This is a genomic window from Moellerella wisconsensis ATCC 35017 (assembly GCF_001294465.1).
In the GTDB taxonomy this organism is placed as follows: Bacteria; Pseudomonadota; Gammaproteobacteria; order Enterobacterales; family Enterobacteriaceae; genus Moellerella; species Moellerella wisconsensis.
In genome coordinates, this window is the sequence record NZ_LGAA01000016.1 from 1 (window position 1) to 57,671 (window position 57,671).

51 protein-coding genes (1 of these 51 running past the window's edge) are annotated in these 57,671 nt (G+C 37.1%); 41 read left to right on the plus strand and 10 right to left on the minus strand.

Annotated features, from left to right (window positions below; genetic code table 11):
* Both M992_RS07215 and nadK read right to left on the minus strand, forming a co-directional pair.
* The coding region (locus tag M992_RS07215) for an AAA family ATPase (protein ID WP_053907950.1) at positions 1-181 on the minus strand (181 nt) is incomplete at its 3' end.
* Between the two features lie 88 nt (positions 182-269).
* On the minus strand, positions 270-1,151 hold the full coding sequence (gene nadK, locus M992_RS07220) for an NAD(+) kinase (protein ID WP_134473572.1): 882 nt from the start codon (positions 1,149-1,151) through the stop codon (positions 270-272).
* Between the two features lie 116 nt (positions 1,152-1,267).
* On the opposite strand from nadK, the gene grpE reads away from it, so the two are divergent.
* The 19 genes from grpE to M992_RS07315 all read left to right on the plus strand — a co-directional run bounded on the left by grpE (position 1,268) and on the right by M992_RS07315 (position 22,163).
* Positions 1,268-1,858: a nucleotide exchange factor GrpE gene (gene grpE / locus M992_RS07225; protein WP_047257443.1), complete on the plus strand. Its 591-nt coding sequence runs from the start codon at positions 1,268-1,270 to the stop codon at positions 1,856-1,858.
* Positions 1,859-2,020: 162 nt separating this feature from the next.
* Complete coding sequence (locus M992_RS07230; RefSeq protein ID WP_053907952.1) at positions 2,021-3,346, plus strand: type VI secretion system protein TssA; 1,326 nt, start codon at positions 2,021-2,023, stop codon at positions 3,344-3,346.
* Positions 3,347-3,377: 31 nt separating this feature from the next.
* Positions 3,378-3,896: an Hcp family type VI secretion system effector gene (locus tag M992_RS07235; protein WP_053907953.1), complete on the plus strand. Its 519-nt coding sequence runs from the start codon at positions 3,378-3,380 to the stop codon at positions 3,894-3,896.
* A 160-nt stretch (positions 3,897-4,056) separates the two neighbouring features.
* A complete protein-coding gene (gene tssB, locus M992_RS07240; protein WP_053907954.1) occupies positions 4,057-4,566 on the plus strand; it encodes a type VI secretion system contractile sheath small subunit in 510 nt (169 codons plus the stop codon).
* Positions 4,563-6,044 carry a type VI secretion system contractile sheath large subunit gene (gene tssC, locus M992_RS07245; RefSeq protein WP_053907955.1) on the plus strand — a complete coding sequence of 494 codons (1,482 nt, stop codon included), beginning with the start codon at positions 4,563-4,565 and terminating at the stop codon, positions 6,042-6,044. Before tssB ends, tssC begins: the two co-directional genes overlap by 4 nt.
* A 24-nt stretch (positions 6,045-6,068) precedes the next feature.
* Positions 6,069-7,382 carry a type VI secretion system contractile sheath domain-containing protein gene (locus M992_RS07250; protein WP_053907956.1) on the plus strand — a complete coding sequence of 438 codons (1,314 nt, stop codon included), beginning with the start codon at positions 6,069-6,071 and terminating at the stop codon, positions 7,380-7,382.
* 5 nt (positions 7,383-7,387) lie between these two features.
* A complete protein-coding gene (gene tssE / locus M992_RS07255; protein WP_053907957.1) occupies positions 7,388-7,813 on the plus strand; it encodes a type VI secretion system baseplate subunit TssE in 426 nt (141 codons plus the stop codon).
* A complete protein-coding gene (tssF, locus tag M992_RS07260) occupies positions 7,803-9,575 on the plus strand; it encodes a type VI secretion system baseplate subunit TssF (RefSeq protein WP_053907958.1) in 1,773 nt (590 codons plus the stop codon). Before tssE ends, tssF begins: the two co-directional genes overlap by 11 nt.
* Positions 9,548-10,456: a type VI secretion system baseplate subunit TssG gene (locus M992_RS07265; RefSeq protein WP_053907959.1), complete on the plus strand. Its 909-nt coding sequence runs from the start codon at positions 9,548-9,550 to the stop codon at positions 10,454-10,456. The genes tssF and M992_RS07265 overlap by 28 nt, the downstream gene beginning before the upstream one ends.
* Positions 10,457-10,651: 195 nt before the next feature.
* Positions 10,652-11,608: a type VI secretion system-associated FHA domain protein gene (locus M992_RS07270; protein WP_053907960.1), complete on the plus strand. Its 957-nt coding sequence runs from the start codon at positions 10,652-10,654 to the stop codon at positions 11,606-11,608.
* On the plus strand, positions 11,605-12,075 hold the full coding sequence (tssJ, locus tag M992_RS07275) for a type VI secretion system lipoprotein TssJ (protein WP_053907961.1): 471 nt from the start codon (positions 11,605-11,607) through the stop codon (positions 12,073-12,075). The genes M992_RS07270 and tssJ overlap by 4 nt, the downstream gene beginning before the upstream one ends.
* A gap of 10 nt (positions 12,076-12,085) precedes the next feature.
* A complete protein-coding gene (tssK, locus tag M992_RS07280; RefSeq protein WP_162200741.1) occupies positions 12,086-13,402 on the plus strand; it encodes a type VI secretion system baseplate subunit TssK in 1,317 nt (438 codons plus the stop codon).
* Between the two features lie 6 nt (positions 13,403-13,408).
* Positions 13,409-14,200, plus strand: coding sequence for a type IVB secretion system protein IcmH/DotU (gene icmH, locus M992_RS07285; protein ID WP_053907963.1), 792 nt, complete (start codon positions 13,409-13,411; stop codon positions 14,198-14,200).
* A gap of 30 nt (positions 14,201-14,230) precedes the next feature.
* The gene (locus tag M992_RS07290) at positions 14,231-17,590 is read left to right on the plus strand and encodes an ImcF-related family protein (protein ID WP_053907964.1); all 3,360 of its coding nucleotides are present in this window, start codon (positions 14,231-14,233) and stop codon (positions 17,588-17,590) included.
* Positions 17,580-18,188: a protein kinase domain-containing protein gene (locus tag M992_RS07295; RefSeq protein WP_053907965.1), complete on the plus strand. Its 609-nt coding sequence runs from the start codon at positions 17,580-17,582 to the stop codon at positions 18,186-18,188. The genes M992_RS07290 and M992_RS07295 overlap by 11 nt, the downstream gene beginning before the upstream one ends.
* An 82-nt stretch (positions 18,189-18,270) precedes the next feature.
* A complete protein-coding gene (locus M992_RS07300) occupies positions 18,271-20,250 on the plus strand; it encodes a type VI secretion system Vgr family protein (RefSeq protein ID WP_053907966.1) in 1,980 nt (659 codons plus the stop codon).
* Between the two features lie 9 nt (positions 20,251-20,259).
* On the plus strand, positions 20,260-20,844 hold the full coding sequence (locus M992_RS07305; protein WP_053907967.1) for a DUF6931 family protein: 585 nt from the start codon (positions 20,260-20,262) through the stop codon (positions 20,842-20,844).
* On the plus strand, positions 20,844-21,140 hold the full coding sequence (locus M992_RS07310) for a PAAR domain-containing protein (RefSeq protein ID WP_053907968.1): 297 nt from the start codon (positions 20,844-20,846) through the stop codon (positions 21,138-21,140). Before M992_RS07305 ends, M992_RS07310 begins: the two co-directional genes overlap by 1 nt.
* Before the next feature lie 81 nt (positions 21,141-21,221).
* Complete coding sequence (locus tag M992_RS07315) at positions 21,222-22,163, plus strand: hypothetical protein (protein ID WP_053907969.1); 942 nt, start codon at positions 21,222-21,224, stop codon at positions 22,161-22,163.
* A 138-nt stretch (positions 22,164-22,301) separates the two neighbouring features.
* Here M992_RS07315 and ung read toward each other — a convergent pair whose 3' ends face one another.
* Positions 22,302-22,988 carry a uracil-DNA glycosylase gene (gene ung / locus M992_RS07320; protein WP_053907970.1) on the minus strand — a complete coding sequence of 229 codons (687 nt, stop codon included), beginning with the start codon at positions 22,986-22,988 and terminating at the stop codon, positions 22,302-22,304.
* A gap of 349 nt (positions 22,989-23,337) precedes the next feature.
* Between ung and grcA the strand changes: the two genes are divergently transcribed.
* The gene (grcA, locus tag M992_RS07325; RefSeq protein ID WP_047257094.1) at positions 23,338-23,721 is read left to right on the plus strand and encodes an autonomous glycyl radical cofactor GrcA; all 384 of its coding nucleotides are present in this window, start codon (positions 23,338-23,340) and stop codon (positions 23,719-23,721) included.
* Positions 23,722-23,889: 168 nt separating this feature from the next.
* Positions 23,890-25,200, plus strand: a complete 1,311-nt coding sequence (locus tag M992_RS07330; protein WP_053907971.1) for a Tle-like phospholipase domain-containing protein — start codon at positions 23,890-23,892, stop codon at positions 25,198-25,200.
* Between the two features lie 87 nt (positions 25,201-25,287).
* On the opposite strand, the gene srmB is transcribed toward M992_RS07330, so the two are convergent.
* Positions 25,288-26,676, minus strand: coding sequence for an ATP-dependent RNA helicase SrmB (gene srmB / locus M992_RS07335; RefSeq protein ID WP_053907972.1), 1,389 nt, complete (start codon positions 26,674-26,676; stop codon positions 25,288-25,290).
* Between the two features lie 338 nt (positions 26,677-27,014).
* On the opposite strand from srmB, the gene trmN reads away from it, so the two are divergent.
* Positions 27,015-27,752 (plus strand): tRNA(1)(Val) (adenine(37)-N(6))-methyltransferase TrmN, encoded by a 738-nt coding sequence (gene trmN / locus M992_RS07340; protein ID WP_053907973.1) that lies wholly within the window; start codon positions 27,015-27,017, stop codon positions 27,750-27,752.
* A 123-nt stretch (positions 27,753-27,875) separates the two neighbouring features.
* Here the strand turns inward: trmN and nadB are convergent, their stop codons facing one another.
* Positions 27,876-29,477 (minus strand): L-aspartate oxidase, encoded by a 1,602-nt coding sequence (nadB, locus tag M992_RS07345; RefSeq protein WP_053907974.1) that lies wholly within the window; start codon positions 29,475-29,477, stop codon positions 27,876-27,878.
* A gap of 388 nt (positions 29,478-29,865) precedes the next feature.
* Here nadB and rpoE point away from each other — a divergent pair, with 388 nt between their 5' ends.
* The 11 genes from rpoE to acpS all read left to right on the plus strand — a co-directional run bounded on the left by rpoE (position 29,866) and on the right by acpS (position 39,891).
* Positions 29,866-30,444 (plus strand): RNA polymerase sigma factor RpoE, encoded by a 579-nt coding sequence (rpoE, locus tag M992_RS07350; protein WP_047257089.1) that lies wholly within the window; start codon positions 29,866-29,868, stop codon positions 30,442-30,444.
* Positions 30,445-30,488: 44 nt separating this feature from the next.
* The gene (gene rseA / locus M992_RS07355; RefSeq protein WP_053907975.1) at positions 30,489-31,103 is read left to right on the plus strand and encodes an anti-sigma-E factor RseA; all 615 of its coding nucleotides are present in this window, start codon (positions 30,489-30,491) and stop codon (positions 31,101-31,103) included.
* Entirely contained in the window at positions 31,103-32,047 is a 945-nt protein-coding gene (gene rseB, locus M992_RS07360; protein ID WP_053907976.1) for a sigma-E factor regulatory protein RseB, read from the plus strand. Before rseA ends, rseB begins: the two co-directional genes overlap by 1 nt.
* 12 nt (positions 32,048-32,059) lie before the next feature.
* A complete protein-coding gene (gene rseC / locus M992_RS07365; RefSeq protein ID WP_053907977.1) occupies positions 32,060-32,524 on the plus strand; it encodes a SoxR-reducing system protein RseC in 465 nt (154 codons plus the stop codon).
* A gap of 447 nt (positions 32,525-32,971) precedes the next feature.
* Complete coding sequence (gene lepA, locus M992_RS07370; RefSeq protein ID WP_053908063.1) at positions 32,972-34,768, plus strand: translation elongation factor 4; 1,797 nt, start codon at positions 32,972-32,974, stop codon at positions 34,766-34,768.
* Positions 34,769-34,785: 17 nt separating this feature from the next.
* Positions 34,786-35,757, plus strand: a complete 972-nt coding sequence (lepB, locus tag M992_RS07375) for a signal peptidase I (RefSeq protein WP_053907978.1) — start codon at positions 34,786-34,788, stop codon at positions 35,755-35,757.
* 263 nt (positions 35,758-36,020) lie between these two features.
* Positions 36,021-36,701 carry a ribonuclease III gene (gene rnc, locus M992_RS07380; protein ID WP_047257084.1) on the plus strand — a complete coding sequence of 227 codons (681 nt, stop codon included), beginning with the start codon at positions 36,021-36,023 and terminating at the stop codon, positions 36,699-36,701.
* Positions 36,698-37,606, plus strand: a complete 909-nt coding sequence (gene era, locus M992_RS07385) for a GTPase Era (protein WP_053907979.1) — start codon at positions 36,698-36,700, stop codon at positions 37,604-37,606. Before rnc ends, era begins: the two co-directional genes overlap by 4 nt.
* Before the next feature lie 13 nt (positions 37,607-37,619).
* Positions 37,620-38,366, plus strand: a complete 747-nt coding sequence (gene recO / locus M992_RS07390) for a DNA repair protein RecO (RefSeq protein WP_053907980.1) — start codon at positions 37,620-37,622, stop codon at positions 38,364-38,366.
* A gap of 395 nt (positions 38,367-38,761) precedes the next feature.
* Positions 38,762-39,493, plus strand: a complete 732-nt coding sequence (gene pdxJ, locus M992_RS07395) for a pyridoxine 5'-phosphate synthase (RefSeq protein ID WP_053907981.1) — start codon at positions 38,762-38,764, stop codon at positions 39,491-39,493.
* Entirely contained in the window at positions 39,493-39,891 is a 399-nt protein-coding gene (acpS, locus tag M992_RS07400) for a holo-ACP synthase (RefSeq protein WP_053907982.1), read from the plus strand. The genes pdxJ and acpS overlap by 1 nt, the downstream gene beginning before the upstream one ends.
* An 8-nt stretch (positions 39,892-39,899) precedes the next feature.
* Here acpS and M992_RS07405 read toward each other — a convergent pair whose 3' ends face one another.
* The 3 genes from M992_RS07405 to M992_RS07415 all read right to left on the minus strand — a co-directional run bounded on the left by M992_RS07405 (position 39,900) and on the right by M992_RS07415 (position 42,941).
* The gene (locus tag M992_RS07405; protein WP_053907983.1) at positions 39,900-40,160 is read right to left on the minus strand and encodes a YfhL family 4Fe-4S dicluster ferredoxin; all 261 of its coding nucleotides are present in this window, start codon (positions 40,158-40,160) and stop codon (positions 39,900-39,902) included.
* 459 nt (positions 40,161-40,619) lie between these two features.
* Complete coding sequence (locus M992_RS07410) at positions 40,620-42,035, minus strand: sugar porter family MFS transporter (protein WP_255314102.1); 1,416 nt, start codon at positions 42,033-42,035, stop codon at positions 40,620-40,622.
* 345 nt (positions 42,036-42,380) lie between these two features.
* The gene (locus tag M992_RS07415; RefSeq protein WP_053907985.1) at positions 42,381-42,941 is read right to left on the minus strand and encodes an NADPH-dependent FMN reductase; all 561 of its coding nucleotides are present in this window, start codon (positions 42,939-42,941) and stop codon (positions 42,381-42,383) included.
* Positions 42,942-43,186: 245 nt separating this feature from the next.
* Between M992_RS07415 and leuE the strand changes: the two genes are divergently transcribed.
* Both leuE and tadA read left to right on the plus strand, forming a co-directional pair.
* A complete protein-coding gene (leuE, locus tag M992_RS07420) occupies positions 43,187-43,828 on the plus strand; it encodes a leucine efflux protein LeuE (RefSeq protein ID WP_053907986.1) in 642 nt (213 codons plus the stop codon).
* Positions 43,829-43,894: 66 nt separating this feature from the next.
* A complete protein-coding gene (gene tadA, locus M992_RS07425; protein WP_211257335.1) occupies positions 43,895-44,410 on the plus strand; it encodes a tRNA adenosine(34) deaminase TadA in 516 nt (171 codons plus the stop codon).
* A gap of 147 nt (positions 44,411-44,557) precedes the next feature.
* Here tadA and mltF read toward each other — a convergent pair whose 3' ends face one another.
* A complete protein-coding gene (gene mltF, locus M992_RS07430; protein WP_053907988.1) occupies positions 44,558-46,282 on the minus strand; it encodes a membrane-bound lytic murein transglycosylase MltF in 1,725 nt (574 codons plus the stop codon).
* Between the two features lie 275 nt (positions 46,283-46,557).
* On the opposite strand from mltF, the gene purL reads away from it, so the two are divergent.
* From purL to glnB, 6 genes are all read left to right on the plus strand, one after another.
* Entirely contained in the window at positions 46,558-50,445 is a 3,888-nt protein-coding gene (gene purL / locus M992_RS07435; protein WP_053907989.1) for a phosphoribosylformylglycinamidine synthase, read from the plus strand.
* A gap of 794 nt (positions 50,446-51,239) precedes the next feature.
* On the plus strand, positions 51,240-52,679 hold the full coding sequence (locus M992_RS07440; RefSeq protein WP_053907990.1) for a sensor histidine kinase: 1,440 nt from the start codon (positions 51,240-51,242) through the stop codon (positions 52,677-52,679).
* Positions 52,680-52,813: 134 nt separating this feature from the next.
* Positions 52,814-53,527 (plus strand): two-component system QseEF-associated lipoprotein QseG, encoded by a 714-nt coding sequence (qseG, locus tag M992_RS07445; RefSeq protein WP_053908064.1) that lies wholly within the window; start codon positions 52,814-52,816, stop codon positions 53,525-53,527.
* Positions 53,528-53,563: 36 nt separating this feature from the next.
* The gene (gene glrR / locus M992_RS07450) at positions 53,564-54,904 is read left to right on the plus strand and encodes a two-component system response regulator GlrR (protein ID WP_047256020.1); all 1,341 of its coding nucleotides are present in this window, start codon (positions 53,564-53,566) and stop codon (positions 54,902-54,904) included.
* A 96-nt stretch (positions 54,905-55,000) separates the two neighbouring features.
* Positions 55,001-56,623, plus strand: a complete 1,623-nt coding sequence (locus M992_RS07455) for an NAD+ synthase (protein ID WP_053907991.1) — start codon at positions 55,001-55,003, stop codon at positions 56,621-56,623.
* Positions 56,624-56,635: 12 nt separating this feature from the next.
* Positions 56,636-56,974 (plus strand): nitrogen regulatory protein P-II, encoded by a 339-nt coding sequence (gene glnB / locus M992_RS07460; RefSeq protein WP_047256022.1) that lies wholly within the window; start codon positions 56,636-56,638, stop codon positions 56,972-56,974.
* A 221-nt stretch (positions 56,975-57,195) separates the two neighbouring features.
* On the opposite strand, the gene hmpA is transcribed toward glnB, so the two are convergent.
* Positions 57,196-57,671: the final stretch of an NO-inducible flavohemoprotein gene (hmpA, locus tag M992_RS07465; protein ID WP_053907992.1), read on the minus strand. 715 nt of this gene lie beyond the right edge of the window; only the last 476 of its 1,191 coding nucleotides appear in the window; the start codon falls outside the window, past its right edge; its stop codon occupies positions 57,196-57,198.

The following is a 57,671-nucleotide window of genomic DNA, read 5'->3' on the forward strand; positions in this document are numbered from 1 at the left end:
GATTGGCACCGGGACGAACCATATTGCTATCGCCTCTGTTACCCAAACACAGTCCCAAAGCGTCGATAGCAATGGATTTTCCTGCACCTGTTTCACCGGTAATGGCTGTCATGCCACTGCGAAAATCAATTTCAAGATCGCGGACAATAGCAAAATGTGAAATAGTTAATTGGGTCAGCATCTCAGTCTCTCCTGTGTATAATTACACGCTGTTTATGCATACAGTATAAACTGTTTTTTTATACAGTGAAGAGGGACGGATTAAAAAATTAAAAAGTTTTTTTCGACCAGCCTAGTTTTGAGCTTAATGTATTGAAATAATTATAATCTTTAGGATGAACTAAATTTAAATTTTTATTACTACGTTTAATTAATACTTCTTCGCCATCTTGGATTGGTAGCATGATTTGGCTGTCACAACTGACTTCGTAATCAATATTATTACGTAGGAATTTCAATCGAATACTACTATTACTACTGATAACCAAAGGGCGAGATGAGAGAGTATGTGGAAACATTGGGACAAGAACAATCGCATCGAGATTTGGGGTTAAAATAGGGCCGCCGGCAGATAAAGAGTAGGCTGTAGAGCCAGTAGGAGTAGCAATAATTAAGCCATCAGAGCGTTGAGAAAAAGCAAAACGATCATCGATATAAACTTCAAATTCTATCATATGAGCTATTTTGCCTGGATGCAGCACAATCTCATTGATTGCATTACTTTTTCTCGCTTTTTGTCCTTGTTTAATTACTTGTGCTTCTAGCAAAAAGCGCGATTCTTCAAGGTAATGACCATCCAGCACTTCTGATAGTTGTTGTAAGGCGTTGTCGGGATCAAGGTCGGTCAGAAAACCTAAGTTTCCTCGGTTAATACCAATAACTTTATTTTTATAGCGAGATAAAATCCGCGCCGCGCCCAGCATGTTACCGTCCCCGCCAACCACGACAACCAATTCGGCTATTTGTCCAATATCCGTGAGGCTACCGGTTTTAGCATTGTTTAATTTGAGCTCTTTGGCGACTTGCTGATCGATAATGACATGATAGCCTTTAGAAATTAACCAATGATATAAAAGCTCATGGGTTGCAAGGGCTTCGGGATGGCGAGGATGTCCGACTATCCCTATAGAATTAAAGTGTTTTTCAGCAATAATTGTATCTGTTAGCACGATTTTTGTCCTCTCATAACATCACTTCCCTTGATTCCCTATTTTTGATCCCCATAATAACCTGATATGGGAATAATGCTAAATACGCGGAGATATTCATGAGCAGTAAAGACCAAAACATACATGATGAACAAGCCACTGAGCAAACAGAATCTCACAAAGATCATGTTGAGCAGCAGCAAGAGACACAGCAGGAAGATCCTCAAGCGGCAGAGAATGTAGATTTGGCGCGTATTGCTGAATTGGAAAAGCAGCTTGAAGAATCCCAAAAACGTGAGCGAGATGAGATCTTACGAGCAAAAGCTGAGATGGAAAATATCCGTCGTCGTGCAGAAATGGATGTTGAAAAAGCGCATAAATTTGCGTTAGAGCGTTTTTCAAATGAATTATTGCCGGTGATTGATAACTTAGAACGTGCATTAGAAGCGGTAGATCATGAAAATGAAGCTTCTAAACCGATGATTGAAGGCTTAGAGCTTACACTGAAATCATTTTTAGATACCGTGGCTAAATTTGGTGTGGAGGTTGTAGCCGAAGCCAATGTACCGTTTAATCCAGATGTACATCAAGCAATTACTTTAGTTGAATCTGCTGAACATCAATCAAACCACGTGATGGATGTAATGCAAAAAGGCTATACATTGAATGGTCGTTTATTAAGACCGGCAATGGTTATTGTGGCTAAATAATAGTTTTTTTTAGTTGAAGGCTGAATTTATGAAATTCAGCCTTTTTTATTGTAGCTATTAAAAATAAAAGTAAAGACTTAATATTCTATGTCGATAATAAATTTAACCTGGGAGAGTGTTCCTGATGAATAAATAGTTTTATTTTCTAATAGAGTATTATAAATGTTAATAAAGTCTGATGATATAGAATTATTATTAGTGCCAATTACTAATAATTCACCACAGGGTGTTTATCTAAAAGAAGATAATGTTTTATATCGTCCATTAAGGAATTTATTTAATATATCACAAACTTCATTAAGAAAGTTAATTTCAAATCCACAACAGGATGAAATAGATATATTAGATAAGGAAAATAAATCGCATTGGAATAAACTATCAGAAGAATTATTATCTATTTTTAAATATAAAGCACGAGATTTAAGTTTGATTGGTTGGTTTTTATGTAGCCAGATAGTTTTAGACTCTTCCTTCAAATCATTACAATTAAGTTTGTCATGGCTAGAAATATTACTGACAGAACAATGGGAAAGTCTGCAACCGAATATTGAAAATTCAAATAAAAAAGACAGTCTGGAATGTGAACAAATAAAATATAAAGAATTAGAGTTATTTTTGGGCGACAGTATAGAAAGTTGCTTATTCTATACGCCTTTTATGTTGAGTCCCTTTGTTGGTAGAGTGAGTTTTTATCAATATACTCAAGCTGAAAGAAGAGGTGAAAGTGCTGCGTTAAAACAGAGCTTAGTATCGACAGTTAAGCAAGAACAACAGGTTATTAGGCAAAAAAAACAGACATTATTATTGTGTGTTAAAAGTTTACATCATATTCAAACTATATTGAACAAATCAGAATATCAGAAAAATAAAAGTAGTTTTTTATTTTTTATAAAAATAATTGAGTCTTATATTAAAGGATTAGATAATATTTCACAGAGAATTATAGCTTCTATTATAGAGCCCGAAGTCAATCATATTATAAGTGATAATCAAATTATAGATAACTCATTAGATTATCAAGAAGTAAAATCAGCTAATAGCTTCATAGGATTAAGTAGTGGTAATATAAATGATAATTCAAATTTTGAATGTAAATCTCGGCAATTAGCTTTCCTGCAACTAAGAGAGATTGCTCATTATTTTAGAATTAATGAACCTCATAGCCCTATTTCATTTTTAATTGAAAAGTCAATTCGTTGGGGACAATTATCTTTAAAAGAATTATGGCAGGAAATATTAGCAGATAAAAATGATAATTTTATAGAGCGAATTTTTAATATCACTGGTGTTAATGAAACTGAATGGGTTGAATTACCTAAGGTAACAGCAACATTGATGCAAAATGCTCGTGATATTAATAATGAGTTTCAACCTGCATATTATCAAACAGTAAATATTGAAACTACATTAACAGAAGACCCCTTAACTGGGGATATGACCAAAAAGGATAGCCAACCGGCTGAAGATAAATCAGCACTGCGTTGGTAATGATTGATTAAAATAATAAGGATTGTTATTTATGGCTAGTATTTATATACGTATTGAAGGCGTTGACGTTAAAGGCGGCGCAACAGTTGTTGGATTAAATGGCGAAAATTGGTTTGCTATTGAATCGTATAACTGGGGGGCAGCGCGTAATGTTGCTATGGATATTGGTAATGGTAATAACGCAGATTCAGGTATGGTTGCAATTCAGCCTATCAGTATCGCGAAACAAATTGATGGTGCCTCAGAAGATTTATTATCTTATCTTTTCAATCCAGGTAAAGAAGGTAAAACGGTAGAAATAGCATTTACTAAACCTGAAGCGGATGGCTCTGGCGCTAAAGTCTATTTTCAAATCAAATTATCTAAAGCCCGTTTAATTTCTTACAATGTTAGCGGTTATGATGGTAGTCAGCCTCATGAAATGATCACTCTATCTTATATTGAAGTTGCTCAAAAGCACTCTTATGAGTTAGACGGCGGTGAATTAAAAGAAGGCGGAATTGTGACCTATAATTTATCGCAAGGTAAATTACTGTCAGGTGCTAAATAAGTAAAACATTGAAGGGAGTCATTATTGGCTCCTTTATTAATACTTATATTTATTACTATATTCGCCAATAATTATCGAGCTGAAATTGCGATAATCCGAAACGCTGTGCTTGATTATTAGACAGTCAGTATATTTAGAATATAAATAGCTAGGGATTGCTATGTCATTAAATTCACAACATAAACGTATTATAAAAAATAGAGTCAGCATTACTTATGATGTTGAGACTAATGGTGCTGTTGAAACCAAAGAATTACCTTTTGTTATTGGTGTCGTTGGGGATTATTCAGGGCATAAAGATCCCATACAGAAAGTCGCTGCGGAAAAACGCGAATTTATGGGCATTGATAAAGATAATTTTGATTCAGTGATGTCTCAAGTGGGTCCAGAATTAAGCTACAAAGTGGATAATAAACTCTCTCAGGATGGTAGTGAATTTGAAGTTAATTTGAAATTTAATACTATTAATGATTTTCATCCTGAAAATTTAATTCAACAAATAGAGCCGCTCAAAAAATTATTAGAAACACGAAATCAATTAAAAACATTATTAAGTAAAGCAGATCGTTCAAGCGACTTAGAAAAATTATTAAAAGAAATTCTACAAAATAGTAGCGCGATAGAACAATTAGCCGCTGAGCTGGGTCTTCCTAAGGGGACAGATGCATGACAACAGAACATTTATCCGCATCTATTGCCTCTACAGAAAGTATTCAAGAGGTCAGCTTTCTGGATAAAGCAATTAATGCCACGCTGCAAACCCCTGTAGATTCGACGAAAATGTTGATGTCGACACTGACCTCACAAGCCTTAGATGGCACGGTAATTTGGGATAAAAACTTAACCTTAACTATCGAAAAAGCCATTATTGCTATCGACGAGCAAATTTCATTGCAACTGTCCTCTGTCATGAAAAATAAAGAGTTTCAAAAACTGGAAGGTAGCTGGTTAGGGTTACAGAAACTAATTAAAAACAGTGAATTAGGCACCAAACTTAAAATTAGATTAGCTGACTTCACTAAAGACGAGTTGCTTGACCAATTTGAAAATGCGCCAGCTATTGATCGTAGCCGTTTTTTTGGAATGGTCTATCAAGAAGAGTTTGGTACCGCGGGTGGATTGCCTTATGGCGCCTTATTAGGCGACTACGAATTTGGCTATGGCGATGAGGATGTAGCACTTTTACGCTATATTGGCGAAGTTGCAAGCGCATCACATTCACCATTTATTGCCGCAGCTAATTCAGCTATGTTTGATTTTGATACCTTCAATAAGTTTACTGATGGTAAACCTGTTGCTGCAGGATTTGAATCGCCAGCGTATGCAAGCTGGAATGCGTTTAGAGAAAGTGACGAAGCTCGCTATGTTGCGTTGACTTTGCCTCGAACTTTGGCGCGTTTACCTTACGGTAAGAATAGCTGTAGTGTTAATTCATTTCATTTTGAAGAGCTAGCGACCAACCAGCATCAAATCCCTATTATTGATAGCGAACAAGATTTTGTTTGGAGTAATGCGGCTTATGAATATGGTCTATTACTAACCCAAGCTTATACTAAATATGGCTGGTGTACAGCGATCCGCGGGACTGAAAATGGCGGGAAAGTCGAGTCATTGCCAAATTTTGTCTATCGTAATAATGGAAATGATTTGGTGCAACAATGTCCGACAGAAGTTAATTTGACTGATGAGCGTGAAAAAGAGTTGAGTGATCTAGGATTTATGCCATTAGTTCATTATAAAAACTCTAATTATGCCATATTTATGGGCGCACAAACCACTTATCAGCCAAAAACGTATACTGATCCAGATGCTACAGCGAACGCCGCAATTGCAGCCCGTTTACCCTATACTTTAGCCAGTAGCCGTGTTGCGCAATATTTAAAGATGATTGGTCGTGACAGAATTGGTTCTAATCTTTCTCCTGCCGATGTTGAAAAAGAGCTGAATAATTGGATTCATCAATATGTTAATCCCAATGCTATCGGTAATGAAGCCAAAGCTACCCATCCACTGGTGGAAGCGAAAATAATGGTGGAGGAACAAGCAGGGCGCCCGGGAGCTTATTCTGCGGTGGCTTATATTCGTCCATGGTTACAAATGGAAGAGTTGACTACCTCATTAAGAATGGTTGCAACAATACCTAATTAGTAGATTAGGTTAATAGGCTAGGGCATGCAAATACCGACATATTCGGGGAGAGTAGATAAATATCCTCCGAATAATATCTTATTAACTGCGGCGATTAACCGGCTGATTTATCATATTGATATTCTTTGCAGCCAGCAATTAACAGCAGTAATAAACCATACTGAATTTCTCCGGCTGGAAGCCAGTTGGCTGAGTGTTTTTGAGGTAGTTAATGTTCCGGTTGCTAAGCAGCGGGTTAATATCAAATTATTAGATTATTCTTGGCAGCCATTGGCCTTTGAATTAAACACAGCTTTTAGTATTAAGCAAACCCGACTATTTCATTTAATTTATCATCAAGAATTAAATACGGCTGGGGGATTACCGTTTGGGTTAGTTTTAATTGATCATCGTTTAAAATTTAATGCTGATGATGAATATGATGATCTCTATACTGCGCAACGACTAGCTGAATTAGGTGAACAATCATTATGTCCAATCGTATTAAGCTGTGATCTAACTTTTTTAGGAGATAATAATAATAATCAATGGATTGATCTAAATAAAATGGCTCGAATATTACAAAGTGAAGATTATACTTTGTGGCACTTATTACGGGAGCATGCGAGTGCGAAATATTTGTATTTGACGCTCCCGGATTTTATTTTACGCAAAAATTATCAAACACAAGTAATGGGCTTTATTTTTTATACGGATAACGATCCACGCCAAATATTATGGGGTAATTCAGCATATTTATTGTGTATGAATATCATTCGTGAATTTGAGCGTATTAGTTGGTTTGGGTTCTTGCGAGCCTATGATGAAAATGGGAGAAATGGTGCAATTATTCAATCACTTAATAATGGAATGCCGATAATAGGAAAAATAGATATTCCCAGCGAACAAGAAAATTTTTGGGCAGAGCAAGGTTTTATTCCCTTTTCGTCGATTTATTTATCAGGGCAGAAAGGATTTTTCAGTAATTACTCGGTGCAAAAGCTAAACTATAAACATAATCGCCAATTATCGATGCTACAAACAAATTTAATTGCTTGCCGCTTCGCGCATTTTATTAAAATGCGTATTCGTAATCATATTGGTTTATATGACACTATTGATGACTGTAAACAGAGTATTGAACAGTGGTTAAAAAAATATGTGAGCGAAGTAGATTATGGCGAAGAAAGTATTATGGCCGATTATCCATTAAAACAATGTACGGTAGCTATCGAGGCTGACCCGGATGATCCAACGCGTTATCTGTGCCAGATTAATTTACGACCACAATACCAATATGAAATAAATGAATCAGATATTCAAATTGCCGTATCATTGGCAGCTCAAGATGTAGGGTAAATATAATGGGATTAATTAATCGTTTATTAACAGGCAAAAAAAGTACGGCACAAGATGAAATTAGAAATGAAATTATCGAGAATATTTCTCATCTGATTAATGCAAAGGCTCCTATTTGGTCAGAAAAAAATTTATCTCCAATATTAAGCCGTAGTATCGTAAATTATGGAATTAATAATCCAGCCAGATCACAGGGTAAATATAACGGTGGGGTTATTATTAAGGAAATAGAGCAATTGCTAGAATATTTCGAGCCTCGATTTTCATGGGTTCAGGTGGCTTTAGCAGAAGATGCATATAAAGAGAAATTATTAAGATTTATTATAAAAGCCGGATTAAAAGGGCATAATAATAGACATTTTATCACGTTAGATTCACAGCTTGATTTCAGTGCTAGCCAAATGGAAGTTATCGATTATTATGAAGAGTGAATCGATATTAGCTTATTTTGAAAAGCAAATAACCCATTTGCAGAATGAGCTATATAACTTTGCTAAGGAATATCCAGAGGCAGCCGATGCATTGGGTATTAATTATCAAGAAATTACCGATCCACAAATAAAATATTTAATTGATAGTGTCGCTTATCTTAACGCTAAAATTGAACAACGATTAGATGATCATTATCCTGAGTTTACAGAGCACATGTTAGGACTTATTTATCCTCACTATTTATGCCCAACTCCAGCAATATGCATGATGGAATTTATCCCAGATGCAAAAATGATTGCAGGACAAAAAATTGCACAGGGAAGCTTATTCAGTGGTAACAATAAGCAAGGACAAGAAATTATATTTCGTCAAGCCACTGAAGTAACGATATATCCAATTGAATTAACTTCAGTTAGTTGGTTATCACCGCCATTTAGTCAGTACCCTACGGCTGCATGCGCTGTACAGTTAACTATTTCTTTGTTAGATAAAGGAAATAATATTTCTCAGTATAATATTTCTGAATTAAATCTTCACTTAAATGGTCATGATAATATCATTTGGCGTTTATATGATTTATTGTCATTAGATAGTATTGGTTTTGAAGTAAAAGCTAAAAATCATCAAACAAAACGAGTTAAATCAGCACTTATTGCAGAAGATATCAGTCAATTTATTGAAAATAATAAAAATAATATCAGTTTCCCCGGTTGGACATTATTGCATGATGCCTTTCTATTCCCTGTGAGATATCTCTCTTTTAGATTAAATTTAGCTGAGAGTTTACAGAATGTAAATGATCATGAATGCTCAATTATAATTTATTTCTCTAGCTGGCCCGATGAGCTAGTTAACCAGGTAAATAAAGATCATATAAGCTTATTTTCTTGCGCAGGAATAAATCTATTTCCTTATTTATCTGAGCCTATGGCTGTTGACTTTACTAAAAAAAGTTATAAATTGTTTTTAGATCCACAGAAAGATTTATTATTACATTCGATTGATAATGTACAAGATATTACCAGCGATTCATTATTTAATATTCCTCAATTATACCGCGAAAGCTATGATGAAATTAATCATCCATCGAGCTTAGCTCATGACTGGAGATGGAATATTAGCCATCAAAAATCAGTAGGAATGGCAGAACTAAGTGTCTCGGGAAGTAATAATCTCCAGGGAAGCACTCGGATATGGCAAATTAACGCACAGGTTACTCAGCATAAGCAAGCGACTGAAATGCATAAATACAGTGAGTTAAGTTCGATGGATACCCTTGGTTTTACCGGTAAACTTAAAATAAAAACTAAACCATTAATCGGCGAGATGATCCATCAAGATAGCGATACAATATTGACTATTCTGTCACATTTTCGCGCTAATTTAACCTGCCTATTAGCGGCAGATAATCCTGCTGAAAAATTGCAGCAATGGTTATTACAGTATGATAGACAATACAACCACCAATTGAAAACATTAATAAAAAGTATTCAACAGGTATCGTCTAAGCGATGTGTTTCTCCTGTAAAGATTGGGAAGAATAGATTATATTTTTCTGGTTTTAAAATAGTGGTGACATTAAATTTAACTGAGGATTGGGGCGGAGTTTCTTTTTTAGGACAAGTATTACAGCATTTTTTAGCTAGTTTAACAGATGATACAGTTTTTATTCAGTTAAGTATTCATACAGAAGGAGTTATACATAGAAAAATTGATTATGTAGGAAAAATAGGATGCCAAACCATCACAGCAATAGTGTAGAAACAGCGATAGATTTATTGATATCAAAATGGAAAAATAAATTAACAAAGACAGATATTTATTTATCGAATAACTCTAACGAATTTAATCATATTATTGAAGAAATACTGTCTGAGATTGATAAAGATAATATTCAATCAATACCTGCACTAATGGGATGTGAGGGAGCATTACCCAGAGAAATGTCTTTGGTCGGTATTAAATCATCATCTTCACATGATCATAAATCTGTAGAGAAATTTTTAGCTATATTTGAAAAAATACATTTTAATTTGTTATTTAAAAGTCTGTTTAAATATGATTGGTGTCTTTTATATGATAAGAAAAAATATAGTCAAAAAATAATAAAAATAAATAAACTATTGAATGGTTTAGGTGGGAGAAGTATTACTGAATGTCAAAGTTTAGATTATCGAGGTATTGGAATAGTAACACCAAAAAACAAAAAATTAGCACATTTAGATCTTTGGTTAGAAAGTTATTTTAAAATTCCCATTAAAGTAGAATATGCAATCCCTCAAACTGTATTATTAGAGACTGAAAGTCTTACACAATTGGGTCTAATTAATCATGTTTTAGGTGTGGATAGCTTATTAGGAAAGTATGGTTTTCAATATGCAGATAGAGTTAATATTATTATAAATATAGAAACAGAAAAACAATATAGTGAATGGCTAAGTGATCCGCAACGTATAAGACTAATCCATCAAACATCTAATTTTTATTTTAAAATGAATGTGCAAATTAATATTAAGATGAACATATCTTCTATTCTTATTGAAAAATTTTATAAAAATAATAGAGTTAGACAAAAAAGACAGTTGGCAGTTAATTGCTTTCTCGGGTTAATAAATAAGCAAAAAATTCAAGTCTCGTTATAAAAATACTATTTAGATTATATTGATTGCTATTTATTAAAAATAGTCATTTTTTTATCTTTTTCCTTCTATTCTGATTTTAGACTAAATTTTTATTGAAATCTGCCGTAGTTATTATTAGCTAAATGAACTGAGTTATATAATAAATACAGGGCTCATTTAGAAAATATTAATTAAGATAAAAAAAGGTATGACATAATGGGATTGATCATTCGAATTATTAGCCATCCCGAAGGTGAATCCATACAGCAATGGCAATATAATCTCCCTGATGAAGGCGGTATCATTGGCCGTTCTATCGGCGTAAATTTACAGCTAAATGATAGTCATCGTACGATATCAGGTATCCATGCCACAATAAAAAAGAATGATCGAGGTTATCAACTTACAGATAATAGTACTAATGGAACCTTTATTAATAATGATGAGATACCTTTAGGAAAGGATAATTCAATGATATTAAATGATGGTGATGTCATTAAAATTTCTGATTATCAATTATTAATATCTTGCTTTGAATTAAATAGTAACAATATAGATACCATAAGTATTAATGCGCCTCTAATTGACTCTGCGGTTAAGGTTAAAAATAATTTAGCAAAAAAAGCACCTAGTTTAGGCAGTGGTTTGTTTGAAGATGATCCATTTGAAGATAAAATACCTAATTTATTATCATATAAAGACAATACTGAAAGTATTGATGATACTCTATATATGGATACTGATATACATGATGATATATTTAATTATCAACCAGAAAATAGCATAGAAATAAACTCTATACAATCTAAGGATAATGAAGATACATTAAAAGATCCATTTTCTGTTTTAGATAGTGAATATATTAAATCTAAAGATCCTATTATGCTATTATTTAATGATAGAAATATTTCTATATCTGAATTTATTAAAATGATCAATGAATCAATAGCAATTTCTGTTAATAAATTAATATTGGATTTATCGCCAGAGAATATTGAATCAACTTATTTTTCTATATTTAAACCCGGTTTTTTTAATTTAACGCCAGACTTTTGGAAGGCTTATAAAAATTATTATTATCGACAAATGAAAAATGATAATTTGCAGACTAATTTCACTTCATGCTTTCATAGTGAACTATTATCTAAAATATTAGATAGAAATATACAATGATAAAAAAAATAAAAATAATTATCATTGTATTGGTCTCCGGATTATTTATTTCAAGTTGTAGTATAATTGATTTATTTAGAACAGGCGGCATATTATTGGTTAATATTAGGGCTGAAGATAATATTAATCCAACAATTAATAATCAACCAGCACCTGTAACACTAAGAATCTATCAATTAAAAGACAATGTAATTTTTGATGAAAGAAATTTCATTGAATTATATCATCAAGACGATGATTTATTAAAAAATGATTTATTATCTAAACGGATTATTCCCAGTATATATCCATCTTCAGAAAAAGAAATTACATTACCTTTAATTGAAGGAACTCAGCATATTGCTATTATTGTTGAATTTTCAAGTTATAGAAGTTCAGCTAATAAAAAGAGAGTACGTTTATATTCGTCGAAAGGAGCTAGAGTAGCAATTCATTTAGATGGAACTATTGTATCAATTAAAAATTAATGGTGAGAGAATGGATAATTTATTATCAGTTATTTGGCAAGAGGGAATGTTTCTTAATCCACAGCATTTTCAGCAAAATACTCGTTATTTAGAGTCATATTGTCGTGAAGTTATCAAACAAAGTTTTCCTGAATACTATGGTGTTAGTGAATTGATAATTGATGATTCTCTACATCATATTGGGAAAATTCAAGTTATTGCAGCTAAAGGAATTTTTCCAGATAGAACACCATTTATTTTAAATCATGCAATTACTTTAGATTTGATGCCAGAAGATAGCGGAAAAATTATTTATTTGGCCATTCATCTTGAAGATATTAAAAAACAACAAATTTCCACTACTCAGGAATTTCGTTATATTAAAGTAGAGGAAAATATTATAGATAATAATAGAGTTGAGCGCGAGTATTGTAATATAGAGTTAGCAAAGTTGAATGTATTTTTAATTAAGCAAGGGGAAGATCTCGATAATTATGCCTTACTACCTATTATTAAGATAGAAAATATTAATGCAGATACTAGTATTGTATTAAATAGGAACTATATTCCTTTATGTTTAAATACTAAAGTAAGTGATTATTTGATACGTAGTATAGATAATATATATTTTTTGGCTTCGGCTAAATTAATAAAACTAGCTAATCGATTAAATAATAATGATCAAAGTTATACGATAATAAAAACAAAAGATACTTTATGGTTTAATAGTTTAAATTCTGGGCTGACAATATTAGAACAATATAAGGAAGTAAATAATGTAACTTTAAAGGAACTATATTTTACTTTTATTTCCATAGCAAACTCTCTACTTTCTTGTGAGTTTAAAATGGCTAAAAAATATCCGGTTTGGAATATAATTAATAGAAATAATTTGCTAAATAATGTTATTGATGATCTTAATTTTTATCTTAAAGAACGTCAAAATATTAGCCTGACCGAAATAATTTTAGATTATCATTTATATACATCTCGACGATTAATAAGAGCTAATATTTTAAATAAATCTAAAATTTCGCATTGTAAGTTTATTTTAGAGATTGAATGTAAACATAGTAAATTAGAACTACGAAATAAATTACCAGCTATGTTGAAGATTGCAGGTAATAGTGATATTGCTGCTTGTGTTAACAATGGACTTTCTGGTATAGATATAATTTTAATTGAACATTTGCCGGAAGAATTAACGCCAAAAAACAATTGTTGTTATTTTGAATTAAATAAAAACTCAGAATTATGGAAAATATGGAAAGAAAAAAATGAATTACTAGCAATACATATAGATAGTCAAATTGAAGATGTATTAATGAAATTATTTGTAATTGGATAGAGATTAATGACCTATTTATTTAATGATAATAAAACTATTCGAGTGGGACGAGAGCGTGATAGCAGTATTAATTCATTTGAACTTACTAATATATCAAATTCATTAACTGATAATATTCAACCTATCGCATTGCCTTATGGTAATAAATTAATTGAAATTGCAACACCAATAATAATAACATATATTTATATAGTAAAAAAAAATAGACCTAAAGATATTACACAGTTTAGAAACTCAATCTTAAAGAAAATAAATGAATTCATTAATTATGGTAAAACTTCTCGTTATCATGATAGTATAATCGAAAAAGCAGCCTTTATTTTTTGTACATCTTTTGATGAGTTAATATTAAATACAAATTGGGGACAAGATTCTGGTTGGGAAAACTCTTCTTTATTAAGCTTGGTTTTTAATAGCAGAGAAGGTGGGGAATATTTCTTTGATTTTTTAGATAGTGCTTATAGAAAACCGGATTTACTAACTGATTTCCTTGAGCTTCAATACTATATTTTATCTTTAGGATTTAAAGGTAAGTATCTGCACGATAATAATCGCTTAGCAAATATCTATCATTCTGTTTATCTTAAATTAAATATATCAGTGGTAGTTAAGGTAAAAAAAACATCTAGAAAAATAATATTAATTAGAAATAATTTCCATCCTAAAAATATATTTAATTATAAATTCATAGTTATATTTTTCATTTTATTATTTTTTATTATGACTGGCATCTCAGAGTATGGTTATTATTATCTTAGTCAAGATGTTATTAATTTAATTAATAATGATATCAGTTGAATTTTATTTGTTTTAGCAGAGTTTTATATTATGAAAAAAGTAATGCTGTTATCATTGTTATTTATTACATTACTGACACTTAACCTATTAGGCTGGTTTTTTTTAAGTGATAGTAATATTTATATCATAATAAATACTATAATCTCTGTATTAATAGTTGTTTTTTTAGGTTATTTGTTGTCAAAGATAAAGTTTCCATCACGAAAGATAAAGGAATATATAGTATTTAATAAGATTATTAATGTTGCATTTAAAGAGTTGTTCCAAAGTAATATATTTCAATCCAATTCTCATTATAGTAAAGCGGTTTTTTTATTAACAGGAGAAAGTAAAAGTGGAAAAACGCAATACTTAATTGATAATGGATTTAAGTTAATAAAATCAATATGTAATGAAAGTATTTCTCTATGGTCAAGTTCTACAATGATCATTATTGAGATTGAAGAAATAAGTCATGGACGCATTTATAATCAAATAGTTACTATGCTATTACGCTATCGTCCTAGAAAGGCTTTAGATGGTATTATATTTATTACTTCATGTAATTACTTGTTATCTTTAAATCAGAATGAACGTATAACATTGGGCGAATCTCGATTTAAGCTAATAAACAATATTAATGTATTATCAGGGTTAAAGTTATCTGTTACGTTATTACATTCTCATTTGGATACTCTGACTGATTTTTATCCCTATATAACCTCAAATGAAAATAATAAGAATCTCAGTTTATTAGCTTGGGAAATAAATAATAATGATAGTTATTTCTTTAATCGTGATTATGAGGAAAATATTAAAAGTATTTTATTTAATATAGTTAATCAACAATATCAACGATTAGATATGCAAAATAATAGTATAGGTATTATTTCTTTTCCTTATCAATTTCAAATGTTATTATTATTACTTAAAGATTACTTTCAATCTATACAAGGTAATAAAAATCAAAATTTTTATATTTCACTTAATTATATTTCTTTTTATTGTCAAAAGCTCAGTAATCCTAAACATGATTTATTATCAAAGAGCGTAAATGAAATATATGATGGAGTTATCTACAATAATAATACTAATATATTACTTGAACGTTCTTTTTTTATGGCAGGGATTTTAGAACATATAATTATAAAATCTAAGCAGCAATCTAGTTTAAATAATTATCAGAATATAAAGTATTATATTAGTAATTTATTTATTATTATAATTATGATATTAGGGATAACTTTATTTGGCCGTCAATTACAGAATAATTGGGAAATAAATAATCGCTGGATAGCACAAGTTAGTGATGAACTTGATTATTTTAACCGCGCTTTTCATCCTCACCTTAGTATTAATCATAAAATAAAGTTGCTAAATTCTATTCAAAATTTAGTTACTTTAAGTGAAAGAAAATTAGCTTGGTATCATTATATTAGTTTCAATCAATCAAATATTAATCAGGAATTAGTAAAATTTAATCAACAGAAAATAGCTGAAATATTGTTACCTATTCTTGAGGATATTTTAAAGAAAATTATGATTGATTCTTCTACGAGTGATGAAGCTAATTTATATCAAGCGATTTATCATTATAAAATGTTATATGATAAAACCCTATTTAATCCACAAAGTTTATCATTTCATATTAGTAATCATACCGATTTTTCTGATAGTGAAAGTTTAACTGAATTAATCCAGCTAATTGAAACAATGCCGATAGGAGTGATTGAAAAAAATTCTTCAAAAATTCCGTTTGATTTAATCAAAAGTTATGAATCTATGATTGATTCGACGCAGTTAGATAATATTCTCTATCAAAGGATCAAGCAGCGCCCAGAATTTAATCAGCAAATTTTATTGTCCCAGATTATTGGTCCTAATATTGATAGAGTTTTTTTATTGGCTGATACAGCATTAAATAAATCCACTATACCCTTTATTTTTACTAAGGAAGGCTATCAAGCGATCGATCTTTCGTCAAATTCTTCATTACTGCGTGAGGAAATGATTAATATGAAAAAAATGAGAGGGGGATCTACCGAGGTAAATTTATTAGAATTAGCTAAAATGAGTCGCCGAATTAATACATTATATCTTTCTGAATACATTAAAGTATGGAAACGATTGATCTCAGCATTAAAAATCAAGCCAATTATTAGTCAAAGGCAACTTGCAGAGACAATGAACTTATTATCTGATCCTGATAATAATGTATTGATCGATATGCTACGATTTATCTCAACAAATACATTACTCAATGAGGATAATACGCCAAATATTGCAGATGGAAAATCTGTATCAACACAATTAGGATTAACTAAAACTACCAAATTATTAAAAAAAGCTCAACGAGTTGAAGGTGCGATGGGTAATAAACTTCGTGAGTTACAGCCAGGTTATAGAGTTAATAAGTCATTCCAAGCATATCATGAGTTGATTAACGCTTCAGAGAATGGTGAATTACCGATTAATGAGTTACTTAATCAGTTTCATAGGTTATCCACGCTCTGGGAATATGATACAGCGCAAGCTACAGGAGATGATTTTTTCTATCAAATAGCAGCAGGGCATATAAATAAAACAGATGATATGCTATCAGGATTAAATTCAACGATAAAAAAATATCCTGATCCTCTGCAACAGTGGACTAATCAGCTAGTTAATTATAATTGGCAATTTATTTTAAATGCAACGGCACATTATTTGGATAGCCGCTGGAAAAATGATGTTTATCCCGAATATCAACATAAAATATTGGGTCGCTTTCCATTCTCAGATTCTCCGCGTGATGTTTCCTTGACCGCATTGAATGATTTTTTTCAAGCTCAAGGAGTATTAAATGAATTTATGACATTATTATCACCCTTTATTACTTATTCTCAAAAAATGATAGTGCTAAGAGCTAATGATGGTCAGAGTTTAGCTTTATCCTCGTATTTTATGTCGCAGCTTAATACGGCAAAAAAAGTGCAATCAATCTTTTTTATCTCAGAAGATAATACTCAAGCTCAGGTTAATATTTCGATTAAACCTATTATGTTAACACCGAGCTTAACGGAAATTCAGTTATATGATAGTAAATTACGTTTTCGTTATCGCCATGGTCCTCGTCTCTGGGAGATTATTTCATGGCCCGAAATTGGATTAGATGGTGATTTATATTTAGGCTTTTATAAAGATAGTTTACAATTATATGCGAATAATTATAAAGGGCAATGGGGTGTTTTCCGGTTATTATTTAATAATGAAAAGAATACTAATGAAGGTGAGTTTCCGCGTATCGATTATAAAATAGATAAATATCAATTTTTATTTGAGTATCAAATAAATAATCAATCTATTGTAATATCACAACAATTATTTGAGCAACTATCGTTACCAATGACTATTTTAGCCAATGATAAATAACCAAATTAATAAATCACCTTATATTATATTTGATAAAAATAGACGTTATATTCGGCGTGTGTTTTTAGATGATATTCAATATCAGCGTGAAGTTAATGCTCTTTTAGATTGTTATGATATCCGAGTACAACAGATTATTAGCTTTAATGATATTAAAAAAATAATTATCACTCGTTATTATCGACGATTACAACCATTTACTTTGCTAAAATACAGTGAGTTGAATTTTTTTATTGATAGCATAATTCCTATCATGGATATTATTACACATTGTCATTGCAGTGGTTGGTGCCATGGTGATATCAAACCAGCCAATATTTTATATAACAAGAGATTAAAAAAATATGTATTGATTGATTTTTCCGCTGCGTTACCGTTAGGTTATCCACGTGATCAGTTGAACAACTGGCAATATACTGAATCTTACGCTTCTATTAACCAGCAACGAGGCGTGAATATGGTTGCTAGTTCTGATGATTGGTATTCATTATGGGTATGGATTAGCACTATAAACTTAGATTATTGTAGTAAACGTGAAAAGATAAAAATAATGGCTCTAAAAGATAAATTAATAGAACTTCTTGAATATCCAATTTAATAAAAAACAGACTATTTACTTCATATTTTACCTAATAAATCAGATAGCATAATCTTATTATGCAATAACGTGAGGTGAGTTTATGGATGAACTCGAATATAAAGCACGACCATTATTTGTGACTATAGATAATCAGCATTATGTTGCAAGTAATATGGAGTGTAATGAGCGGCTATCAGGAACATTGAATATAGTGATTGATGTTGTTTCTAATAGTCAGTTAACTATTGAATTACTTGGTAAAGTTATTAATATTTCATTTAATTCAATAGCAGAAAAACGTCATTTCTCGGCCATGATTAATAAAATATCGTTGACTCATTATCATGAAGAAAAAATGCAATATTTTTATCGTATTTCTGCTTGTGATATTTTAACTTTATTATCTAAAGGGAGTAAACGGCGAGTATTTCAGCAATTAACGAGTCAACAAATTATTGAAAAGGTAATTGCAGAAAATAACGCTAAACAGAATGTATCTTTTTCGCTTTCAAGCTCGGGGATTCAGCACGAATATTGTTGCCAATTAGATGAAAGTGATGGTGATTTTATTCATCGTTTACTGGCAGCCGAAGGATGGAATTATTTTCATTCATTAGAGAGTAAATCTGCGGGATTAATCATTATTGATCAACCGCAGAAACTACCAGCGTTAGCCACGAAAAAATTGGCATATAGTAAGAAAAATAATAAGTTAAATTGTATTAGCGACTGGTGCAGTAGTCATGAATTAAGTCATTTTTCTGTCAGTTTCCATGATTATATTGCAGATAAAAATGAAGATTATTTTTCAACAGAAAAATCCAAAGTGTCCGGAAAGACACAATTAAAACATGAGTTCTATGCGCAAAATAGCCAAAATAAATCGATCGCTAAGAAATATGCACTATCTAAAATGGAAGCAGAGCATAGAAATCATCATCAATTTAGTGGTGGTTCGTCGGTATTATCATTATCTTCTGGGACGCTATTTTCTTTAGTTAATCATCCGAACAAAGCATCTAATGCCGATTATTATATCAGCACGATAACTCATGTTATTGCATGCAGTGAGTCGAGCCAGCAAGTGCAATATCATAATAAGTTTGACTGTTTTCCAACGCATTGTCCTTATCATTTACATTATATTCCTAAGCCTGTCTGCCATGGACTACATAGTGCAGAAGTCACCGGCCCCGATAATACTGAAATATATCGTGATAAATTGGGACGCATCAAGGTCCACTTTCATTGGGATTTTCTACATCATGACCAGAAAAATGAATACAGTTCTTGCTGGTTAAACGTATTACAACCGATCGCTAGTAAAGGATTCGGATTGCAATTTTTGCCTCGAGTAGGAGATTCGGTATTAGTACAATTTATTAATGGTGATCCAGATAATCCAGTTGTAGTGGGATCATTTTATAATAATAGCTGTCAATTACCCTTTGATTCACCTTCGTGTAGTGGCTTTAAAAGTTTATCTACACCGAATGGAAAATATAATGAAGGTAATGAGCTGAGTTTTGAAGATAAGAAAGATCATGAATTAATTCGATTATCAGCACAGAAAGATCTACAGATCCTCAGTAAAAATAATTTTAATATTAATATTAAAGGACTACTGAATACTGAAATTGATAAAACAGCCACACTATACAGTAAAGAGCAATTTAATATTAAAAGCGATAAAATATTGCAACTCACCAGCCTCGATAATTTTAATATTGATAGCCAAAAATCGATTTCTTTAGCTGCTAAAAAAGATATTCAAATTAATGCTGATAATAATGCTTTGCTAGAAGCAAATGTAATTACGCTGAGCGGAAAATCAGAGATTAAATTAAAAGTTGGAGCTAGTCAGATTACGATCTCTCCTTCTGAAATTACTATTGAATCACCACAAATAAAAATTAATGGTAAAGCTAAAGTCTGTGTGCAATCAGCTATGACAGAGATTAATTCGCAGGCTAAAACTCAATTATCTGGAGCTATTGTTTCTATTAACGGCTCGGCAATGACTGAAGTTAAAGCGGGAGCAATGGTGCAAATACAAGGTGCAATTACCAAAATTAATTAGGAGCTCAATATGGAATTAATAAAAATCCCTTATAAGCAGGTTAATGACATCTTAATTAAATTTGCGCCAGATAAGGAATTGTTAGTTATTGCTAAAGAGTATGCAGCGCCATTAGCGTTTATTAATCAGCTAAATACACTAGCTCGTCATACTGATTTAGTGTTGTTTTTGGCCCATGCGTTACCGGTAAGGGAGTCAGTATGGTGGGCATGTTGTTGTAGTCAATTAATTCATTCATGGCAGGATAATGAACATAAAGCCTTGCAAGCAGCTCAAATGTGGGTGCGCTATGGAGATGAAAAGTGTCGGCAATTAGCCGGTAATGCGGTCACAAGTTCTGGATTGGATACGGGGGCTGGATGGGTTGCGCAAGCTGCATTTTGGAGCGGTGGAAGCATGTTGGATAGCACTCAACCGGCGGTAGCTCCTCCGCAATTTTTGTATGCACAAGCAGTAGCTGGGGCGATTAATTTAATGGTGGCACTGTCTGATAATGAGCAGGAAAGCTCGTTATATTTGCCCGTAATCGAGATTGCGTTAGATATCGCTAAAGGTGGTAACGGAACCGCCGCTATAGATCAAGGGCGTGTCTAATGTTACCTGCTGCAAGAATGACCGATATGCATTTGTGCCCAATGGTTACTCCGGCACCTGTACCGATACCGCATGTTGGCGGGCCAATATTGCCGCTGCCAGTAACCGTATTGATTGGCTCAATACCGGCGGCAACCGTGGGGCAAATGTGTCTTTGTGTTGGTGTCCCTGATAGCATCGTAAAAGGCAGTATGACGGTATTAATCAATCAAAAACCGGCTGCAAGGATGGGGGATTTAACCGCACATGGTGGCACAATTATTATGGGATTGCCGAGTGTATTAATAGGTGGCTAATAGCAAAATAGCGACCCTGTAGTTCATCTAATTATTATAGATATTGAAACGGAATTTTATTAACAAAAAAAGGAAAAACACATGGGTATCGAGTCGATGTTATTAGACCAAGTTAATTCAGATAATGGCCAAAAAGCCTTTGATTACGGTCTTGATTATGGTTTAGCGAATAAACCTATGCAGTTGCTAGATGAAAAAATGATGCAGTTGGAACGTTCCCAGCTAGTGGAGTCGGTTAAGGCTATGTATTCGACGCATATTTCAAAAGCGGTAAGTTCTAAAATGCATTCTATGGTAACTCCTAGCATGGGGCTGCAGCAATTTAGTCAATTAAATTCAGGGGCAACCAGTGGACAAGATTTTTTAGATAAAGCGGGCGATTTATATAATGAAGGGCGTAGCGGTTTATTATATCGCATGAAACGTAGTGGCTTAGATAAATTTCGTTCTAAAGTAGTTAAGGATTTACATAATCGAATTCTAATGCCATTAGACTTTATTCCTGATGGCGGGATCAGTAAAAAAGTCGCCACGATGGCGCATAAAGTTATTATGAAACGTCAAGGAATGGTCAAAGCACGAAAGAAAAATATGTACACTAAAAATAAAGCTGAAGTGGTGACTAAGTTAGGCGAAAATGAAGCTCAGCGTAAAGCGGCAAAATGGCAAGCTAAGTGTATCGGTGGAGTTGGCGAAGATTTACAGCGTAACCTATTCAAATTAAAACAAGCTGCTTCGTTATTAAATCAACGAGATACTGATTTAAAAAAGAAAAAATCGCGGGTCATGGATGGGATGCAATCTACTGTATCTTCTGCAGATATGATGCAGGTAAAGAATAGTTTGAGTGATTTAAGTATGAGTTATCATGAAACTCAACATTATATTGAGAAAGTCACCGCAATGTGTGTGCTACTGGATGCAGCAAGTAATGAAATCAAAGCGCATATGGATAATTTAAATCAATTATTGGAAACTACCAAGGGTGATATTCTGTCTGAGGGTGATTATTTTTACAAATAACCCCTGGAAAATTAATTGGCTAGCGAGTGGCTTAGGTTATAAAAAATAGATCAAGATAAATAGACTGTACTTTCATACTGGCGGTATCAAACCGCCAGTATATTTATACGACTAATCAAATAGCATCAGTAAATTTAACTATTCAGTGATAGGTAATTCAGGTTGCCAGTTAATGGGATTTAGCCCTTGTTGCTGTAAAATTTGATTGGTTTGCGAAAAATGTCCACAGCCTAAAAATCCACGATAGGCCGAGAGCGGAGAGGGATGCGGAGCCTTAAGGATATGATGTTTATGGCTATCAATGAAGCGGCCTTTCTTTTGGGCATGAGATCCCCACAGTAAAAATATTACACCATTGCGTTGCTGATTAATTTCATTAATTATCTTGTCAGTGAAGGTTTCCCAGCCTAAATGCGCATGAGAGTGCGCTTTACCTTTCTCAACGGTTAGTACCGTGTTTAATAATAAAACACCTTGGCGAGCCCAGCTTTCTAAATAGCCGTGTGTAGGGCGAGTAAAACCGGCAATATCTTTTTCTAGCTCTTTATACATATTGACCAAAGAGGGGGGCGCGGGTACTCCCGGACGTACAGAAAAAGATAATCCGTGAGCTTGATCTGGCCCATGATAGGGATCTTGCCCGAGAATAACCACGTTGACATCGTTTAATGCGGTATATTTGAAGGCGTTAAACACATCTTCTGCTGGTGGATAAATTATTTTACCTTGTTGGCGCTCATTGGCGACAAAAGACAGCGTTTCGATAAAGTAAGCTTGTTGCTGTTCACGGCCGATAATATCGTCCCAAGTCATTTCATTAGACATACGTCATCCATTCTATTGGTATTCTGTCACTAAGCTTACTGTGTCCTGCCACAGAGATAAAGTTGCAGCGTGTTTTGGTTATATTTTTTATTACTTTCTTTATATCTAGCATTCAACTTTTTTTGAAAATTTACAATAATTTTCGTAAGAAGCATCAAATGCAATTTTGATTTAAATCATGCTCTTGCGCTAGGTCACTAAAGTGATGACGGGTATTTGTTGATTAATATCAAAGAAAGTAGGGGTTTTAACTGTTATATAATATAAAGAAACATTGGTTAGACCAAATATCCAATGAATAATCAAATGAAGAGATTGATATAAATCTCTAACGAACGTGGAGGTTGGCATGATTACAGGTATTCAAATTACTAAAGCAAATAATGCAGCGTTATTAAACTCATTCTGGTTGCTGGATGACGAGAAAAACGAAGCACGTTGTATTTGTGCGAAAGAAGGTTACGATGAAGGTCAAGTCGTGGCTAAAAATACACTGGGTGAGTTCGAATATCGTGAAGTTCCGTTGGAAATGAAACCAACAGTACGCGTTGAAGGTGGTCAGCATCTTAATGTTAACGTTTTAAGCCGTGAAACGTTAGAAGATGCGGTTAATAATCCAGAAAAATACCCACAATTAACTATTCGCGTTTCTGGCTATGCTGTGCGTTTTAATTCACTGACTCCTGAACAACAACGTGACGTTATTACACGTACTTTCACTGAAAGTCTGTAATTCAGCATAAATAAATTCTACGCAAGTCGGATAATTAGTACTTAATAATACTGCCACCGTTCTTCATTGGACGGTGGTTTTTTAATGTCTGCTGTTTAAATTTAATATTTACCCGTTAGTAAAAATTCTTTTGGATTAGGCCTGGCGACCTATGAGGAAAGAACCATCATGTATCAATATCACACCAATAATTTATCATTACCTATTGAAGATCTGCCTGACGTACTCTCTGATGATGTATTGCGTGACTTTTATCTCCAGCAATCGCAAAGTAGTTGTCAAATACAGCCATTATTAAGAGGGTTATCCGTAACCGAAATTGATTGGCCTGATGAGTTGGTGGCTGAAGATTTTATTAGCCGATTATCACAACAAAAAGATTATAATTTGGCATTACTGGCTCAAGATAGCTATTTGGCTTTTAGTCTAGGATTGCCAAATATTAATAGACTTAATGATGAACAACTTGCATTGCTAGGGATTAATCAAACGGCACTGTATGATACCAATACTGGCTTCTCTGCTGTTATTTATCGCTACACTGACATGTACATTTTAAGTTTTACTGGCTCAAATGAATTAAAAGATCTTTATGCCAATATCCGCCAAGGATTGGGACTATATGAGCCACAATATTATCAAGCGATTGGTTTAGTTAATATATTAACTAAAATTGCATCGCATAAATTGATTTGTATTGGTCATTCACTCGGGGGAGGATTAGCTTCTGTCGCGGGACTAGCCGCAAATGCACCGACTATTACTTTTAGCCCTGCGGGGGTATCACGCCGGATGATTACGGCTATTGGGCTGAAAAGTGAAGATATTATTCGCCGAGTAAATGTAGGTAAACTGCGTTTTTATACGGTTAAACATGATTGGTTGGATTATTTTCAGCAAACCTTAGCCATTCCTAAAAGTGTTGGGCTGCGGATCTCTCTGCCTTACAGCCAATCCGAATCGTTACTGGATAGACTGCGGCCATCAAAAAGAATAGTCCGCTGTTTATTAGCGCATACCATACATAAAATTATTGAGGTAATGTCTTGGTATCAGCCGTGGCAATCGATACTTGGATTAAAATATGCGTATCAATCGTCAGAGAAGGATGTCACCCCGGCACAGTCGTTCATCCCCGAGGAGATAATTAATGCCAATGAGCCTAGCATGAAATTGTATGCAACCTCATTACACCAAGCCGCTTGTTGTGGTAATAGAGCTGATATTCAGCGTTTGTTATCTGCGGGGGCGCGGATTAATGATATTGATATTTATGGAAAAACAGCTTTGCATTATGCTCTAAATAGTCATGCGTTAAATGTTGCTGCTGATTTATTAGCTCACGGTGCTAATGGATTGATACGGGATGCACAGCAAATGACCGGGCACGATATTTTATCTCAGCATATTATTGGAAGTAAGTTATTAAATACAGAAAGCCAGTTATTGCGAGTTAAATTATTACAATTAATGAGCTAATTAAATAATGGCGCGGAATATATAAACATAAAAGCCAGTCATTAACTGACTGGCTTTTCACCGCGACTGTTATCGAGAATGGGCTAATTATTTAGCACGCTTTTTCTCTGTTGATGGCTTATTTGATGATTTAACTGATGGTTTTGAATTATCTGTCGCAGTATTTTCTGTATTAGCAGGAGTACGGCGTTTACCAATATTTTTACTGTCACGATGACGGACTTTGACTTTTTTCTTCGTCTCTTCTTGCTTTTTCTTCTCTTTACGTTTTTCGAGTACTTTCTTAGACGGTTTAGGATTATTCAGCATTTTATCTGAAGGCGCTTTAGTCGATGGACGTAATTCATCCACCACTCTAACTTTAATTTGCTCTTCGATATAACGAGTTATTTTACCGAATAATGGATAGTCATGTGCTTCAACTAACGAGATAGCAATACCTTTGCGGCCAGCACGTGCTGTACGGCCAATACGGTGCAGATAGACATCTGCGGTACGAGGCAAATCAAAGTTAAATACGTGGCTAATGTTCTCGATATCTAATCCGCGAGAGGCGATATCGGTAGCGACTAATACTTTGACTTGTCCACTATCCAGTCGTTTGATTGCATCAGTACGTTTTGCTTGAACCATTTCACCTTCAAGGTAGCTTGGTTCAATACCGGCGCTACGCAGCCATTGAACGACTTCACGCACACGCTCACGCTTACGAACAAAAACAATCGATTTAGTCACATCTTCTTGTTTGAGCAAATGGCACAGTAATGCCGTTTTGTGTTCAATGTTGTCAGCGCGATAATAAAATTGTTGGATTTTTTTGCGTTCACGACGTGAAGGATCGGCATCTATTTCTAATGGATTCTCCAGAATACGCTCAGCAAAATCGCGAACGGCATTGCCTTCCAAGGTGGCAGAAAACAGCATGGTCTGTTTGCGCCAACGAGTTTCACCAGCAATTGTCTCGATATCATTGGCAAATCCCATATCGAGCATGCGGTCAGCTTCATCTAAGATCAGGATTTCGACCGCTCGGCAGTCAAAGTTTTCTTCTTTAATATATTGCAGCAGCCGGCCTGTTGTCGCGACCACGATATCTTGATTTTCACTGAAAACTTCAGCGTGATTCATATAAGCCACACCACCAGTGATAGTTGCGATATCAAGATGAGTGTAAGCAGAGAGTTCTCTTGCTTGTTCAGCGACTTGCATAGCAAGTTCACGGGTCGGGGTTAAAATCAATACCCGCGGTGGCCCAGATTTTTTACGCGGAAAATCGAGCAAATGTTGGATCGTTGGCAATAAAAAAGCCGCGGTTTTACCCGTGCCTGTAGGAGCCGAACCTAGAACATCACGGCCTTCCATTGCAGCAGGAATAGTTGCTGCTTGGATAACTGTGGGGCGTTGATAGCCTTTATCTGTCAGCGCATCAATTAGGCTTTCATCAAGTTCAAGTTCAGTAAAAGTTGTTGCAGTCATTATATACCTCTATTTGGGGCGCCGATTATAAACAGGTTATATGAATAGTTCACCTGAAAATATCTACCGTAGACGGTAGTGTACCTGTTTTGTGCTGTGTATGGGATCATTATTGAACGACTAAATGAGAATAACTGGAGGGATATAACTAGTATATTTAGCCTATTTTCTGCCCATAATACAGTTACATGAACATAAAAGTGTAAAATTCATTCACCAATATTACCGCGTGTTGCTTCAATGATTTATTTTCTCTCTTTCAGCCGTGATATTTTTCTGGCATTTTGCTACTCTGCTCGGTTTGCTTGGCTCGTTAACTGGATAAAAAGGATAAAATGATGGGGCAGACGGTTAAGCGATACCGTAAAGGTGGTTTCACATTTAAACAATTCTTTGTCGGGCATGACCGATGCGCCATGAAGGTTGGAACGGACGGTGTGTTACTTGGTGCATGGGCGCCGGTAGAGAATGCTTGTAAGGCACTAGATATTGGGTGTGGGAGCGGCTTAATCTCACTTATGCTAGCACAACGACAACCTAGATTGCATATTGATGCGATTGAATTAGATCCCGTCGCTGCTGAGCAAGCAGCTGAGAATTTTCATGCCTCACCTTGGGCTGATAGGCTGCAAGTTTATGCTGAAAATGTGCTCGATTTTGTTCAACATACGCAGAATAAATATGCGCTCATAGTGAGTAATCCACCGTATTTTGAACCGGCGGTCTCTTGCCGTGACTCGTATCGAGATCAAGCACGTTATACCGCCACATTGAATCATCAAAGTTTATTAATGTGCGCTAAAAAGCTATTAACGGCAGATGGCCTTTTTTGTGTGGTATTGCCGAGCGATGTCGCTGAAAATGTCGAGCAATTAGCCTTGCAACAAGGGTGGTCAGTATTTCAACGTACCAATATTTGTGATAAATCGACGACGCCAATTCATCGTGTGCTATTAGCTTTTAGTCAACAGCCGACAGAAACGCTAATTGACTCTTTAGTGCTAAAACAGGATGACGGAAAAACCTATACTCCTCAATTTATTCAGTGGATTACTGATTTTTATGTAAATTATTGATTTGGTTTCAATCTACTATTTTTTATCCATATTGCTAAAGCCCCCGGCGGGTTATCTATTATCTGTATATCTTCTAGGTATACCGGAGGGGAGGCTTATGACTAACCGTTAGCTCGGTATATTTTAGGGTTTAAGGATTGTTGGCCCTGAATTTGGTTGTTGGTGTGGAAAATCGAGGTTGTAATGTAATCCTCGACTTTCATGGCGTTCTAATGCGCACCGGATCATTAATTCGGCGACCAGTACCAAATTGCGTAATTCCAGTAAGTTATTTGAAATACGGAAATTAGCATAATAATCATGGATTTCCTGTTGTAATAAATGAATACGACGTAGCGCCCGTTCTAGTCGTTTAGTTGTTCGGACGATCCCCATATAATCCCACATAAATAGCCTTAATTCATGCCAGTTATGTTGTATGACAACTTGCTCATCTGAATTATGAACTCGACTCTCATCCCATTCTGGTAATAAAGGTATTTCAGCAATATCCGCAATTTGTTGGTGGATATCTTCAGCTGCGGACCATCCATAAACTAAACATTCAAGTAATGAATTTGATGCCATACGATTCGCGCCGTGTAGGCCGGTATAGCTAGTTTCACCAATGGCATAAAGATGTGTAACATCAGTTTGCCCTGTATGATTAACTATAACGCCTCCACAGGTGTAGTGCGCGGCAGGAACGATTGGAATGTGATCGTGCGTCAAATCTAATCCTAATGTCAGCAATTTTTCATAAATAGTTGGGAAGTGGCTCGTAATAAATTCTGCCGGTTTATGGCTAATATCAAGATACATACAATCAGCACCTAAGCGCTTCATTTCATGGTCGATAGCACGAGCAACAATATCTCGAGGCGCTAGCTCTGCGCGTTTATCTATTTCAGACATAAAGCGACTGCCATCTGGACGACGTAAATATGCGCCTTCTCCCCGCAAGGCCTCGGTTAATAGAAAATTTCTGGCTTGAGGATGAAATAAGCATGTGGGATGAAATTGATTAAACTCTAGGTTGGCTACCCTACAACCTAAACGCCATGCCATTGCAATGCCGTCACCGGAGGAAATATCGGGATTGGTAGTATACTGATAGACTTTGGCGGCGCCACCGGTAGCTAATACCACAGTTTTAGCTCGGATTGTTGCGACCTGTTCTTGCTGACGATCCCACACATAGGCGCCGACAACGCGAGCAGTGCCCGGTAGCCCAACTTTATCGGAGCGAATTAAATCAACAGCATTATAACGCTCTTTTACTGTAATGTTAGGATGAGCCATTGCCTGTGCGACAAGCGTGGTTTCGACTTCTTTACCTGTCGCGTCAGCATGGTGCAAAATACGGCGATGACTATGTCCGCCTTCTTGAGTTAAATGATACTGTGTTGTGCCGCTATCGGTAATTTCCGTATCAAATAAAACCCCTTTTTCGATAAGCCACTGTACACAATTACGTGCATTAGAGGCGATAAATTCGACGGTTTCTTTATCACAAATACCACCACCGGCAATAAGGGTATCTTCAACGTGGGATTCGATACTATCAGTATCATCAAAAACAGCAGCAATTCCGCCTTGAGCATAGTATGATGCGCCTTCGCTTAGGTGACTTTTGCTAAGTAATGTAACTCGATGGAACGGTGCCAACCGTAAGGCAGTAGATAATCCGGCGACACCACTACCAATAATAAGCACGTCTGTGTAATGCTGTGTAATAGTCTTCATAGGTGTTTGCTTTTTTTAGTATAAATGAGAGGTTTCATGTTAGCCTATCATTTGGTGCAAAGCTATTTTGCGATATATGCCTGTTATAACTCAAATTATTGGTAGCTAGGCTGCATTTTTAACACGCTTATTTTAGCTATGTAAGAGGTTAAAATAGCGTATTAGAAGAACATTTTTTATGCGATGCTATTGGGATTTTAGCTAGTAGATCTTATCGATCCCTAACGATCCACCAGGAATAGGTCGTATCTTTTATTATTTTATTTTCAATTAAATTGAACTTCGCTAATTTTTGCGACTCAAAAGTTATGCTTGCTAAAGTAATGGATAACATAACTGGTGACGTGATGATTTATGTGGAGCCTGAATTCAGGAGAATTAGCCTGGAATGAGCGAGCAACAGACAGACCAAATGTTGGTCGATAAGGTACAGCAAGGCGATAAAAAGGCCTTCAATTTGTTGGTAGTTAGATACCAGCATAAAGTTGCAAGCCTAGTTTCACGCTATGTACCGCAAGCTGATGTGCCTGATGTCGCTCAGGAAGCTTTTATTAAAGCTTATCGTGCGATCAGTTCATTTCGCGGTGATAGTGCATTTTATACTTGGCTGTATCGGATCGCCGTTAATACAGCAAAGAATTATTTAGTGGCTCAGGGGCGCCGTCCTCCGGCTTCAGATTTAGAAGCCAGTGATGCAGAAAATTTTGAAGCTGCCAGTGCGCTAAAAGAAATTTCGAACCCTGAGAATTTAATGTTGTCAGAAGAATTAAAACGTGTGGTTTTTAAAACTATTGAATCGCTTCCTGAAGATTTACGCATGGCGATAACACTTAGGGAGCTTGATGGACTTAGCTACGAAGAAATAGCAGAAGTCATGGATTGTCCCGTCGGTACAGTGAGATCGCGTATCTTCAGGGCCAGAGAAGCCATCGATAGTAAAGTGCAACCACTGATCCAACAACACTGACAGTAAATGTAATTGTGGTGCTAATAACTTAAGGGTATTTAAGCATGCAAAGAGAGAAACTTTCCGCATTGATGGATGGTGAAGTTCTGGAACCAGAATTTATCAGCACTGTCTCGCAAGATTCAGCGTTACAGCAACGCTGGGAGAGCTATCATCTCATCCGTGATACATTGCGTGGTGATACCGGTGAGGTTGTCCATTTTGATATTGCGAGCCAAGTTGCACTGGCGCTTGAAAATGAGCCTGTGCAGTTGAATCCGCAAGCGATTCCAGAATCACAACCTACCCCGGCTCATTGGGGGGCACCTATCTGGGCAAAAATTCGTCCTTGGGCGAGCCAAATTACACAAGTCGGTATGGCCGCATGTGTTTCATTAGCGGTTATTGTAGGCGTTCAACAATATAATAAAGATGGTGATATTGTGGCTCAGCCAGAGTATGCCGCTTTTAATACAGTACCGGTGGGAGCAGGAGCACCTGTGAGCTTAAATGTATCCAATGAGCAATTATTTGGTAATGAACAACAAATGCAGGTAGAACAACGTAATCAGCGTATCAATGCTATGCTTCAACAGTATGAGATTGAGCGCCGTTCTATGTTGCAAAATAGTGATCAATCTATGCAGCCTGTCTCTTCTGCTGGAGCTAAACAGCAATAATGAAATATTGGTTATCCGTCGTCTTTTTGGCGGGCGGCCTACTAGCATCTAGCACTGTTTCGGCGGCACAATCTGGAGCTGAAACAGTGTTAGAAGATATGGGGAATGCCGCTCAACGCTTGTCTTATGAAGTCTCCTTTATCACTATTAGCCCACAGAGTATTACCCCTGCCCGTTATCGGCATGGCTTAATTAATAAGCAGCCAGTGGCTCAGATGATCCAAATGGATTCATCGCGTCGAGAAATCGTGCAAAAAGGTAATGTTATTAGCTATTTTGAGCCTGGTTTTGATGCTTTTAGCCTAAATGGTCAATATATCGTTGATCACCTACCGTCAGTCATTTTTGCAAATTTCCCACAATTAAGCGCATATTATAACTTTATCGATGCTGGACGCACACATATTGGTGATCGTCCTTGTTTAGTTATTCGTGTTATCTCGAAAGATAACTCCCGCTTTAATTATGTTTTATTAATCGATGAAGAAACACGTTTACCATTGAGAATTGATTTACTCGATAATAACAACGAGACACTAGAGCAATTTAGAGTAATTTCAACGGTATTAGATAGTAAGTCGGTGAATGATTCGTTAATCGCGTTGAGTAAATTGAATCTTCCACCTTTACTTATTGCGCCTAAAAATGAAAAACCAGCATTTACTTGGCGTGTAGGTTCTGTTCCGCCAGGTTTTGAGGAAATATCTCGCTCTCGACGTAATATTCAGCAAGGTGATCAACTTGAAACGGCTATGTTCAGCGATGGACTGTTTAGTTTCTCCGTTAATGTGACGAAAGCCGGAAATGGTAAACTCATTGAGCAACCTATTAGCCGAGGGCGTCGAACCATTTATACGTTAACTCAAGGGCAAAATGAAGTGACTATCATTGGTGAACTCCCATTAGCTACGGCGAAGCAAATTGCATCCAGTATTCGTTTTTAGGAGTGGTAAAAAATGATTAAAGAGTGGGCAACCGTTATTCGTTGGCATCAAGGCCGTGCATTATTGCGTTATGGGGCCTCTTCTGGCTGCGGAAGTTGCAGTGCTCGTGGTGCTTGTGGTTCTTACGTGCTAGATAAAATCACTCCTGAAATTGAGCACCAGCTCGAAATTTCTATTGATCAACCACTTGAAGTTGGACAAAAAGTAGAAGTTGGTATTTCTGAAGGCAGTTTATTGCGTTCAGCGATGTTAGTTTATTTATCACCTTTATTAGGATTATTTTTATTGGCTGGTATTTTACAAGCTAATGATTTTTCTCAGATCTGGGTGTTTATCGGTGGAATGATTGGTGGCATTGTGGGCTTTCTATTAGCTAAAAAAATAGCTCACTTTTGGGCTGGCGAAGCCGCATTTGAACCTGTTGTTTTACAGATTGGCTTACCTCCAACCGAACTTGTTACTCGTACTGAATGCTGATAATTCTGTATTTGCCAGTAAAAAATAGAATGAAATGCTCAATGAGAATAATTAAAGTGATGTGCCAATGAGCGCTTATTGAGCGATGAAGGATTCTCCTCCTCACTATATTTGACGCATATGTACGATTTCGACTAACAATCTAACATAATAACTACGATGACTATTTTATTAACGTATCCTCTTAATTATTGAAAACTCATGCCAATCATTCATAGCATTGTCGCGCTATAAATCAGCGTATTTAGCTATTTTTAGCTGTATCAATTGCCTTAATACACAGGATTTACCTTAGTTTTACATTGAATCTTTGTGTTAACTATCTCTTCTATGTAAAATGTTGCCAATTACTCAACTTGTGACATACATAGCGTTTTAGCTTTGGGGTATGAAATTCACCCTAAGCTGATTTTGTAAGGCAATTTAAAAGAAGATATTACCTTGAAAATCAATAATATTAGAAACTTTTCAGTTATTGCTCATATCGATCACGGCAAATCAACATTGTCGGATCGTATTATTCAAATTTGTGGTGGTTTAACCGATCGTGAAATGGAAGCCCAAGTTCTGGATTCCATGGATCTTGAACGTGAACGCGGGATTACTATTAAAGCTCAGAGCGTTACGCTCGACTATAAAGCCGCTGATGGTGAAACTTATCAGTTGAACTTTATCGATACACCCGGACATGTTGACTTTTCATATGAAGTCTCGCGCTCTTTGGCTGCCTGTGAGGGAGCATTGTTGGTAGTTGATGCTGGGCAAGGCGTGGAAGCGCAGACACTGGCGAACTGCTATACCGCAATCGAGATGGATTTAGAAGTTGTTCCTGTTCTGAATAAAATCGATTTACCAGCCGCTGATCCTGAGCGTGTCGCCGATGAAATTGAAGATATTGTGGGCCTTGATGCTCACGATGCAGTACGCTGCTCGGCTAAAACCGGTGTTGGCGTACAAGAAGTTATTGAACGTTTAGTTCGAGATATCCCGCATCCTACCGGTGACGCAGATGCTCCTCTTCAAGCGTTAATCATTGACTCATGGTTTGATAACTATCTGGGCGTAGTATCGCTTATCAGGATTAAAAACGGTACCTTGCGTAAAGGCGAAAAAATCAAGGTCATGAGTACAGGCCAAGTTTATAATGCCGATCGTTTAGGTATTTTTACCCCTAAACGTGTTGAACGTGATACGTTGCATTGTGGTGAGGTTGGCTGGTTAGTGTGCGCTATTAAAGATATTACAGGCGCACCGGTTGGTGATACCTTGACAACATCTCGTATGCCAGCAGATAAAGCATTACCCGGTTTTAAAAAAGTAAAACCACAGGTTTATGCTGGATTATTCCCAGTAAGCTCTGATGATTATGAAGCTTTCCGTGATGCGTTAGGTAAATTGAGCTTAAACGATGCATCATTATTCTATGAGCCAGAAACGTCAACAGCATTAGGTTTTGGTTTCCGTTGTGGTTTCCTTGGATTACTCCATATGGAAATCATCCAAGAGCGGTTAGAGCGCGAATATGATCTTGATCTTATCACCACCGCGCCAACGGTAGTGTATGAGATTGAAATGACTAATGGTGAGGTTATTCAAGTTGATAGCCCGTCCAAATTGCCACCATTAAACAATATTAATCAACTACGTGAACCGATTGCTGAATGCCACATGTTGATGCCAAAAGAATATTTAGGCAATGTAATCACCCTCTGTGTTGAGAAACGAGGGGTGCAAACCAATATGGTGTATCACGGAAATCAAGTTGCATTAACCTATGAAATTCCGATGGCAGAAGTGGTTTTGGATTTCTTTGATCGATTAAAATCAACTTCACGTGGTTATGCTTCTCTGGATTATGGTTTTAAACGTTTCCAAGCCTCTGATATGGTAAGAGTTGATGTACTTATTAACGGCGAGCGCGTTGATGCCTTAGCATTGATTACTCACCAATCTAACTCTCAATATCGTGGTCGTGAATTGGTTGAAAAAATGAAAGAGCTAATCCCTCGTCAGCAATTTGATATTGCTATTCAGGCAGCCATTGGCAACCATATTATAGCTCGTTCTACGGTTAAACAATTACGTAAAAACGTACTTGCCAAATGTTACGGTGGTGATATTAGTCGTAAGAAAAAACTGTTGCAGAAACAGAAAGATGGTAAGAAACGTATGAAGCAGGTCGGTAACGTAGAGCTGCCTCAAGAAGCATTCTTAGCGATATTACATGTCGGAAAAGACAACTAATTTGAAAAGGAGTATCAATGGCTAATACATTCGCCTTGATCCTGACGCTGGCAACACTGTTTACCGGGATTATTTGGTGTTTGGATCGATTTAAGTTTGCGCCAGCAAGAAAGCGTAAGCTTAAAAAGCTTGAGGAAATGACTAAAGGCAGTATAGATCAGGAAGAGCTAAAAAAGGCAGTTCGCAAGCCAGGTTGGATGGAAACAAGTACATCTATTTTTCCTGTGTTAGCCATTGTACTGATAGTTCGTTCCTTTATTTATGAACCTTTTCAGATCCCTTCCGGCTCAATGATGCCAACCTTATTGGTTGGCGATTTTATGCTGGTGGAAAAATTTGCTTATGGGCTGAAAGATCCGGTGACACAAACAACATTAATTGCTACGGGAAAACCGCAGCGCGGTGATATCGCAGTATTTAAATACCCGAAAGATACTAATGTTGATTTCGTAAAACGTGTAATTGGATTACCGGGCGATAAAATTGTTTATAACCCACAGGCCAAAGAACTGACTATTTACCCAAACTGTTCTAATAATGATTGCCAAAAAGAGTTACCTATCGTCTATGGGCCGCTTGAACCGAGTGAATGGACAATGTTCTTTAATGTTGATTCTGTAGTGGAAAGTCAGAAAGGGAACTATCAAATTCCTTTGGATCAGCCAGTTCCTAATTATGCCTTGCGTCAATATGAAAGAACGGAAAAATTAGGTGATGTTCAACACCAAATTTTGATTATTAGACAAGCAATGACTGAATCCCGTTATATTCAGCCTGGAATGCCACTCAATGAATGGATTGTTCCAGAAAAACAATATTTTATGATGGGAGATAACCGAGATAATAGTTCCGACAGTCGTATGTGGGGCTTTGTTCCGGAGCAAAATTTTGTTGGGCGAGCGGTATTTATCTGGTTAAGTTTGGATAAGCAAGAAAATGAATGGCCGACAGGGATCCGTTTTAGTCGAATGGGGCCGATAAGCCAGTAACTGTATTACCAGTAGCCGTATCAATAGTTATCAATGTGGGTTTTAAATTTAAAACCCACATTTTACGAAGCTTTATTTAGCATCACAGTGTACAATAATTTATATTAATCTGATTGGCTTATTTTTAAGCGGATTTCAGTTCGATTTATTGAAATGTCCTATTAAAAAAGTCAGTGCAAACGCAACAGTTTTGTAAAGTGAGTGATTTTACAGGTCTGTTGCGTGTGCTTTTTTATCAATCTACTAAAGTCGGTTGGTCGCGCATGAACCCTATTTTAATTGAGAAGTTACAGCGTAAGCTGGGTTACCATTTTAGACAGCATGATCTATTAGTCCAAGCACTGACACATCGCAGTGCGAATAGTAAGCATAATGAACGCTTAGAGTTTTTAGGTGATTCAATTCTAAGTTTTGTTGTTGCAAATGATCTCTATCATCGCTTTCCAAAAGTAGATGAAGGTGATATGAGCCGAATGAGAGCCACACTTGTCCGTGGGAATACGCTAGCAGAAATCGCCCGTGAGTTTGAACTGGGTGAATGTTTACGCTTAGGTCCTGGGGAGCTTAAAAGTGGCGGGTTTCGCCGCGAGTCTATTTTGGCTGATACAGTAGAAGCATTAATTGGCGGGATCTTTTTAGATAGTGATATCCAGACTATTGAAAGAATTATTCTTGATTGGTATAAGTCAAGACTGGATGAGATTAGTCCGGGTGATAAACAGAAAGATCCAAAAACACGTTTACAAGAATATCTGCAGGGCCGTCATTTACCTTTACCGACTTATTTAGTTGTACAGGTTAAAGGTGAAGCTCACGATCAAGAATTTACTATCGATTGTCAAATCAGCGGTATTGAACAGCCTGTAACAGGTGTAGGTTCAAGTCGTCGTAAAGCTGAGCAAGCAGCTGCAGAGCAAGCATTAAAAATTTTGGAGCTTGAATGACCGAACAAATAAACTATTGCGGTTTTGTGGCAATAGTCGGCCGACCTAACGTAGGCAAATCTACATTACTGAACCAATTATTGGGACAGAAAATATCCATTACTTCGCGCAAACCACAAACCACTCGACATCGTATTATGGGTATTCATACAGAAAATGAGTACCAAACCATTTATGTCGATACTCCAGGTTTACATATTGAAGAAAAACGCGCAATTAACCGTTTAATGAACCGTGCAGCCTCTAGCTCTATCGGTGATGTTGAATTGGTTATCTTCGTCGTAGAAGGAACTAACTGGACCGCTGATGATGAAATGGTAGTGAATAAGCTGAAAAGTTTGCGCTGCCCAGTTATTTTAGCGATCAATAAAATTGATAATGTGGTCGACAAAACTGTTTTACTGCCACATATCGGTATTATTAGTAAAAAAATGGACTTCTTAGATGTTGTTCCGATCAGTGCTGAAAAAGGCATGGGCGTCGATACAATTGCTAAAATCGTACGTAAGCATATGCCTAAAGCCGATCATCATTTCCCTGATGATTATATTACTGATCGTTCTCAGCGTTTTATGGCCTCTGAAATTATCCGTGAAAAACTGATGCGTTTTCTAGGCGAAGAGTTACCCTATTCTGTAACGGTAGAGATTGAACAATTCGCTGTTACTGATAAAGGCAGTTACCACATTCATGGTCTGATCCTCGTTGAACGCGAGGGACAAAAGAAAATGGTAATTGGTAATAAAGGCAGCAAAATAAAAACTATCGGTACTGAAGCACGTATCGATATGGAAAGATTATTTGATACCAAAGTACATTTAGAGCTGTGGGTCAAAGTGAAAGCGGGCTGGGCGGATGATGAACGTGCATTACGCAGCCTTGGCTATGTTGATGATCTAAAATAATAGGTCTATCTCTGTGAATGGTTGGCAGCGAGCATTCGTACTTCACTCAAGGCCTTATAGTGAAACGAGTCTATTACTAGATATGTTTACTGAGGGCGAAGGGCGGGTGTGTATTTTAGCCAAAGGTGCTCGTCGTAATCGTTCACCATTAAGGGGCTGTCTTCAGCCCTTTACTCCTCTGTTGATCCGCTGGGGTGGAAAAGGTGCAGTTAAAACCTTAACTAGTGCTGATGCTGTTTCTTTAGCTTTGCCGTTGTCTGGTACGGTATTGTATAGTGGCTTATATGTTAACGAATTAGTTTCCCGGATCTTAGAGCAAGGTACCGCTTATTCTTCATTATTCTTTGATTATTTAGAATGCCTTCAGACTCTAGCGGCTAGTGAATATACCCCGGAGCATGCATTACGTCGTTTTGAACTTTCTTTGTTATCTCATATTGGCTATGGTGTTGATTTCCTTCACTGTGCAGGAAGTGGCGAACCAGTTTCAGATACAATGACTTACCGTTATCGTGAAGAGAAAGGATTTATCGGTAGCTTAATTATTGATAATTTCAGTTTTACAGGCAAGCAACTGAAAGATTTATCACAGCGTGAGTTTTCTGATATTGATAGTTTGAAAGCAGCAAAAAGATTTACGCGAATGGCATTAAAGCCTTATTTAGGTGGGAAACCATTAAAAAGTCGTGAATTATTTCGTCAGTTTACTCGTCCTGTTAGCCAAATAAATATAAATAAACCGGATGAAAGGTTGGTTTAGCTATTATAGGTTCATAATATAATAATTATTTTTATATTAAATGTAGTTATTTTTATTTTACTCTCTCCTTATTATTAATATTCTCATTTATCTATTCTAATTGATTAATTTGTATTTTTAGTCATGTTTTTATACCATTTTCATAGTGAAAAAATATATCGTTTAACTGATTAAAATCACCTTATCCAGTCTTTGAGATATAAACAGTCACTTGATAAAAATAGTTGATAAATTTGCGAAGCAAATTCAAAGAGTATTAGTATATTTGTGCATGCGTTATTATTTATTGTCTGTGACAATATAAAGTCTAATATTTTTTACACCAAAAGATAAATTTGCAGTAGGATAGAGGCAGAAAAAACATCTCTATTCAAACAATATTGTAGGAGTAAAATGTGGCTGAATTGTTATTAGGTGTAAATATTGACCATATTGCGACAGTCAGAAATGCGCGAGGTACACAATATCCTGATCCAGTACAGGCAGCATTTGTTGCTGAGCAAGCGGGTGCTGATGGAATTACAGTACACTTACGCGAAGATCGCCGCCATATTACTGACAGAGATATCGAGTTACTAAAAAATACAATTCAGACTCGTATGAATTTAGAAATGGCTGTAACTGATGAAATGGTTGATATTGCTTGCCGGATAAGACCTGATTTTTGCTGCTTAGTGCCTGAAAAACGAGAAGAAGTCACCACAGAAGGCGGATTAGATGTTGCTGGTCAAAAAGATAAAATTGCCGATGCGGTTAAACGTTTAACCGCGGCAGGCATTCAAGTTTCATTATTTATCGACGCCGATCATCAACAAATTGACGCTGCTCAACAAGTGGGTGCTCCATTTATCGAGATCCATACGGGGGCTTATGCTGATGCAGCCTCTACCAATGAGCAAGAATTAGAATTTCGTCGTATCAAAGATGGCGTTTCTTATGCCGCTAGCAAAGGCTTAAAAGTAAATGCAGGGCATGGATTAACCTATCATAATGTCCAGCGTATTGCATTATTGCCAGAAATTTATGAATTAAATATCGGCCATGCAATTATTGGGCGCGCATTATTTAGCGGCTTGGCGCAAGCTGTCTCTGATATGAAACAGTTACTTAAGGAAGCGCGTAATTAATGTCTATTGTTGGCCTTGGTACAGATATTGTTGAAATATCCAGAATTAGCCAAATAATCGAACGTTCGGGAAGTAATCTCGCCGAACGTATTTTGACTGAGCATGAATTAGTCCAATATTTTCAGCATGCTCGACCAGAACGTTATTTAGCTAAGCGTTTTGCTGTGAAAGAAGCGGCAGCCAAAGCATTAGGTACGGGGATCCGCCAAGGATTAGCATTCAATCAATTTGAAGTTAAAAATGATGCCTTGGGTAAACCTGTCTTATCATTACATGGCGCCGCATTGACATTAGCACAGTCGCTGGGGATATCGACACTCCATGTCTCTATTACTGATGAACGCAACTACGCTTGTGCGACTGTGATCGCAGAAAAAATATGCGTAATGCCGATATAGCAAATAGATTAAATTTTATCGGCGTGATGAAGTAGTACAAATTTATCCCATAATTGATCCTGTGATTCTATGTGTGCGGGATCGATTATAATAGTATTATTGATAGGGCATACCGATTGACAAGTGGGTTTGTCATAATGACCGATACATTCAGTACAGCGGTTCGGATCAATCTCGTATATTTCATCCCCCATATAGATAGCATCATTCGGGCATTCGGGTTCACACATATCGCAATTAATGCATTTCTTGGTAATTAATAAAGCCATATCAACATCTTATAATTTATCTGGTTGAATATTAGTAACTTATATCTTGCACTTATTCGTTACGTGAAATTAATATCTATTTTAACTAAAAAATAAATATTTACTCAAACAATAATCAATAAATTACTAGATAGTATTAGTAATTTATTTCTAGAATTTAATATCAAAATTTAAATCAGAGAATTTAAATCTTAGGCATTAAAAGAGTAAAAATTGATCTTGAAGAGTTAAGTAAAAACTAAACGATTATATTCGCGGTAAAACATGCTAAACCAACAGTATTTTAGTTGTAGACTACTTAATACAAAATTAATGATTGGAAAATAGAGTAATAACTAAAGAGAGATTAATGCAAATTATAAATATAATCTTATTAAGATTAAAATAGGTGCTATTTAGCCGCAATAAGTAGGCTCTAAGAACCTACTTATTGGCTTATTACACTAAAGATAATACCTATTATTTACCTAGTTGACGTAATGAACAACCGCTCATTAAGTTTTTCTCAATATGCTCTAACGATACCCGTTTAGTTTCTGGTACAAACATAAAGGTAATGATAATAAAGATAAAATTCATAACCGCATAAATCCAGAATGTATTGGAATCACCAAATTTATTTAATAGGGTTAAGAATGTAGCGCTGACTAGCATATTTGCTATCCAGTTTGCACTGGTTGAGCAAGTAATACCAAAATCACGCCCTTTTAAAGGCTGAATTTCAGAGCATAATACCCAAATTAGTGGGCCGGCACTCATTGCAAAGCCTAAGATAAAGACTAGCAGCATCAACACACTAAAATATTGACTAAATACAGTGTGATTATCCATTTGGAACATGAAGGCTAATGCACCCATTCCGATAGTCATAACGGTAAAGCCAGTTAATAAGATAGGTCGTCGGCCAAAGCGGTCAACAATTGAAATAGCGATAAAGGTAGCTATAACATTAATTAAACCAATTAATATGGTACCGTACATTTGTTGTGTTGTAGATGCAAAACCGGCTAAAGAAAAAACTTTTGGTGCATAATACATGATTACATTAATTCCGGTGAGCTGTTGCATAAATTGCAAGCCAATCCCAAGGATCACAGCACGACGAAAATTATTATTTTGTCTAAATAATTTAAATCCTGTTTGTTTTAATTTTAAACTATTTTTTATTTCTGTTAGCTCTATTTCAACTTCTTGTGATGTTTGTCGAAGTTTTAATAAAATATCTTTTGCTTCGCCCATACGTTCTTTGGTTGCTAACCAACGTGGACTTTCGGGGAGAAAAGAGACTCCAATTAATAATAAGATAGCAGGAATGGTAATAATACCCAGCATCCAGCGCCAAGCACCATCATAACTGAATCCAGTATCAGAAATAAATGCCACTAAAATACCGATAGTGATCATTAATTGATACATCGAAATCATCCCACCACGTATTTTCTTCGGTGCTATTTCTGATAAATAGATCGGTGCGGTAAATGAAGAAATCCCAATCGCTAAACCTAAAATTAAACGTGAAATAATTAAGACTTCAACATTTGGTGAGAAAGCTGAGCTTATTGCGCCAATAATAAATAACATAGCGCTTATCAGTAGTGTGCCTTTACGCCCTCGAAAGGAAGTTAACCAGCCACTGGATATTGCACCGACAGCAGCACCAAACATCATGGAGCTTACAACTAATTCTTGTTGTAAGGCAGAGATATGGAAAGTTTTACTAATAAAGGGGAGAGCTCCTGCAATAACACCGGTATCTAAACCAAAGAATAGCCCGGCTAACGCGGCCATCATCCCTACAAGGATAACGACCATATTATAACTAACATGCTCTTTTTTATTTAATGACATAATCGCCTCAGAGATTTTATTCTTTATATTAATTTTTAGTATAGAGAAGAAATAAAAATATAATTAGCTCATTTACAAAACTAGAAAAAACAATGACTAATTTAAAAATTAAACTTATATTTTGAATTAAGTCATTATTTGTTCTTATTTGGTTAATTTAAATAATTATAGTTTGTATTTTAGATTAATTTAATTCTCATTTTATTTTTAGTATTAATAATGCACAATTTTTAAAGGATACTCTTTAACTAATTGTTTTTATGGTGATCTTTAAAGACGATAAACAATCAATGATATTTAGGATGTGATTTATGCTGGCCAATAACCTTATAAGTAGCCAGCATAAAAGTAAAACGATATGGATAATGGTATTTATTTGCTTTCAATTTTGGCTATGGTATAAGCAGAGAAAGCCTCCATCCATTGTTGTAGGAAAGTTAGTGTTCTTTCATTAGTAATATTATCTTGGTCATCGATCATGCCCTCTATCCAGTGAATAAATCCTTCAGGTTGAGGCATTGTTTGAACATTTAAAAAAGAGAGAATGTTCCGCAGATGTTGCTGAGCTAATGCGGTGCTTATTGATCCCATTGATGTACCGATAATGCCAGCCGGTTTTGTGGCAAAGACATTAGTTCCGGCAGGTCTTGAGCCGTGATCTAGCGCATTTTTTAATACACCAGGAACTGAACGGTTATATTCAGGAGTGACAATTAATAAGCCATCACAGTGAGCAACTTGGGAATGAAAATCAAGAACTTCAGTTTTTGGAGCAAGATCATCATCTTGATTATAAAGAGGTAATTTACTGATATTAATAAAATTAAAGGATAGTCTATTATCAGCTAATTTAATTAGGGCTCGAGCGAGTTTTTTATTTAGAGAGTCAGTACGTAAACTACCAACGATAACAGCAATTTGATAATTACTCATAATTTGTACTCCGTTATTTTATACCAATAACTTTCATTTATTAAAATAATATATGTCATATTATTTCGATTGTAGAATGAATTTAAGTAAATAAATATGTATTCCTTTGATGAGCAATAATGTTCATTTTAGTATATTTATTTATTGGCGACAGTTTATCCATTCACAAAATGAAAAATCTGTGTTAAAAATTTTGTATAAATATTTTTAATAACAATTTAAAAGCGTAAAAAGCAAGGAATAAAATGTTTGAAGATATTGGTATTGTTAATTTTTGGACCTATATGGCAGGTTTGATTCTGATTATTCTAGTTCCTGGTCCTAATTCACTTTATGTTTTGAAATCAAGTACTTCTTATGGAACTCGTGCGGGATATAAAGCTGCATTAGGCGTTTTTACTGGGGACGCTATATTGATTTTTCTTTCTTTTATTGGCGTTGCTTCGCTGATTAAAGCGTCTCCGTTTTTATTTGATCTAATCCGTTATTTAGGTGCCGCTTATTTACTGTTTTTAGGCGGCAAGATCCTCTATTTCAACTTGCTATGTCGTACCAGACCACAGGATAACTCTGCCATAGCTGTTCGCACTAAAGATCAATTTACTAAGGCGCTAATGCTGAGCTTAACTAACCCGAAAGCCATTTTATTTTTCATGTCATTTTTTATTCAATTTATCGATTTTAGCTATCCACATACGTCTCTTTCCTATTTAGTCTTAGCGTTAATATTAGAATTGGTGAGTTTTACTTATTTGAGTACGTTGATTTTTGGTGGCTATTTTATTGCTCGCTATTTTCGTCAGCAGCAAGGTTTAGCTAAAGTAGGAAATTGCGCTGTAGGGACCTTTTTTATGGGATTTGCGGCAAAATTAGCTCTTTTCAGTTGATGATGATTTGCAGTCAAAGCATACATCAGCAATAATTATCGATTATTTAATATCGATGAGGTTGATGTGACCCAAGCCGAGAGAGATCAATACTGGATGCGATATGCGATGCAGTTGGCTAAAAAAGCTCAGGATATTGGCGAGATACCTGTAGGAGCAGTATTGGTTAAAAATGATCAATTAGTTGCTGAAGGTTGGAATCGACCAATTAGTGATAATGATCCCACCGCACATGCAGAAGTTATTGCACTTCGCGCGGGGGGAGAGCGATTGGTTAATTATCGTTTATTAGATACTACACTGTATGTCACATTAGAGCCGTGCGTTATGTGTGCCGGTGCGATGATCCACGGGCGAGTAGGGCGTTTAGTTTATGGAGCGAGTGATTTTAAAACCGGTGCCTGTGGTTCATTATTGGACGTTATAGGGCATCCAGGAATGAATCATCGTATAGAGGTGGTTTCTGGGGTATTAGCTGAAGAATGTGCTGATTTATTAAGTCAATTCTTTAAGTTACGTCGTGAGCAGAAAAAACAGCAAAAATTATTAGTTCAAGCTGCAGCTAAATCAGCACAACAATAGGGATATTTATTAATATTTAAGTTGATTAATTTAATCGTTTTATTGAATCAACACCCCCTTGGAGAAATTACTAGGGGGAATTGCTACATTTTCAGTGCTTCGTCCACGGGTAGCCAAGTTCGAACTAATTGATAGTTAACAATAGACTTAATGTTCTGCACTAGGTATCAGCGGAATAGCGCGAGTATCATCATGAGATTGTTGATATTGACTAGCTTGTTTTTGCAATTGCTGTTTTCTTTTATGATAAATCGAAAGAAAATGATCGCCGAGAATATTTTCTGGATTTACCGCAGATATTTTATTTGGTATTGACTGATTCTGTAGATTTTTCAGACTTACTTTCTCTTGTGGTACAGAATGAGATTTAGGCGCTGGATAACTATTTGCTGGCTCGATATTTGAATCACTATTCTGCTTAATAAGGGCTGATGAGGTACTCTCGTCTAGAGGTGCAAACAAACGGGCTTGCAGTTCATTAGGCTCCGTTAATGGCTTATTTTCTTGATTATATAGATAACCGACTAAACTTTGCTGATAACGGCGAATATTTTCGACATAGCGATAGGCTTCATGCCCGCGGGCATAGCCGTAGTTGAGCTGGGTATAGTATTTTTTCTGAGTCAACAATGGCAAACGAGATTTAACATCTAACCATCGATTTGGGTCGCCTCCTTGCTGTTCAGTTAGCTTACGTACATCCAACATGTGACCATAGCCCATATTATACGCGGCTAAAGCAAACCAAATACGTTCATCGTCGGGGATAGATACTGGTAAACGTTGCATAATATATTCAATATAAGCCGCCCCTCCTTTAATACTTTCTTCGGGATCTAAACGGTCTTGCACTCCCATAGTGGCAGCTGTCGGTTTGGTTAGCATCATTAAACCACGTACTCCTGTGGGGGATGTTGCCTGTGGATCCCAATGGGATTCTTGCCAAGCGATCGCCGCTAATAAACGCCAATCAATATTATGCGCATATTTTTCAAATAGGGGCCGATAATCAGGTAAGACTTTATTAATAGCACTAATAAAGGTCAACGTATCAAAATAATCAAAGCTGCTGACATGACTAAAATACTTTTCTTCTAAGCGGGCTAGTAATTCTTCTTCATTACTGGCATTGAAAAAATCCAGCAAAGCCGCGTTGAGGCTATCGTCTGCCGTTCGTTCCATATACCAAGTGATGGCATTTTCTTCACCGAGATCGAATGCAATTGCCGCTTGAGGATGAATACGTTGTTGCAGTGATACCGAGATAGAATCTTCGAGCGTATAGTCGATTATCCCTTCAGCCACCATTTCTAGCAGCTGATGGGTACTGTAGTCGTTGGTTTCTTGCCAGCTTAGCTCCGGATAAAATTGTTTTAACTGTTTGAGCGTTCTAGCATGCGCAGAGCCCGCCATGACCACAAATTTTCCATTAACTTGATCAAATGATTTAGGTCGAGTCGTACCTTTCCGGTAAATTAATTGTTGCGATACGGATAGATATTGTGGACCCGCTTGGGCATTTTTTAAGCGATCTTGATTGTACAGTAAGCCCGCCGCGACTAGATCAGCTTTATCTTTTTTTAGATCATCAAACAGCTGATTAATGGTTGGTCTAACCGTAACCTTAAGTTTGACGCCGAGATAATCGGCAAAATGCTGTGCGAGTTCATAATCAAAACCGCTAATTTCATTTTTATCGTTAACATAGATCAGTGGTGAACTGATAACACTGACGCGCAACTCTTTGCGTGACAGTATTCTTTTTAACTGCGATTCTTGGTGGCCTGACCAATGAGTATCTAAGCCAATGATAGCGGCAGATAAAAAAGCAATAATAGCGATAACGAAATAATGTATTTTAAAATTATTCAAATAATTATATCTCGTTAGTGGTACTGGTGTCGTCGTAATAAAAACTCAAATCGAGCTAAATTTAGTATGGTTATATTCCCAGTAATCTGACATTCTGCGAAACAATTTAGCGCGGTGCAACAAAAATTGTCTATTTTATATGAGAGATATTTTATCACTTCGCTTTATTTTTGCTCACGCAAACGGTTTCGTATTGATGAACATTGCTTTATAATGGCTTCAGTTCCCCTGCATTAACGGTCAGGGCTGGCGTTCAAAAGAGAGAATCAAAGACTATGGAAATTTTGCGTGGCTCACCTGCTTTATCAGCATTCCGTATCTCCCGCTTACTGACATTATTTCAGCAACAAGAGATCCCAATTACTGATATTTACGCTGAATATGTACATTTTGCTGATTTAGCGGCACCGCTAAGTAATAGTGATAAAGAAAAGCTGGAAAGTCTGCTCAAATATGGCCCATCGCTCCCGGAACATACGCCTTTCGGGACGTTATTACTGGTTACGCCAAGACCCGGAACTATCTCTCCATGGTCATCTAAAGCTACCGATATCGCGCATAATTGTGATTTAACGGCAGTTAAGCGGATTGAACGCGGTATTGCTTATTATATACAAGCGGATACGTTGACTGATACTCAACAGCAGGCGGTTGCTGCTATATTGCATGACCGTATGATGGAAGTGATGTTTACCTCAATGGATCAAGCCGCTGCTTTGTTTGTACAACATCAGCCTGCACCGCTGAAGGTGATTGATATATTATCTCAAGGGCGCAATGCTCTTGAACAGGCGAATACGGCGATGGGATTAGCCTTAGCGGATGATGAAATTGACTATTTATTGGCGGCCTTCGCAAAATTACAGCGTAATCCTACCGATATCGAACTGTATATGTTCGCGCAAGCTAACTCTGAACATTGCCGTCACAAAATTTTTAATGCCGATTGGATTATTGATGGTGAAGCTCAGTCTAAATCGTTATTTAAGATGATCAAAAATACCTTCGAGCAGACACCAGATTATGTATTATCTGCCTATAAAGATAATGCTGCGGTAATGGAAGGTTCTTCAGTCGGGCGTTTTTTCCCCGATGCACAAGACCGTCATTATGATTATCATCAAGAAGATGCCCATATTTTGATGAAGGTCGAAACGCATAATCACCCAACAGCAATTTCTCCATGGCCGGGGGCAGCAACGGGATCTGGTGGAGAAATTCGTGATGAAGGTGCAACAGGGCGTGGCGCTAAACCTAAAGCGGGCTTAGTCGGATTTTCTGTGTCTAATCTGAGAATTCCCGGTTTTGAACAGCCATGGGAAGAAGATTTCGGTAAACCATCACGCATTGTTAGTGCGTTCGATATTATGATGGACGGTCCATTAGGCGGCGCTGCATTTAATAATGAATTTGGTCGTCCCGCACTGTTGGGCTATTTCCGCACTTATGAAGAAAAAGTCACCAGTCATAACGGTGAGGAATTACGCGGTTATCATAAGCCGATCATGCTTGCCGGTGGGATCGGTAATATTCGTGCAGATCATGTCCAGAAAGGTGAGATCTCCGTTGGGGCTAAGCTGATTGTACTCGGTGGTCCATCAATGAATATCGGTTTAGGTGGCGGCGCTGCGTCATCGATGGCCTCCGGTCAATCCGATGAAGATTTAGATTTTGCTTCGGTTCAACGGGATAACCCAGAAATGGAACGCCGTTGCCAAGAAGTTATCGATAGCTGCTGGCAAATGGGCGACGATAATCCGATTCTTTTTATTCATGATGTCGGTGCTGGTGGTTTATCCAATGCGATGCCTGAGTTGGTAAGCGATGGTGGTCGGGGTGGTCGTTTCGAATTACGCAAAATCCTAAATGATGAACCGGGCATGAGCCCACTAGAAGTGTGGTGTAACGAATCGCAAGAACGTTATGTTATGGCTGTATCTCCTGAAAAATTGCCAATCTTTGAAGCAATTTGTCAACGTGAACGTGCACCTTATGCGGTCATTGGTGAAGCGACAGAAGAACATCATTTATTATTGAATGATCAACATTTTGATAATCATCCTATCGATATGCCACTAGATGTATTGTTAGGTAAAACACCCAAAATGCTGCGCGATGTTACAACTCAGCAGGCACCAGCACAGGCATTAGATAGAGCGGCGATTGAGTTACACGATGCGGTAAAACGTATTATGCATTTGCCTGCGGTGGCTGAAAAAACATTCTTAATCACCATTGGTGACCGCTCAGTAACTGGCATGGTAGCGCGTGATCAAATGGTGGGACCGTGGCAAATTCCGGTCGCCGATTGCGCGGTAACGACGGCGAGCCTAGACAGCTACTATGGTGAGGCTATGTCTATTGGTGAGCGTGCACCAATCGCATTATTGGATTTCGCGGCTTCTGCACGTATGGCGGTAGGAGAAGCTCTAACCAACATTGCATCGGCTTATATCCAAGATTTAAAACGTATTAAGCTATCAGCTAATTGGATGGCTGCCGCAGGGCATCCAGGTGAAGATGCGGGATTGTATGCTGCCGTAAAAGCGATTGGTGAAGAATTATGTCCTGCGTTAGGGATAACTATTCCTGTAGGCAAAGATTCGATGTCGATGAAAACGCGTTGGGATGAAAATGGCGAAACTAAAGAGATGACATCGCCGTTATCATTGGTGATCACCGCGTTTGGTCGGGTTGAAGACGTGCGCTTAACTGTCACGCCGGAATTAACAACCAAAGTTGATAACCGATTGTTATTAATCGATTTGGGACAGGGACATCATGCGCTCGGTGGATCGGCATTAGCCCAAGTTTATCGTCAGTTAGGCAGTAGCACACCTGATGTTCGTTCTCCTCAATTATTAGCGGCCTTTTTCCAGACGATTCAGCGTTTAATTGGCGAGCAAAAATTATTGGCCTATCACGATCGCTCCGATGGGGGCTTAGTGGTGACATTGGCTGAAATGGCGTTCGCTGGGCACTGTGGTATCAAGGTGGATATCAGTGCGTTTGACGATGATATTTTAGCCGCATTATTTAGCGAAGAGTTAGGTGCAGTAATGCAAATCCGAGCGTCAGACTTAGCGTATGTAAAGGCGTGTTTTGCTGAGGCAGGGCTAGCTGATTGCTTATTCGAACTTGGTAGTGCAACCTCTGGTGATGATATTATTATTAGTAGCCGAGACACTATTGTCTATCAAGAACGTCGTAGTACTTTGCGCCAATGGTGGGCTGAAACCACATGGCAGATGCAACGTATTCGAGATAATAGCGAATGTGCAGATCAAGAGCATCAGGCCAAACTTGACTTGACCGATCCGGGGCTGAATACACAGCTGACTTTTGATATTTCTGAAGATGTCGCCGCGCCTTATATTATGCGTGGGGCTAAGCCAAAAGTGGCAGTACTGCGTGAGCAGGGCGTTAACTCGCATGTTGAGATGGCTGCAGCATTCCATCGTGCCGGTTTTGATGCCGTCGATGTGCATATGAGTGATTTAATGGCAGGTAATCGTTCATTGGAAGGATTCCATACGCTGGTGGCTTGCGGTGGATTCTCTTATGGAGATGTCTTAGGTGCGGGCGAGGGATGGGCTAAATCAATTCTGTTTAATCCTCGAGTAAGTGATGAATTTTCGGCGTTCTTTAACCGTCCGGATACCTTGTCATTGGGCGTGTGTAATGGCTGTCAGATGATGTCGAATTTACGTAGTTTGATCCCCGGTGCTGAATTATGGCCACGCTTTGTTCGTAATCGGTCTGAACGTTTTGAAGCTCGTTTTAGTTTAGTTGAGGTCGCAGATAGCCCATCATTGCTATTTAAAGATATGGAGGGATCGCGTATGCCGATTGCCGTCTCGCACGGTGAAGGCTTAGTTGAAGTTCGTGATCCAGCACATTTACAGCAGTTAGAAGCCAATCATTTAGTGGCGTTGCGCTTTGTCGATAACTTTGGCCAAGTGACAGAACAATACCCGGCTAACCCAAATGGTTCAGCGAATGGGATTACGGCAGTCACGACGACGGATGGGCGTGCTACTGTGATGATGCCACATCCTGAACGTGTTTTCCGTACCGTTAGTAACTCGTGGCACCCAGCTGAGTGGGGCGAAGATAGTCCATGGATGCGTATTTTCCGTAATGCGCGTCGTCAATTAGGTTAATTTATTTTGTAATATCAATAAACTATCTTGTTATTTTTACCCTGCTTCGGCAGGGTTTTTTTGGCGATAAATATAGCCTGTCGTGATATACCGACAATTAGCTTTATTATTGTCTCAAATAGGAGACATTTATACTATTGATTTTAAAGGTAATTAAATAAAGCTAATTTTAGTGTCTCAAATAAGAGACAGTATCGGCTATTTGTGGAAATAAAAACGGTAGTATAAGATTGAAATTTGAGTTTTAAAGTTTAATTTCTTTATATATCAGTCGATTAAATATTAATTTGAAAACTTGGCACGGATGATGCATTATATAAATCAGTTGCTCATTCAACTCATTATGTCGGTCCACATTAGGGTGGGGATATACCACATAAAATCAGAATGACGCCAGAGTAAGGTGCCTACCGTCCGGTAATATCGATATTCGCCCTCGGGCCTTATCACGCAAAGGACGACACGTTGAGTGAGGCGCCACCTATATGAGTTATAGATAAATAACTTATATAAGCAAGATCAGTGGAATATAACTAATAAAGTATGTTATCACGGGTGGAATGAAGAAAAACGCTTCATTCCACCATCCTGCTCTCACCGTTATGTATCGCCCTTCATTTATTTTCTCTTTCTTTCATGCGGTATCACAATAATTCACTATCATCGATGAGCAAATTTTATCTTGGGTTAAAGATTAATCATAAAATCAGTCTAATTATGTGATTAAACCGATTAATCAAGTTCACACTCGGTAAATAGTTCTGTTACCATAAAGAAAATATACAGGTAATGAGATGATTTCTTTGAATAAGTGGCGTCTATTTCCGCGCTCATTGCGCCAACTCGTAGTGATGGCTTTCTGGCTGGTATTATTACCGTTGCTGGTACTGGCCTATCAGGCCTATCAAAGTTTAGAGCAGCTGAGTAATCAGGCGGCTGAAATTAACCGTACGACTTTACTTGATGCTGGTCGGCGTGAAGTTATCAGCAGTTTAGCTCTCGATATCGAACGAACCTATCGGCAATCTTGCGTGCTACGTGACGAATCGCGTAATGCTATCTATAAAAAACAATTCTATGAATATACCACTATGCTTGAGCGGCAAGCCGTTATTTTGTCAAATGATGAAATAACAGCACCTATTATCAATTTGTTAGCGCAATTAAAAGAAATTCAATGCGAAGGTAGCCAGCCAGAGCCAGCGATGTCTCAGGCATTAGAACAATTTTCTCTGGCGAATACTCATCTTGCTGAAGTTACTCGGCATGTTATTTTTAGTCGCGGAGAGCATTTACAAACGGCTATCGCCAATAAAGGTCAATTATTTGGCTGGCAAAGTTTAATTTTATTTTTATTAAGTGTGTTATTAGTCGCGCTATTTACCCGCATGATTATTGGACCAGTGAAAGGTATTGAACGCATGATCAATCGGTTAGGCACTGGAAGAACGTTGACTAATAATCTTGACCGTTTTAAAGGTCCGCGAGAATTACGATCGTTAGCCCAGCGGATTATTTGGCTTAGCGAACGTTTGGCGTGGTTAGAATCTCAGCGGCATGAGTTTTTACGTCATATTTCCCACGAATTAAAAACGCCATTAGCCAGTATGCGAGAAGGGACCGAGTTATTAGCAGACGAAGTCGTAGGCCCATTAAATGGTGAGCAAAAAGAAGTGGTTGAAATTCTTGATAACAGCAGCAAACATTTACAGCAGCTGATTGAGCAGCTATTAGACTATAATCGTAAGTTGGCCGATAGCCCACCGGAAGCCCAATGGATTGATTTGAAAAAGCTGATCGATGATATTGTTAGCGCTCATAATTTGCCAGCAAGAGCTAAAAACATGGTGACTGAGGTGAAGTTAAAAGCCGATCATTGCTTAGCGGAACCGACATTATTAACTCGAGTGATAGATAATCTTTACTCCAATGCGGTGCACTATGGCAGCGGATCAGGTAATATTTGGATTACCAGTCGGCAATATGGCAATAAAATTCAAATAGAAGTCGCTAATACAGGTACACCAATTCCTGAATCTGAGCAAAGTATGATTTTTGAACCCTTTTATCAAGGCTCATTAGTCCGCAAAGGGGCAGTCAAAGGTAGTGGTTTAGGCCTCAGTATTGCCAAAGATTGTATTCGGCAGATGGGCGGCGAATTGACATTAATTTCCAGCAAATCAGCGGATGTTTGTTTCAGAATTGAGCTGCCGTTAACAGCAGAGAATGAATAATAATGATGATCAGGTCTATAGGATCCTTGCTGGCTGCCAATCAATGGTCGCGAGCAAGTTTTCACGCAGCAGTCGTGAAATTTAAACGCTCAACAACAGCTTACTCAGTCAATTTTTTGCGACTGGGGGTTTTAATGTTGCCGTTTATTTTAGTCGGTTGTGTGGGAGTGAATGGGCAATCTCCGTTAAGTACATTAACTCAATCGGTTTTGCCAGAAGATAAAGTGGTTGATTACCGTTATACCGATTGTGAGAATATTTGGAATATGGAACAGCCAAATGTACGCGAAAATTCATTATATTGGCTACGTGTCATGGACTGTGCGGATAGATTATCCACTAATGAAGCTCGTACCGATGCAAATCAAATTGATGCTAACCACTGGTGGCAAGTTTTTCAGCAGAGTATTTTATTAAATGCAGCAGAACCGACAGTGGCTGAGCGGCGTAAAATTGTCGATAACTTGAATACTTATAGCTTACAATTTCCGACGGCAGTTCGGCCGTTGTTGCAATTGTGGCGAGAGCAGCAAGTACAGGCGATTAATCTGACAGAGATAAACCTGCGTTTTAAGCGTTTACAACAAGACAGTGACAATAGAATAGATCGCTTAAAAGAGCAAAATGCACGGCTTGAATTTGAATTAAATAATGTGTCGCGTAAATTAGAAAATCTAACCGATATTGAGCGCCAGCTCTCATCCCGTAAACAGACTCAAAATATTCCGGCCGCTGAAATGGAAAAACCGGCGACAGATAAACCCGCAGATGAACAGACGTCATTGCAGAAACCACCAGTCGAGACAGTCAACCCTACGGAAGACGCCACGAGTACTTCTAAAGAATAATCGACTATTCATAAAAATATACAGGAGATAAACGCAATGACAGCACGTAAATCAGCAAATTTATTGTTAGTGGATGACGATCCGAGTCTGCTGAAATTACTGGGTATGCGTTTAACCAGCGAGGGTTTCAGAGTTGTTACCGCAGAAAGTGGTCCTGAAGCCTTGAAAATGCTGACCAAAGAAAAAATTGAATTAGTTATCAGTGATTTGCGTATGGATGAAATGGACGGTATGACGCTGTTTGATGAAATACAAAAACAGCATCCTAATTTACCAGTGATCATTTTAACTGCCCATGGTTCGATTCCTGATGCTGTTGCAGCAACTCAGCGCGGTGTATTTGGATTTTTGACGAAGCCGGTAGATCGTGATGCGTTGTATAAAGCTATCGACGAAGCATTAGCACTTTCTGCTGGACCGCTCAGCGCAGAAGAGTGGAATGAAGGCATTGTGACACGTAGCCCATTGATGTTACGGTTATTAGAACAAGCTCGTATGGTCGCACAATCCGATGTCAGTGTATTGATTAATGGTCAAAGCGGCACGGGGAAAGAGGTTTTAGCACAAGCTATTCATAAAGCCAGCCCGCGGGCGAAAAAGCCATTTATTGCTATTAACTGCGGGGCATTGCCAGAACAATTATTAGAATCTGAATTATTTGGCCACGCTAAAGGTGCATTTACCGGTGCGGTAAGCAGCCGTGAAGGGCTATTTTTTGCCGCTCAAGGCGGGACACTGTTCCTTGATGAAATTGGCGATATGCCGATGCCTTTGCAGGTTAAATTACTGCGGGTGTTACAAGAGCGTAAAGTGCGTCCTTTGGGCAGTAATCGAGATTTAGATATCGATGTACGGATACTGTCAGCTACGCACCGTGATTTACCTAAGGCAATGGAAAAGAAAGAATTTCGCGAAGATCTATTTTACCGTCTGAATGTGGTTAATTTACGTATTCCAACCTTAAATGAACGTGCAGAAGATATTCCTTTGTTGGCAAATCATTTTTTACGTAGCTCGGCTATCCGGCATAAACCTTTTGTGAGAAGTTTTTCGACCGAGGCAATGAAGTGTTTAGTGGCGGCAAGTTGGCCGGGCAATGTGCGTCAATTGGTTAATGTGATTGAACAGTGTGTGGCATTGACTACGTCGCCAGTGATTAGTGAAGTGCTGGTTACACAGGCGCTTCAAGGTGAAAATACGGCATTGCCAACTTTTGTCGAGGCAAGAAATCAATTTGAACTCAATTACTTACGTAAACTGTTGCAAATGACTAAAGGCAATGTGACTCAAGCGGCACGTATGGCGGGTCGCAATAGAACTGAATTTTATAAATTATTGGCACGACATGAACTTGATGTTAATGATTTCAAAGAATAACGTAGCTATTAGTGGCTGAAGATCTTGAGTTAGTCAGGTTAAATTATGTGTTTTCAACACGCTATATTTTAAACGCTCCGGGAGAATAAAGACCTTATGAGTCGTAAGCTTAACATCGCATTAGCCCAGATTAATTGGGTGGTTGGTGATATCGAAGGCAACAGCGAACGTATGTTGCAAATTGTCCAGGAGCAAAAAGATCTCGCTGATTTGGTGGTCTTTTCAGAATTAGCCCTGACAGGCTATCCGCCTGAAGACTTATTGTTCCGCGATGATTTGTATCAACGTTGTAATGCTCAGTTAGCTCGTTTACAGTCGGCAAGTGAGCATGCCGCAATAATTGTGGGACACCCTTGGAAAGAACAAGGTAAAACTTATAATGCGCTCTCATTCTTCTGGCAGGGAGCATTAAAAGCTCGTTATTTTAAGCAACAATTACCGAATTACGGTGTTTTCGATGAACCACGCTATTTTGCTGCTGCCGATCAAAGCTGTGTTATTGATTTTAAAGGTTATCGTTTAGGAGTATTAATTTGCGAAGATGTCTGGTTTGATGCACCGGTTGATGCGGTGAAACAGGCGGGAGCAGAAATTTTATTAACCATTAATGCGTCGCCTTATAATCGAGAAAAACCCCATATCCGCTCACAATTATTGAAAAATCATTGCTTACGGACACAGTTACCGATTATTTACTTAAATCAGGTTGGTGGACAGGATGAATTAGTGTTTGATGGCTGTTCAAAAGTATTTGATCAGCAGGGTAATCAAACTCACCGTTTAGCGGCTTTTGATGAGCAAATTGCTTTATGTCAGTTTGATGATGTAAACATTGTGGCGATGGATAAACCGGCACCAGTATTGACGCGGATAGCACAAGTTTATCAAGCGTTAGTATTAGCAACACGCGATTATATTAACAAGAATGGATTTAATGGAGCTATCCTTGGATTGTCGGGCGGGATTGATTCGGGATTAACGGTAGCAATTGCTGTTGATGCCATTGGTAAAGAACATGTGCAAGCTGTCATGATGCCGTTTCGTTATACGTCAGATATGAGTATTCATGATGCGAAAGAGCAAGCTGAATTGCTGGGTGTTGAATTTGATATTGTCTCCATCGAGCCAATGTTTGATGCTTTTATGACTCAATTACAGCCGATGTTTGCGAATACTCAAGCGGATACCACCGAAGAGAATTTACAGGCTCGTTGCCGCGCTGTTATTTTGATGGCGATGTCAAATAAACGCCGTCGCTTAGTGCTGACAACCAGTAATAAAAGTGAATCTGCAGTGGGTTATTCTACCTTATATGGTGATATGGCGGGCGGATTCGATGTGTTAAAAGATGTACCTAAGACAATCGTTTTTGAATTAGCTAAATATCGCAATACGGTTTCTCCAGCTATTCCACAGCGTGTAATTGATCGTCCTCCTTCTGCTGAGTTAGCGCCCGGACAAGTTGATCAAGACAGTTTACCACCATATGAAATATTAGACGCTTTGCTGGAAGGTTATGTCGAAAAAGACTTATCAGTTGAACAATTAATTGCTCAAGGATTTGATGCAGAGATTGTACATAAAGTCATTCGTTTAGTGGATATTAATGAATATAAACGCCGCCAAGCACCTGTTGGGCCACGTATAACGGCACGTAATTTCGGTAAAGATCGTCGTTATCCCATCACTTCGGGTTTCGGTCGCAAAAACTGGTCATAACAGGATTGTTTTATGAAAAAGATTGATGCAATTATTAAACCGTTTAAATTAGATGATGTCCGTGAAGCTCTGGCTGAAGTGGGTATTACCGGAATGACTGTTACCGAAGTTAAAGGTTTTGGTCGTCAAAAAGGCCATACCGAGTTATATCGTGGTGCAGAATATATGGTCGATTTTTTACCTAAAGTAAAAATTGAGATAGTGGTACCTGATGATATTGTCGAGAGCTGCGTAGAAACTATTATGCAGACGGCACAAACGGGCAAAATCGGTGACGGTAAAATCTTTGTTTACGATGTTGCTCGAGTCATTCGTATTCGTACCGGCGAGCAGGATGACGAAGCTATTTAATCGCTAATAGTGGTGGAGTATGATGTTTATATACCACCATAAATCTACTGTATTAAAGACGAGACAATAAATTTTCTGTAGTAGAATTATTGGGGATATTTAGTTTAGCGACGCTAAAAAGTTGCGGTAACGGAATAAGCACACAGGAATGGGATGGAATCGTGTGCTTATGGGACCCCCGTTACCGCAAATAAGAAATGATAAGAGATGAATAATTTGGTTTACAAGACCTTATGTGGACCGAAACATTCATAATGAATATTATCAGAACTGACACCCATCTCTATCAATTGTCGTGCAATAAATTGCATAAATTCGACGGGACCGCAGCAGTAATAGTGCATCTTAGGATTAATTATCTGAGCTTTAATCATTGAAAGATCCATTAATCCCTGATGGTGATAATCTATCCCTAATTGGTCATCTGTATTCGGGGTATTATACCAAACGGTAGATTGAGCTTTTTTCAGCGTTGAAATCAAATCGCTAACTTCATCTGCGAAGGCATGTACCTTGCCATTATCCGTAGCATGTAGCCAGTGAATTTCTCCCGTATGCTGAGTTTGTTTAAGATGATGGAGCATGCTCAACATTGGCGTCAATCCAACCCCTGCTGAAATTAGCGTCACCGGTGTCTCTGATGCAATATCGAGATAAAAGTCACCACAAGGTGGGGCTAATTTAACCCGATCACCTT

Coding starts and splice junctions, on each gene's coding strand:
- grpE (WP_047257443.1), top strand. CDS start 1,268: ATGAGCAGTAAAGACCAAAACATACATGATGAACAAGCCACTGAGCAA.
- M992_RS07230 (WP_053907952.1), top strand. CDS start 2,021: ATGTTAATAAAGTCTGATGATATAGAATTATTATTAGTGCCAATTACT.
- M992_RS07235 (WP_053907953.1), top strand. CDS start 3,378: ATGGCTAGTATTTATATACGTATTGAAGGCGTTGACGTTAAAGGCGGC.
- tssB (WP_053907954.1), top strand. CDS start 4,057: ATGTCATTAAATTCACAACATAAACGTATTATAAAAAATAGAGTCAGC.
- tssC (WP_053907955.1), top strand. CDS start 4,563: ATGACAACAGAACATTTATCCGCATCTATTGCCTCTACAGAAAGTATT.
- M992_RS07250 (WP_053907956.1), top strand. CDS start 6,069: ATGCAAATACCGACATATTCGGGGAGAGTAGATAAATATCCTCCGAAT.
- tssE (WP_053907957.1), top strand. CDS start 7,388: ATGGGATTAATTAATCGTTTATTAACAGGCAAAAAAAGTACGGCACAA.
- tssF (WP_053907958.1), top strand. CDS start 7,803: ATGAAGAGTGAATCGATATTAGCTTATTTTGAAAAGCAAATAACCCAT.
- M992_RS07265 (WP_053907959.1), top strand. CDS start 9,548: ATGCCAAACCATCACAGCAATAGTGTAGAAACAGCGATAGATTTATTG.
- M992_RS07270 (WP_053907960.1), top strand. CDS start 10,652: ATGGGATTGATCATTCGAATTATTAGCCATCCCGAAGGTGAATCCATA.
- tssJ (WP_053907961.1), top strand. CDS start 11,605: ATGATAAAAAAAATAAAAATAATTATCATTGTATTGGTCTCCGGATTA.
- tssK (WP_162200741.1), top strand. CDS start 12,086: ATGGATAATTTATTATCAGTTATTTGGCAAGAGGGAATGTTTCTTAAT.
- icmH (WP_053907963.1), top strand. CDS start 13,409: ATGACCTATTTATTTAATGATAATAAAACTATTCGAGTGGGACGAGAG.
- M992_RS07290 (WP_053907964.1), top strand. CDS start 14,231: ATGAAAAAAGTAATGCTGTTATCATTGTTATTTATTACATTACTGACA.
- M992_RS07295 (WP_053907965.1), top strand. CDS start 17,580: ATGATAAATAACCAAATTAATAAATCACCTTATATTATATTTGATAAA.
- M992_RS07300 (WP_053907966.1), top strand. CDS start 18,271: ATGGATGAACTCGAATATAAAGCACGACCATTATTTGTGACTATAGAT.
- M992_RS07305 (WP_053907967.1), top strand. CDS start 20,260: ATGGAATTAATAAAAATCCCTTATAAGCAGGTTAATGACATCTTAATT.
- M992_RS07310 (WP_053907968.1), top strand. CDS start 20,844: ATGTTACCTGCTGCAAGAATGACCGATATGCATTTGTGCCCAATGGTT.
- M992_RS07315 (WP_053907969.1), top strand. CDS start 21,222: ATGGGTATCGAGTCGATGTTATTAGACCAAGTTAATTCAGATAATGGC.
- ung (WP_053907970.1), bottom strand. CDS start 22,988: ATGTCTAATGAAATGACTTGGGACGATATTATCGGCCGTGAACAGCAA.
- grcA (WP_047257094.1), top strand. CDS start 23,338: ATGATTACAGGTATTCAAATTACTAAAGCAAATAATGCAGCGTTATTA.
- M992_RS07330 (WP_053907971.1), top strand. CDS start 23,890: ATGTATCAATATCACACCAATAATTTATCATTACCTATTGAAGATCTG.
- srmB (WP_053907972.1), bottom strand. CDS start 26,676: ATGACTGCAACAACTTTTACTGAACTTGAACTTGATGAAAGCCTAATT.
- trmN (WP_053907973.1), top strand. CDS start 27,015: ATGGGGCAGACGGTTAAGCGATACCGTAAAGGTGGTTTCACATTTAAA.
- nadB (WP_053907974.1), bottom strand. CDS start 29,477: ATGAAGACTATTACACAGCATTACACAGACGTGCTTATTATTGGTAGT.
- rpoE (WP_047257089.1), top strand. CDS start 29,866: ATGAGCGAGCAACAGACAGACCAAATGTTGGTCGATAAGGTACAGCAA.
- rseA (WP_053907975.1), top strand. CDS start 30,489: ATGCAAAGAGAGAAACTTTCCGCATTGATGGATGGTGAAGTTCTGGAA.
- rseB (WP_053907976.1), top strand. CDS start 31,103: ATGAAATATTGGTTATCCGTCGTCTTTTTGGCGGGCGGCCTACTAGCA.
- rseC (WP_053907977.1), top strand. CDS start 32,060: ATGATTAAAGAGTGGGCAACCGTTATTCGTTGGCATCAAGGCCGTGCA.
- lepB (WP_053907978.1), top strand. CDS start 34,786: ATGGCTAATACATTCGCCTTGATCCTGACGCTGGCAACACTGTTTACC.
- rnc (WP_047257084.1), top strand. CDS start 36,021: ATGAACCCTATTTTAATTGAGAAGTTACAGCGTAAGCTGGGTTACCAT.
- era (WP_053907979.1), top strand. CDS start 36,698: ATGACCGAACAAATAAACTATTGCGGTTTTGTGGCAATAGTCGGCCGA.
- acpS (WP_053907982.1), top strand. CDS start 39,493: ATGTCTATTGTTGGCCTTGGTACAGATATTGTTGAAATATCCAGAATT.
- M992_RS07405 (WP_053907983.1), bottom strand. CDS start 40,160: ATGGCTTTATTAATTACCAAGAAATGCATTAATTGCGATATGTGTGAA.
- M992_RS07415 (WP_053907985.1), bottom strand. CDS start 42,941: ATGAGTAATTATCAAATTGCTGTTATCGTTGGTAGTTTACGTACTGAC.
- leuE (WP_053907986.1), top strand. CDS start 43,187: ATGTTTGAAGATATTGGTATTGTTAATTTTTGGACCTATATGGCAGGT.
- purL (WP_053907989.1), top strand. CDS start 46,558: ATGGAAATTTTGCGTGGCTCACCTGCTTTATCAGCATTCCGTATCTCC.
- M992_RS07440 (WP_053907990.1), top strand. CDS start 51,240: ATGATTTCTTTGAATAAGTGGCGTCTATTTCCGCGCTCATTGCGCCAA.
- qseG (WP_053908064.1), top strand. CDS start 52,814: ATGTTGCCGTTTATTTTAGTCGGTTGTGTGGGAGTGAATGGGCAATCT.
- glrR (WP_047256020.1), top strand. CDS start 53,564: ATGACAGCACGTAAATCAGCAAATTTATTGTTAGTGGATGACGATCCG.
- M992_RS07455 (WP_053907991.1), top strand. CDS start 55,001: ATGAGTCGTAAGCTTAACATCGCATTAGCCCAGATTAATTGGGTGGTT.
- glnB (WP_047256022.1), top strand. CDS start 56,636: ATGAAAAAGATTGATGCAATTATTAAACCGTTTAAATTAGATGATGTC.